The sequence below is a fragment of the Methylobacterium sp. D53M genome, from assembly GCF_053345625.1.
Map to the genome: position 1 here is coordinate 1 of NZ_JBKFAL010000030.1, position 54,535 is coordinate 54,535.

Below are 54,535 nucleotides of genomic sequence, written 5' to 3' on the forward strand. Positions count from 1 at the left end.
CCGTGAAGCTGTCGACGCGATCCGGCCTCGACTGGACGGCGAAGTTCGAGCCGATCGCGAAGGCCCTGCAGAAGCTGAAGCTGCCCTCCGCCCTGATCGACGGCGAGATCGTCGTCGATAACGCGAGCGGCATCTCGAGCTTCGCGGCGCTTCAGCAGGCCCTCGCCGACGGCGACACGGGCGCGGCGCTCTTCTACGCCTTCGACTTGCTCTACATCGACGGCAAGGACATCCGCGCCCTCCCCCTGACCGAGCGCAAGGCTCTGCTGCTGCAGAGCCTGGACGATGCGGGGACCGCCGACCGGATCCGGTTCAGTGAGCATCTCATCGACGACGGTGCGGCCATGGCCCGCCATGCCTGCCGCCTCGGGCTCGAAGGCATCGTCGCCAAGCGGGCCGACGCGGCCTACCGCTCCGGACGAAGCGATCTCTGGCGCAAGGTGAAATGCACCGGCTCCCAGGAGTTCGTCGTCGCGGGCTTCATGCCCTCAGGCACGGCCCCGAAATCCGTCGGCTCGTTGATCCTGGGAACACACCAGGATGGCACCCTCGTCCACGTGGGACGGGTGGGTACGGGGTTCGGCGACGCGGTCGCGCGCGAGCTCTGGGTGAAACTGGAGTCCCTGCGGATCCCAGCGCCGCCGTTCGACGCCGAACTGCCGCCCCTGGCGCGCCGCAATGCACGATGGGTGGAGCCTCGTCTCGTATGTGAGGTGACGTTCCGCGGATGGACCGCCGACGGTCAACTGCGGCATGCGTCGTTCAAGACCATCCGGACCGGCGTGGCGCCCGACGAGGTCGTCCGGAAGGCGGCGCCGGCGCATTCACGGGCGCCGAAGCGGAGAACCGCGGAGTCGACCGTGACGCTCACGCATCCAGATCGCGTGCTCTGGCCGGACGTCGGCCTGACGAAGGAGGGCTTGGCCGGGTACTATGCCGAGATCGCCGACCGCATCCTGCCGCACGTGATCGACCGGCCTCTGTCGCTCGTCCGGTGCCCGGCTGGCCTCGGCTCGTGCTTCTACCAGAAGCACGGCTGGTCCGGGATCGACGAACGCCTTCTCCGCGTCCTCGAAGGCGGGACCGGGAAGGCGGTCGTGATCGGCGACCCGGATGGCCTGCGCGCCCTGGTCCAGGCAAGCGTCCTCGAGATCCACCCCTGGGGCGCGACGGCCGCGGACCCGGATCGGCCGGACCGCTTGGTCTTCGATCTGGATCCCGGGGACGGCGTGGGCTGGACCGACCTCGTCGCCGGCGCGCTCGAGGTCCGCGAGCGTCTGCGGATCTCGGGGTTCGGCGCCTTCGTCAAGACGACCGGAGGTAAGGGACTGCACGTCGTCGTCCCGGTCGAACCGAAGGGTGGGTGGGATGAGGCGAAGGCGTTCTCGAAGGGGCTCGCCTCCGAGATGGCCAAGAACGCGCCCGACCGCTACGTCGCGACCGTGTCCAAGAAGTCCAGGGACGGCCGCATCTATATCGACTATCTGCGCAACCAGCGTGGTGCGACCGCGGTTGCGACCTTCTCGACCCGCGCCCGCGCGGGAGCGCCGGTCTCGGTGCCGGTCGGCTGGGACGAACTCCCGTCCCTCGGTTCCGGATCGCGCTTCGACGTCGCCACCCTGCCCGGTCGCTTGGCGGCGCTCGGCAAGGATCCCTGGGCCGGCTTCGAGCGTGCCGCGCGGCCTCTGGAGGCAGCCGGCAAGCGCGGGCGTCGACGAACCTGACTGGCCTATCTGTATGGACTTGCCGTCGGCTCGTGCGCGGTCAGCGCGGGCCGGGCAGGCGAAGAGCGAGATAGCGGACGGTCTTGGCCCCGCCGTGAATGGTGGCTGCGCCGACCTCCTCGAAACCGAGCCGGGCGTGGAAGGCGTCCGAGCCCGGGTTGGGGGGCATCGAGTTGACTTCGCACACGATCAGGTCGTGACCGGCCTCGCGGGCCTTCCGGAAGAGATCCTCGTAGAGCCGCCGCGCATGGCCGAGGCCGCGGGCAATGCCGGCGACCACGACCCGGTCGACGTACACGAAGCGCGGGTAGCGTCTGCGGAACCATAGATAGTTCGGGCTCGCATAGGTCGGATGCCGCTCATCGAGGGCGATCAGGAAAGCGTCGTTGCGGCCAATCCGGCGTGCGTGGAAGCTCCCCGCCACGAGCTCGGAGAGACCTTCCTCGTCGAGCAGGGAGAGCTCGGCCGCGTGCGCGTTGTTGAGGGCCAGGATCGGACTGGTGTCGGTCGATGAGATCTGCAGCAGCGATGTCATGCACTCTCGCGTGTCGTCGGCCGAGTGTTGTACGCTATCCCGACTGCAAACTGGATCGAGGCAGCCGTTGTGGCCCCAGCGCGGATCGCAAGCTGGGTGGCCGGGACTCGGGAGTTGCACCTCTCGTTCTGGCATGCATTATACCAGCGACCTGACGCATGGGTCGTCCTCAACGCACCTCGCGCCCTCGTCAGAAACATCGGGGGCGTTTTTCTTGGGAGCGGTACGGCCGGCAGCTTCGGATGGAAGCTCGGCGAGGTCTGCAGCGGCGGTCCTTCGGCCAGGAAGGCGCGATGGACGCTCTCGGTCGCCGGCGACACGATGATCGCGTCGATCGCACGCGGCTTCAAGGCCGGCAAGCCGTTCACCCTGAAGCGCTGCGCCACGAGGTAGCCGGGAAGCCGAGCCTGAGGGCCGGCCGGCTATCGCTTCCCGCCGTTCGGGTCCATCCATGGGCGGGCACGCCCCTCCCCCTGGGTGCGAAGGAGCTGCGATGAGCCCGCACGACTACACGTGGCTCCTGTTTGCGACGCCCGCGGCCGTCGCCCTGCTCGGCGCCTTCGTCTATGTCGCGACTGGTCTTCAGGACCGGATCGACGGCCGCGGCGACCGGTAGACCGGGCCGCCGGCCCTGCCCACGAATGGTGCGCCTGTGCCGGGCGCATGGGGCGGCATCCCCGGGCGGAACCCGAGGTTCCGGATCCTGTTGTGGGATCGGCGAGCGCAGATGCCACTTGGCCCATCGGACGCCCGCCCTTCGGAAGGATCCAGATCGGGCACCTCGGCACCATGAAAGCAATCGTCTGTCTGTCCGCCGTCGTCGTCGTCGTCGCATCGACGCTCTTCGTCGGCACGCCCGCCAGGGCCGACGATGCAGAGGCGGCGCGCCTGTGCCGAGGAGACGCATTCAAGCTCTGCCTGAGCGAGATCCCGGACCGTGACCGGATCACGGCCTGCATGGTCCGGAACAGGGTGCGCCTGAGTCCGGGCTGCCAGACGGTGTTCAACAAGCCGTCCCGGCCAGCCACCGTCGAGGCCGCCAGCCACACGATCCGCTGAGCAGATGACGGTGGAGGGTATCCTCCGAAGGTCAGCACCTGCGGCCGTAGGATCGTGACGCCCGCCTCCCCGCCCATCCCATGGCTGGATCGAAGCTGGAACTGTCGATTACCGAAGCGCGCCGCATCGCGCTGACCGCCCAGGGCCTCGGCATGCGCCCGCTGTCGGACGGGATCGCCGTCTCGCGGATGCGTCGGCAGATAGGCCGCCTGGGCCTGCTCCAGATCGACAGCGTGAACGTCCTCGTCCGCGCCCACTACATGCCGCTGTTCTCGCGCCTGGGGCCCTACGACCGCGGCGCCCTCGACGCCCTGGCTGTCGCAGGCTCGAAGCGCTTCTTCGAGTACTGGGGTCACGAGGCGTCCCTCCTGCCGATCGATCTCCAGCCTCTGCTGCGCTGGCGCATGGACCGCGCCCGCCAGGGCCACGGCGTATGGAACCAGCTCAAGGCGTTCGCGGGCGAGCGGCGCGCGGAGGCGGACGCCATGCTCGCCCGGATCGGGCAGGAGGGCCCGCTGGCTGCCTCCGACGTCTCGGGCCCGAAGGCGTCCAAGGGCATGTGGGTCTGGAGCGATGCCAAGCACGCGCTCGAATGGCTCTTCTGGGCGGGACTCGTGGCGTCGACGCATCGGAGGTGCAGCTTCGAGCGCGTGTACGACCTGCCCGAACGGGTGCTGCCCCGCTCCGTCCTCGCCCGACCGACCCCGGCTCCGGTGGACGCCCGGCGCGAACTCGTCGCGCGATCCGCGGAGGCGCTCGGCGTGGCGACCGCGAATGACCTGCGCGACTACTACCGCCTTTCGCCGACCGAGGCGCGCCTGCCCATCGAGCAGCTCGTCGAGGAGGGCGTGCTCATTCCCGTGACCGTCCGCGGATGGCAGCAGCAGGCGTACCTGCACAGGGATGCCCGGCCCGGCCGCCATCACCGCGGCGCGGCCCTCCTGTCGCCGTTCGACCCGCTCGTCTGGCACCGGCCACGGACGGAGCGCCTCTTCGGATTCCGGTACCGCCTCGAGATCTACACGCCCGCCCACAAGCGCGAGCACGGCTACTACGTGCTGCCGTTCCTCATGGACGGCGCGCTGGTAGCCAGGGTCGACCTGAAGGCGGATCGACGGGCCGGGGCGCTGATCGTCCTGCGCGCGCATCAAGAGCCGGGTGCGCCGGCGGCTACGATGGAGCGGATACTCGCGGAGTTGCGATTGATGGCCTCGTGGCTCGGCCTGTCCGACGTCGTGATTTCGTCGACAGCCGAGCTGGAGAGCCGCGATCACCGGGTCAGTTCCCGGATGAGCGAACGGGCGGCGATGGAATAGCCGGCGGACCCCAGGCTACGCGTTGCGCCGGGCCGCGGACACCGCCTCGGCCAATGCCGGGAAGCCGCCGCGCAGATCGGCCGCCGTCATCCAGTACCCGGACCGCCCGAAGACCCGATTCAGTTTGGCCCTGCGGCGCGCCCCCTTCGTCCAGGACAGATGCGCGTCGGCCGTCGGGTCGATCTCCAGCACCAGCATGCGCTGCCGCTGGATTTGCATCGGGGTCACGCTGCGGATCGTCTCCCAGGGGATCCAGTCGGTCGACAGCCTGCGATCGTAGATCCCACGCGGCCCGACGGACACCACCGGTTTCGACTGGAACAGCTTGGGGAAGATCAGCACCGTGCAGAGGCCGAAGAACGCGACGCCGGCATAGGCCTCGAACTCGGCGAAGCTTCCGGGCGTTACGGCCGTGCGCCCGATTGTCGGGTGCGCATAGATCAGCCAGCCGGCGAAGGCCGCGAAACCGACGGAGGCCAGGAAGAGGCCGATGGTCCGCCACGGCGAGCGATGGATCTCGACGACATCCACGTAGGCGAACTCCGCAATGCGATGGGCTGACCTGCGCCACGTCGCTCCTCGGGAGAGCGACTATCCCGCGCCCGAAGGCGAAACCGTAGCCGATGTTGGGCGACTTCCTGAATGGCGCGGTCCCAGATCGACTCGGCGCGAACGCGTTCGAGTTGGTTCTCCACCTTGTTCAGGCAGGCCAGAACGAAGACGCATCCGCCGCGACGGCCTCAGCGCGGATCAGCGGGGCGGCATTCCTGGCCTGGATCTTCTCGACAATCGAGGGCAGGTGCGCGCGATCCTCGGTCTTATGCGTGGCGCTGCCGGAGCGTCCGCTTCGGAGAACAAGGCGGTGTGCCCCGAATGGCCGGGTTGAGCGCGAAGCGAAACGGTCGGTCTCACGCGCCCCGACGATCCGGCGAGACGTAGTCTGGCCGATAATGGAACGGCTGCTTTGGAGATGGGGGGCAGAGAAGGCAGATGGCCGCCGACGCGACGAGTGCCTGAACGCGAACTGCGTCTCTGTCGCTGGCCGACATGAGGAACAAGATCAAGACGAGGCGGCGGCACTACAACGAGAGCGGTCCTCAGACCGCCCTGGGATGGCCAACGGCCCAGGAATTGGCCCTGGCAACGGCCTTGCAAGCCGCCTAGTGAGACTTGGAAGCTCACCTTCCGGCCGGATCAAGATCTGGGCGACCCTCAGGAACGTCGTCGCCCATGTTAGGCAATTTGTGATGCATCCCGGCCCGATTGCAAGCGAGATGGTCGACGATCTTTAAGCGTTTGCAGCGCCTTAGCTAATTGGTGGTGGGCCCGGCAGGACTCGAACCTGCAACCAGACCGTTATGAGCGGCCGGCTCTAACCATTGAGCTACGGGCCCGGGAGGCGCCGACGGATAGCCGATCTCCGGCCGGCCGTCACCCGGATTTCGCCGTGCCGCGGGGGCGCCCGGCCCAGGGCGCCGGTTCCGTCCGGGTCGGCAGGTCCGCCGGCAGTGCCGCCGGTAGGTCCGCCGGTGCGGGCGGCGTGTCCTTGATCCGCCACAGGTAGCGGGCCAGGATCGAGCGGTACGGCGCGAAGGCGGCCGCCACCGCGGCGGTGTCGGCCTGCCCGGTGAGGCGGCGCAGGCAGCCCACCGCCGCCACGTCGCCCGCGGGCCAGATGTCCGGGTCGTGGAAGTGGAAGATGCCGACCATGTCGGCCGTCCAGGGGCCGACGCCGCGGATGCCGCACAGGATCGCCGACCGCTCGGGATGCGGCAGGGCGGCGAGGCCCGGCCCGAGGAGGCCCGCCGTCTCGGCCGCCACGATCGCCTGGAGCGCCCGCACCTTGTTGCCCGAGATGCCGCAGGCCCGCAGCAGCGCCGCGTCCCCGGCCTCGAACAGTCCCCTCGGGCTCGCGCCCGCCGCCGCGGCCGCGGCCTCGATCCGGGCCCAGATCGCCGCCGCCGCCCGGACGGAGAGCTGCTGGTTGACCACCTCGACGAACAGGCGGTCGGCGACGCACGGATGCGCCGAGGGCTCGATCCGGATCGGACCGGCCCGCTCCAGGGCGGCCCGCAGCGGCGGATGGGCGCGCGCCTCGTCCAGGAGATGGGTGTAGATGGCGGGATCCAGCATCGCCGCAGCCTTACCGGCCCGTGGGGCTTCCCGGAAGCGGGCCCGAGTCGGGCTGGAAGCGGGCCCGAAGCGGCGGTGCGGCCGCGCGCCCCGCGCCGGCTGGCCTGGACGGGACGCGCCCGCGGCCCAGGTCTCGACACCATGGCGATCTTCTTCACCGCGGACACGCATTTCGGCGACCCGCACATCCTCCGCCACCGCGGTGCTCGGTTCGGCAGCGTCGAGGCCCACGACGAGGCCCTGGTCGCCGGCTGGAACGCCGTGGTCGGCCCGGAGGACGTGGTCTGGCACCTCGGGGACTTCGCCGCCCATGCCAGCCGGGCGCATTGCGCGGCGATCTTCGCGCGGCTGAACGGCACCAAGCGCCTCGTCCGCGGCAACCACGATTCGAACCGTGTCCTGGACCTGCCCTGGACCGAGCCGCCGGTGGAGAGCGCCCGCCTCTCCGTCGCGGACGCCCGCGGGCGGCCGCACCGCCTGTTCCTGTCGCACTACGCGCACCGGGCCTGGCCGGGCCTGTGGCGGGAGACGCGCCACCTCTACGGGCACAGCCACGGCTGGCTCGCCGACACCACGCGCTCCTGCGATGTCGGCGTGGATGCCTGGGACGACCGCCCGGTCACCCTCGACGCGATCCTGGTGCGCCAGGACGCGGCCGCTTGCGTGCCGGAGGAACTCGCGGCCCACGGCCTGCGCTGATGGGCGGGGACCGGCGCGCTATATCGTGCGCCGGAGCATCGACAGCCCGGCAGGAGGCCGCATCGCCATGACCGACATCCCCGCCCCGCCGCCGGGCCCGGCCGACGCCGCGACCCGGGCCGCGACTCAGGCCGCCACCGAAGCCGCCACCGAACTCGGCCTCGGGACCGACTGGGCCGCCCTCGGCGCGCCGGACTGGGACCGGGTCTGCCGCCGGGCCGGCGCGATCCTCGCCGGGCAGGGCCAGGCGCCGGCGCCCGGCTGGGACGGGGCCCTGGCGCGGGCCCTCGGCCGCCCCGATCCCGCGGCCGCGCGGGACGAGCTGGCCCGCGACGCGGCCAACACCGTGCTGGCCGAGAAGGGCGAGGTCTTCGCCCCGGAGGACGATGCCTGAGGCGGACGACGAGACGCCGCCGGACGTGCCGCCGGACGTGCCGCCGGTCGTGCCGCCGGTCGTGCCATCGGGCGGACCGGTGGTTGCCGCGGCGGGGGTGCGGGCCGATGTAGGAGGCATGCCTTATCCCGAACACCGGCCTGAACCGCGGCCCGAGCACCGGCGTGCCGCCCCGAGACCGACCGAGCGCTACGCCTCCGGCGCGGCACCCGCCGCCCTGCGGGTGATCCCCATCGCGGGCGGCCCGACCCTCGACGCGCAGACGCGCGTGCGGCTCGGCCACCAGATGCGGGCGATGTACGATCCGGTGATCGACGAGGCGCTGGATCCCCGGCTGGCGGAGCTGCTGCAGCAGCTCGACGCGGCTCGGGGCGGCTCGACCTGAGATCGGGAGCGGGGGTGTCCGGCCCGCGCATCCGCTGCGGGTGAAGAGGCTCCCATCGGTGGATCGGGGGGATGTCACACCGATGGGAGCCCGGCCGAGTCGACGGATCGACCCAACCCGCTCCATATCGCCCAGGCGGCGGCCCGGGCGCTTTCACCTAAGTCAATTTGCTTGCGAATACGGCCGTCGAAGTGTCGAATTGGCGTATTCGATTGTGAGAATCGTCACGATCAGGCCGAGGTGCCGGTCACCGAGAGCATGACCCCGTCGCTGCCGATCTCGTCGCCGCCGTAGCCGAGCATGCGCGCGAGCTGCTCGCGGGCGCGCCAGACCCGGCTCTTCACGGTGCCGATCCGGCAGTTCATGACGACGGCGGCCTCCTCGTAGCTCAGGTTCTCGATCGCCACGAGGACCAGCGCCTCCCGCATCACCGGCGCGAGCCGATCCAGGGCCGCGCGCACGTCCTGCAGGTCGAGATGGCCCCCCTGCTCGGGGATGCTGGTCAGCCGCTCGGCGTAGCTGCCGTCGGTGTCGGCGACCTCGCGGCCCTGCTTGCGGTGCTGGCTGTAGAAGACATTGCGGAGGATCGTGAACAGCCACGCCTCTAGGTTGGTCCCGGGGGTGAATCCGCCGCGGCCGCGCCAGCCGCGCAGCAGGGTGTCCTGCACGAGATCGTCCGCCGCGGCCGGGTCGCGCGTCAACGAGACCGCGAACCGGTGCAGCGCCGGCACCACCTGCAGCAGGCCCGCGCGGAACGTTCTGTCGCGCTCGCCCTCGGCCTGCGCGAGGGCGGTCTCCAGGCGCGCGAGCAGGTCGGCGAAGGGGTTCGCATCCCTGTCCGAGTCGAGGTCGATCCGGTCGTAGGCGCGACCGAGGAGCGTGCCGAGATGGGCGCGCACGGCCTCCGGCAGGCCGAAGCGGGTCTCGTCCCCGGCCTCCTCTGCGACATCCGCGATGGGATCGAGGAGCGATGGGCCTTCGGTGTCGGGCATTCGGTCCGGTCGTCGGCGGGCGGGCCGGTCAAGCCCAGAGGACCGGTTGTGGCGCGCCCCGGCCGCCCATGCCGCAACATGGGTTAACGCCTGTCCCGAACGGGGCTCAGCCGCGGGCGCCGAACCGCCGCGTCGCCGCGAGACCGGCGAGGACGGCCGCGTAGGCCCCCGCGGCGGCGAGCCCCGTGCCGAGGGCCGTACTCAGGGTTCCGGCATCGGGGACGCCCTTGCGGGCGCGCCAGCCGCCGTCGGCCCGCGTGCCCTCCGGCGTCGGCGCGCGCAGGGCCCCGTGCGTGCGCGGCCCGGGTTCGGCACGGTCGAGGGCCCACCGGAACCCGGCACCCATCAGGTGCTCGGTCGGGTACGGAGCCAGCGCGTAGCCGACCTGCGCGAGGCGGGCCGGCCAGCCGACCGCGACCTCGTCGCGCGGGTGGCGCGCGAGGCGGAGATAGGTCTCCGCCACGGCCTCGGGCGCGTAGTACAGGTGCCCGGGATTGAGCCGCCGGCCGCTGACATTGGCGCCGTGCTCCAGGCCCGGCGTGTCGACGATGGCGGGAAATACGGCGCAGACGCGGATGTGGCGGTGCCGGGCGAGTTCCTGGCGCAGGCTCGCCGAGAAGCCGCGCAGGCCGAACTTGCTGGCCGTGTAGGCGGCGGCGAAGGGCGTCGGCGCCCAGCCGCCCATCGAGACCGTGTTGATCAGCGTCCCCCGGCCGCGGTCGAGGAAATGCGGCAGCACCGCGTAGGCCCCGTGCACGGCGCCCAGCAGGTTCACCGCGATCGTCTGCCGGTGCAGGTCGAGGGGAGCGTCCAGCAGGGGGCCGAACACCCCCACCCCGGCATTGTTGATCCAGACGTCGATGCCGCCGAAGGCCCGGAGTGCCGCCCGGGACAGGGCGTCCACCGCCTCGGGCTCTGTGACGTCGGTGGGGACCGCGACGGCCTCGGCGCCCGACGCGCGCAGGTCGCGGGTGATTCCGTCGAGCACGTCGGCCCGCCGCGCCGCCAGCACCACCCGGGCGCCCCGCGCCGCGAAGGCCTCGGCCGCCGCCCGGCCGATGCCGCTCGAGGCCCCGGTGATGACCACCGTCCCGCCGTCCAGGCGTGCCATGCCGGTTCTCCGCGTCGTGTGTCGTCGAGTTGCAACTGCACGGCGAACCCTTCCCCGCGCTGCGGCGTTCCCCCTCGCAGCTGCGGCCATTCGGACGCGCCGTCCAGGGCGCGTCCGAATGGCCGCCGCGACGCGCGGCTCCGAAGGCCCGCCCCCGTCTGCCCGAACCCTTCCGAGGTCGCCGATGCCTGCCCCCGATTCAGCCCCCGCCAGGGCCGCCGCGCCCGAGGGAGGCGCCTCGACGGTCTGGACGCTCGCCCTCGCCACCGCGCTGATCGGCATCGTCGCCCTTCCCCGCCGGTCGGCGCGCGGCGCGGTCGGTGCCTCGGTCGACCGTGCGCCCGGCCGGTCCGCCGACCGGGACGGGGCGCGCCGGACGTCGCCCGCGCACGCGGGACGGGAGGCCCACGCCGTCGCCCGGGCCGAGGCCGATCGCGGGCGGCAGGCCTCGACGCCGACCGAGATCCCCGCCAAGGGCTGGAAGGACATCGCGCTGCGCGCCTATCACGACATCGGCGAGAACCGCCTGTCGCTGATCGCGGCCGGCGTCACCTTCTTCACGCTCCTGGCGATCTTCCCGGCGGTGGCGGCCCTGGTCTCCTGCTACGGCCTCGTGGCCGACGCCTCGACCATCAACGACCAGCTCGCCAGCCTCCAGGGCATCCTGCCCCAGGGCGCTCTGGAGATCGTCGGCGACCAGGTGAAGCGGCTGAACGAGCAGGGCAACACCACCCTCGGGTTCAGCCTGCTTATCAGCATCGCCCTGTCCGTGTGGAGCGCCAACGGTGGCGTGAAGCACGTCTTCGACGCGCTCAACCTCGTCTACAACGAGCGCGAGAAGCGCAACTTCCTCGTGCTCAATCTCGTCTCCCTTGCCTTCACGGCGGGGGCGCTCCTGTTCCTCCTCCTGGCGCTGGCCGCGGTGGTGGTGGTGCCGGTGGTGCTGGAATTCGTCGGGCTCGGCGCGGACGCGTGGTGGCTGGCGCTGCTGCGGTGGCCGGTCCTGCTCCTGGCGGTGCTGCTCGGCCTCGCCCTGCTCTACCGCTACGGGCCGAGCCGGGACGCGCCGCGCTGGCGCTGGGTCACGCCCGGGGGCGCCCTCGCGGCCGTGCTGTGGATCGTCGCGTCGCTGCTGTTCTCTTGGTACGTCGGCCATTTCGGCAGCTACAACAAGACCTACGGCTCGCTCGGCGCGGCGATCGGCTTCATGACCTGGATCTGGCTCTCGACCATGATCGTGCTGGCCGGCGCCCAGGTGAACGCCGAGATGGAGCATCAGACCGCCGAGGACACGACCGTCGGCGAACCGCAGCCCCTGGGTACGCGCCGGGCGCGCATGGCCGATACGGTGGGCGCCGCCGCGGAGTAGTGCGGCGCCCGGCCCTCACCCGGCGGCACGGCCTCCTGAGCGAGGGGGGCTCGCGGAGCGCGTCGCCGGCGAGAACGCCGACTTAACACAGGTTGGCGCGCGTTTTTCTGCTGCAGGCACAAGCCGATCAAGAAGATCCGGACTTCGATGTTCGGGCGACGGTTTGGCCCCCTGCCGATAGAAATATCCGTGCCTCATTATTTGACCGATACCCATGGCGGCGCCGTCGTTCGGGACGCTTCGGATGGGCGCGACGTCGCCCGATCCCCCATGGCCCCCCGCTTCGGCGACCTCCCCGGCGCCTGCTCCGGCGCCTGTCCCGGCGACTGCCCGGCCGCCGGCACGCCGGCGCCGCGGTGATCTGACCGGAGGCGGACGTGGACAACCCGTTCGTACGGAAGATGGAGCGGCATGTCCGGCTCGCGCCCGAGGACCGCGCGATCCTCGACGGGTTGGGGCGCCTGCATGTCCGCCACGTCGCGGCCCGGCAGGATATCGAGGGGCAGCAGAGCGACCCGTACCACACGCACCTGATCCTCGACGGCTGGGCCTGCCGGTACAAGCAGTTCCCGGACGGCCGGCGGGCGATCGTCGCGCTGCTCCTGCCGGGCGACCTGTGCGACCCGTTCGTGTTCCGCCGGGCGCGCATGGACCACGCCATCGGCGCGCTGACGCCCGTCACCGTCGCGCGGATCGCCCCGGAGCAGATCGGCGACGCGGTCCGCGGCCGGCCCGCCGTCGAGGAGTGCCTGTGGCGGGAGCTGCTCGCCGCCACGGCGATCCACCGCGAGTGGATCGCCAGCGTCGGCCGGCGCTCGGCGATTGAGCGGCTGGCGCACCTGTTCTGCGAGCTGCACCTGCGGTTGACGCGCGTCGGCCTCGCGGACGGGACGACGCTGCCGATGCCGGTGACCCAGCCCGACCTCGCCGACGCCCTCGGCCAGACGAGCGTGCACATCAACCGCACCCTGAAGGAGCTGCGCACCGGCGGCCTCGTCGCCCTGCGCAGCCGCCGCCTGACGATCCGCGACCTCGACGGACTGCGGGAGCGCGGGCTGTTCGATCCGGCCTACCTGCAGCTCTCCTGAGCGGCGCGGGCGATACGCCGCGGCACCGGAGGCCGCGTGCGCCTTGCCGCGGGGCGGCTGCGGCCGATCTGAGGCGGACCCGTCACCCGCCACCGGCGCCCGCGCGACACACGATGCACATCCACCTCGACGCGCTCGGCGGCGTCGCCGGCGACATGTTCGCCGCCGCCCTGCTGGACGCCTTCCCCGAGCATCGGGCCGGCGTGTCCGCCAGCGTCCGGGCGGTCGACGCGCGCATCGCCTGCGCGGTCAGCGCGCACAACGATGGGATCCTCAGCGGCGCGCGCTTCACCGTGTCGGCGCCCGGGGCGGAGCCCGGGCCCGCGCCGCACCGGCACGCGCATACCGGGCAGCACGACCATCCGCATGCTCACGATCACAGCCACGATCACGGCCACGATCATGCCCACGACCACGGCCACCGTCCCTGGTCGGAGATCCGCGCCGCGCTGGAGGCGGCGGATCTCGCGCCGGCTGTGCGGGCGCACGCGCTCGGCATCTTCGGGCATCTGGCCGCGGCGGAAGCCCGCGTCCACGGCATCGCGGTCGACGCGGTGGCGTTCCACGAGGTCGGCGCCGCCGACTCGATCGCCGACATCGTCGCCGCCGCCCACCTGATCGCCGCCCTGGAGGCGCGCAGCTGGAGCGTCTCGGCCCTGCCACTGGGCTCCGGCCGGGTGCGGACCCAGCACGGTCCCCTCCCCGTCCCGGCCCCCGCCACGACGCTGCTGCTGGCGGGCTTCGCGACCCTCGACGACGGGATCCCCGGCGAGCGCGTCACCCCCACCGGCGCGGCGATCCTGCGCCACCTCTGCGGCGACGATCCCGGGCGCGGTCGCCCCCGGGGCATCCTCGGGCGCACCGGCATCGGCTTCGGCACGAACGTCCTGCCGGGCCTGAGCAACTGCCTGCGCGCCCTCGTGCTGGAGGACGGCGCCGCGTCCCGCCCGGGCCGGCGGGATCTCGCGGTGATCGCCTTCGAGGTCGACGACCAGTCCGGCGAGGATCTCGCCACGGGCCTCGACCGGCTGCGCGCCGAGCCCGGCATCGTGGACGTCGTGCAGATGCCGGTCATCGGCAAGAAGGGCCGGATGATGGCCCGGATCCAGGTCCTGGTCCGTCCGGAGAGCCTGGAGGCGGCGGTCGCGGCCTCCTTCCGGGAGACCACGACCATCGGCCTGCGTTACCACCCCGTGGAGGGCGCGGTGCTCGCGCGCGCCGCCCGCACGGTCGAGCACGACGGCCGGTCGGTTCGCGTGAAGATCGTGGCGCGGCCGGGCGGGCGCACCGCCAAGGCCGAGGCCGACGACGCCCGCGACCGTCCGGACCACGCGGCCCGGGCCGCCCTACGCCGCGAGGCCGAGCGCCTCGCCCTGGAACAGGAGCAGGAGGAGCGGTGACGCGCCAGCATCTGGAATCCGTCCTCGCCGGGCTCGGCCCCGTCGCGGTGGCGGTGAGCGGCGGGGTCGACAGCCTGACGCTCGCCACCCTCGCCCACCGGCTGGCGCCGGGGGCGGCTCTCATGGTCCACGCGGTCTCGCCGGCGGTGCCGGAGGAAGCGACCGCGCGCGTGCGCGCCGAGGGCGCCCGCGAGGGCTGGTCCTTACGGGTGATCGAGGCCGGCGAGTTCGCCGACCCGGCCTACCGAGCGAACCCGGTCAACCGCTGCTTCTTCTGCAAGACCAACCTCTACGGCGCGGTCCGACGCGTCACCGACCGCCAGATCCTGTCGGGCGCGAACCGCGACGACCTCGGCGAGTACCGCCCCGGCCTCGACGCCGCCCGGGAGCACGGCGTGCGCCACCCCTACGTGGAGGCCGGGTTCGACAAGGCGTCGGTCCGGGCGCTCGCCCGCGACCTCGGCCTCGGGGCCGTGGCGGAATTGCCGGCCGCGCCCTGCCTGTCGAGCCGGGTCGAGACCGGCATCGCCATCGAGCCGGAGACCCTGACCTTCATTCACGCGGTCGAGCGGCTGGTCGGCGGAGCGCTGGCGACCGACGGCGCCGGACGGGCCGTCCGCTGTCGGGTCCGCGCCGAGGGCGTGGTGGTGGAACTCGATCCGGCGAGCCTCGCCGCCCTCGACGCCGAGGGTCGCGAGACGCTCGGGGCGGGCATCCGGGACATGGCGCCGGCCCGTCTCGCTGGCCCGGTCCGCTTCGCCCCCTACCGGGTCGGCAGCGCCTTCCTGGTCGAGCCGCGGGAGGCCCGGGCGTGAGCATCTCCGAAGAGTTCACCCTCGATTTCGCCCGGCCCGAGCGGATCGGGCTGGAGGAGGCGATCTTCTGCGCCGGCAAGAGCCCGGAGCAGATCGACGCGATCCTGGAGGCCGCCCGGGCGCGCGGCGCCTCGCTGCTCCTCACCCGCCTCGACCCGGAGAAGCGCGACCGGCTCCGGGACGCCGCGCGGCTCGATTACTGCCCGGTCTCGCGCACGGCGGTGTTCGGCGAGGCCCCCCGGATCACCGGTCCGGCCCGGGTCGCGGTGGTGGCGGCCGGCACCTCGGACGTACCTGTCGCCCGCGAGGCGCTGCGAGTGCTGGCCTATGCCGGACGGGCGGCCTCGCTCTTCGCCGATGTCGGCGTCGCCGGCCTGTGGCGGCTGACGTCGCGGATCGAGGAGATCCGGGCGCACCCGGTGGTGATCGTCGCCGCCGGCATGGACGCGGCTTTGCCCAGCGTCGTCGGCGGCCTCGTGGCGGGCGCGGTGATCGCGGTCCCGACCTCCGTGGGCTACGGTGTCGCCGCGGGCGGGCGCGCCGCGCTCGACGCCGTGCTGGCGAGCTGCGCGCCGGGCATCACGGTGGTCAACATCGACAACGGCTACGGCGCCGCCTGCGCCGCCCTGCGCCTGCTCCACGCGGCGGGACGCCTCGCCACGGGGACCGAACGATGACGCGGCCCGACGCATTACCTCCCCTCACCAGGACATCCTCGAACGGAGACAGCCGATGGAACGCCGCAGCTTCCTCCAGGGCGCCGTGCTCGGCGCGGGCCTCGCTGGCGCCGGCAGCGCGGGTGCGGCCGTGAACGCTCCCGTCCTCCCGGGCAACCGCCCGCAGGACCCCGCGGACCTGCCCTTCGTCACCGATCCCGGCGAGCGCCGGGGCGAGATGCTCTACCGGTCGTTCGGGAAGAGCTCCGAAAAGATCTCGGCGATCGGCATGGGCGGGTTCCATCTCGGCAAGAGCGCCGTGACGGACGACGAGGCGACGCGGCTGATCCATGCCGGGATCGACCGCGGCATCACCTTCATGGACAATTGCTGGGACTACAACGAGGGGCGCTCCGAGCTGCGCATGGGCGCGGCCCTGGCCCAGGGCGGGTACCGCGACAAGGTCTTCCTGATGTCCAAGATGGACGGGCGGACCAAGGAGGAGGCGCTCAAGCAGATCGACCAGTCGCTCCTGCGCCTGCGCACGGACCGGATCGACCTCGTCCAGCACCACGAGATCCTGCGCTACGACGACCCGGACCGGGTCTTCGCCGAGGGCGGCGCCATGGAGGGCTTCCTGGAGGCGAAGAAGCAGGGCAAGCTGCGCTACATCGGCTTCACCGGCCACAAGGACCCGCGCATCCACCTGCAGATGCTGGAGGTCGCCGCCGAGCGCGGCTTCCACTTCGATGCCGTGCAGATGCCGGTCAACGTGATGGACGCGCATTTCCGCTCGTTCAGCCACCTCGTCCTGCCCTATCTCGTGCAGAACGGCATCGCGCCGCTCGCCATGAAGACCTTCGGCGACGGGGTGATCCTGAAGGCGGACGCGCCGATCAAGCCGCTCGAGTACCTGCACTTCTCGCTGAACCTGCCGGTCTCGGTGGTGATCACCGGCATCCAGAACCAGCGCGACCTCGACCAAGCCTTCGAGGCGGTGAAGACCTTCAAGCCGATGGACAAGGCCACGGTGGCCGAGCTGCTGTCGCGCTCGAAGCCCTACGCGCTGGAGGGCAAGTACGAGCTGTTCAAGACGAGCGCGACCTTCGACGGCACCGCCAAGAACGCGGCGTGGCTCGGCGAGGACGTGGCAAGCGTGAAGAAGCTCGCGCCGACGATGGAGTAGGCGGCGGGCAAGCGCGTCCGATATTCCCCTCCCCCCTTGCGGGGAGGGGTTAGGGGTGGGGGTGGTTCAGAAGGAACCGCCGAGCCCTTTCCGGCCCCACCCCCACGCGGGATCTGCGATCCCCAAACTCCTCCCCGCAAGGGGGAGGAGAGTCAGCCCCTCACGCCACGTCCTCCAGCCGGATCGGCAGGCTGCGGATCCGGCGGCCGGTGGCGTGGTGGATCGCGTTGGCGATGGCCGCGTTCACCCCGATGATCCCGAGCTCGCCCAGGCCCTTCAGGCCCAGCGCGTCGACCTGATCGTCGGGATCGGGCACCAGCAGCGCCTCCACCTCCGGCGCGTCGGCCGCCGTGGGGACGAGGTACTCGGCGAGATCCGGGTTGCGGTAGGCGGCGCCGTCCACCACCGTCTCTTCGAGCAGCGCCGAGCCGAGGCCCCAGATCATCCCGCCCGTGAGCTGGCTCCGCGCGGTCAGCGGGTTGAGGATGCGCCCAGCCGCGAAGGCGCCGGTGAGCCGGGCGACGCGGATTTCCCCGGTCTCGGCGTGGACGTGGACCTCGGCGAACTGCGCGCCGAAGCCCCAGGAGACGGCCTTCCCGCCCCCACCGAGGGCGAGCCCGATATGGCCCTGCCGCAGGCCCGCGAGCGCCTTCTCCCGGTCGCCGCCCTCGGGCACGAACTCCGCGACCGTCTCGACGCCTTCCGGGCCGACGACCTCGCCGAGCGCGATCCCGGCCCCGTCCGGCGCCGCGAGCCGGTCGCCCGCGAGGCGCAGGCTGCCCGGATCGCGGCCGGCGAGGCGTCCGCCCTGCCCGGTCGCGGCCTGCGCCAGGCTCTCGCGGATCTGGCGGCAGCCGAGCGCCAGGGCGCTCATCAGGCTGGTGGTCGTGCTCGACCCGCCCGAGATCCCCGCCGCCGGCAGGTCGGTGTCGCCGAGCCGGACGGTGACCCGCTCCACCGGCACGCCGAGCCCGTCCGCCGCGCCCATCGCCAGCAGCGTGGTGATGCCGTTGCCGATCTCGTGGTGCGCGCAGGCGACCTCCGCGGCGCCGTCCGGGCCGAGCCGGACCCGCAGGGTCGCGGCGGCGATCTTGGCAGGCCGCACCGAGGTCGCGCAGCCGAGACCCACCCGCCAGGGCCCGTCGCGCATCGCGCCCGGGCGCGGCACCCGGCGCGACCAGCCGAAGGCCTTCGCGCCGGCGTCGAAGCAGGCCATCAGCGGCCGGGTCGAGAACGGTTTTCCGGAGACCGGATCGACCGCCGTGTCGTTGAGGCGGCGCAGCGCGATCGGGTCCATGCCGAGCGCGACCGCCATCTCGTCGACGGCGCTCTCCAGGGCGAACAGGAACGGCACCTCCGGGGGCGCCCGCATCGGCCCCGGCGTGTTGCGATCGACCCGCACGGCCCGCTCCTCGGTGCGGATGTTCGGGCAGGCGTAGAGGCTCGCCGTCACCTCCGCGCCCTCCATGACGAAGGGATCGAAGCGCGACGTCACGGTCTCGGCCTCGTGGACCAGGGCGGTGAACCGGCCCGTCCGGTCGGCGCCGAGTCGGATGCGGTGGCGCGATTCCGGCCGATAATTGGCGATGGTGAAGCACTGTCGCCGGCTGGGCACCAGCGAGACCGGCCGGCCGAGGTGCCGCGCCGCGAGCGCGACCAGCGCGGTGTGCTGCGACAGGGCGAATTTCGAGCCGAAATGGCCGCCGATCAGCCCCGCCACCACCCGCACCTGCGCGGGATCGAGCCCGAGCTGCGCCGCGAGCCCGTGCTGCACGGCGCCGACGTAGCGGGTCGGCTCGTGGACGGTGAGCCTTTCGCCGTCCCAGGCGGCCCGGGTGGTGAACAGCTCGATCGGGTTGTGGTGCTGGACCGGCGTCGCGTAGCGCGCCTCGACGCGGAGGGCCGCGTCCCGGAAACCCGCCTCGGCGTCGCCCCGGGCGATATCCTCGTGCTGAGCCTTCAGGTCGGCGAGGCGCACCGTCTCGGCGCCGGTGGCGTCGAAGCCGCCGGCGGCGGGCTCCTCCGCGTAGGCGACCTTCACCGCACCGGCCGCCGCCTCGGCGGCGCCCAGGGTCTCGGCGACCACGAGGGCCACGATCTGGCCGGCATAGGCGACGGTGTCGGAATCGAGCGGACGGTGCGAGCTGTTGGCGTACCCGCCGGCCATCAGGTGCTTCACCGGTCGGACCGCGCCCGCGAAGTCCCGGTGGGTGAAGATGCCGAGCATGCCCGGCACCCGCTCGGCGGCCTCAAGGTCGAACCCGGTGATCCGGCCCCGGGCGATGGTGCTGGTCACCAGGGCGGCGTGGGCCGTGCCCCGATCCGGGCCGGTGAGGTCGGAGCTGTAGAGGGCCCGGCCGGTGACCTTGTCGGGGCCCTCGACCCGGGGGTGGGAGCGGCCGAGATGGTCGTCGGTTTCCAGCGCGCCCGCGTCCATGCCGCCCTCCCCGTCATCGGCCCCTCGGGCCGCATCGCAAAGGAAAAGCGCCGTGGGGACTTTACGGCTCCCCGAACGGTGGAGCGACAGGATGCAGCAACCGAACGGACCCAGTCGTCATCGCGAGCGAAGCGAAGCGACCCAGGGCAGCGCGCCCTGGATAAGCGTGGCGCTGCCTGGATTGCTTCGCTCCGCTCGCAAGGACGGAGCGGGCTGCGGCAGCCTTCACCGCCGCAGCCCTAGATCTCAGTTCAGGACCTTGCCGTCCGGTCCGACCTTGACCTCCTGCTCCTTGTCGGCGCCGGCGACCTTGATCTCGTACTGGACCGAGGAGCCGTCCTTCTCGACCTCGGCCTCGTAGGCCTTGCCGCCGCCGGCCTTCTGCTCGGCGATGGCCAGCGCGTCCTTCAGCGAGGTCTTGGCGTTCTGGAAGTCGGAGGCCTTCAGCCGGGTGAAGTAGCGCTCGAACGGCTGGTTCTCGGTCTTGTAGAGGGCGCCGGTGTCGGCGTTGATGCCGTACTCGACGAGCTTGCCGCTCGGGTAGACGACCTTGATCGCGTAGTGGGCCGGATCCTTGCTGCCGGCCTTCTCGAAGTCGGCGTCGATGGCGCGGCCGCCCTTCTCGTCGCCCTGCGACTCGGCGGTGGCCAGCGCCTGGGCGAGGCCGACCTTGGCGACCTTGGCGACCTGCCACTCCTTCATGTTGCTGTCGGCCTTGGTGGCGGGCTCGGCGGGCGTCGCGGTGGGCGTCGCGGTGGGCGTCTGGGCCAGGGCGAGGCCGGTGGAGAGGGCCAGGAGGCCGGCTGCGGCGGTGAGACGGGTGATCATGGCGGTGTGTCCCTTCGCGGGTTCGTTCACGGATGCGTGAAACGTCGGGTCCGGAAATCCGGTTGCTCGCGATCGGGAAAAAATTCGGGTCCCGTCGCCCGGGCGGAGCCGGGTCGGCGCCCGGGGCCGCGCGGGGCCGACGGCCCGGCGAGACGGACGGCCGGCGCCCCTGTATGACACGCGGACGATCCGGCGCGCCCCCGCGGGGACGGCGGACATCCCCCCGATGGAGCAGGCCATGACCGCGCACGAGCCCGAGCCGCTGGACGAGTTCACCCGCCTGCACGCCAAGCTGTCCGCCCTGGAGATCGTGCTCGGCGTCCTGATCGGGCGCCTCTCCGAGGAGAACCCGGAGATCCGCGAGGACGTGAAGCGCGACGTGGCGGCGATCCTGTCGGACCTGCCGATCGACGGCCCGAGCGAGGAGATGATCGCCGCCGAGGTCCGCCGCGCCGCCGAGGTGCTGACCAGCGTGTCGATCGGCTGAGCCGTCAGCGCGGCGGCATCCGCAGCGCCCCGTCGAGCCGGATGGTCTCGCCGTTCAGCATCGAGTTCTCGCAGATGTGCCGGACGAGGTCGGCGTATTCCGACGGGCGGCCGAGGCGGGCTGGGAACGGCACGCTCTGGCCGAGCGTGTCCTGCACGTCCTGGGGCAGGCCCGCCATCATCGGGGTCTCGAAGATGCCGGGCGCGATGGTGACCACCCGGATGCCGTGCCGGGCGAGCTCCCGGGCGATCGGCAGGGTCATGGATACCACCCCGCCCTTCGAGGCCGCGTAGGCGGCCTGCCCGATCTGGCCGTCGAAGGCCGCGATCGAGGCGGTGTTCACGATCACGCCCCGGGCGCCGGCCGCGTCCGGCGCCTCGCGGGCGATGGCGTCGGCGGCCAGCCGGATCATGTTGAACGTGCCCACGAGGTTGACCGAGACCGCCCGCGCGAAGGTCTCGAGCCGGTGCGGCCCGTCGCGGCCGACCACCTTCTCCCCCGGCGCGATGCCGGCGCAGTTCACCAGCCCGTGGAGGTGCCCGAACGCGTCGAGCGCCGTCCGGACCGCCGCCGCGCCGTCCGCCTCGCGGGTGACGTCCGTCTCGGCGAAGCGGGCCTGCGCCCCGAGGTCCGCCGCCACCCGGGCGCCGGCCTCCCGGGCGATGTCGGCCACGACCACCCGCGCCCCCGCCGCCGCGAGGCCCCGCGCCGCCGCCTCCCCGAGGCCCGAGCCCGCGCCCGTGACGATGAAGACCCGGTCCCTGATCATCGCGCTCGCCATCCTGGCTCCCCGCCGCTCCCGGGCGGCCGACGGCGCCCCGCGAGTCCCGAGGTAGCGCGGCGCCGCGGCCGCCGGAAGGTGTCCGGCCCGGCACATGCGCCCGATCGCGCCCGCGCCGCGATTGACGTGTGATTTTTTCCCACATATACGGGATGAAGACGATCCGATGTACGGGATCATATCAACGCGTGTTTCTGCGAAGTTTATCCGGTGATCCGTCGCGTGGCGGCAAGTCGTTCGGCCGCGCGTGACCTGTCGTTTCCTGTATCCGGGCCGCGGACCGGCCTGCGCCCGTCATCCTCCGGTCCCGGCTGTCCGGGAGCGGCCGCTCCCTCACGCCTGATCAGGACAGCCATGGACGCCCATTGGATCGAGAATGCGGCCCGGCACTGGCGGCACGGGCGGATCGTCGGGCACCGCTTCGCCGAGCGGCGTCCCGGCATCCGCGCGGTCCTCCGGGCGGCCGCGCCCGGCAGCGTGCTGCTCGCCGGCAATTCCCACGCGGAGCTCGTCGGCGCGCCGGATCTCGGCGGCCGGCCCTGCATCAACGTCGCGGTCGGCGGCAGCACCGCGGCCGATTGCGGCCGCCAGCTCGCGGCGCTGTGCGTCCCGGTCCGCTGCGCGGCCGCGGTGCTGATCATCGGCACCAACGACATCCAGCGCTGGCGCCATCCCGAGCGGGCCCGGGTGGTCGACCGGTTCGAGGCCGATGTCCGGGACATCCTGCGCCGCCTGGAGGCCTGGGCCGCGCAGGTCTTCGTCGCGGCGATCCCGCCGATCGGTGCCGGGGCGACCGGGCGCGATCCCGCCGCCGTCGCGGTCTTCTCGGATCGCCTCGCGGCACTCTGCGCCGCGGGGGGCCGCACCTTCTTCGACCCGTTCGCGCCGTGGCGATCCGGCACCGGCGGCCTCGCCGGTCCGGGCCTCCACCGGGACGGCGTGCATCTGGCCGACTACGCACCCCTGGCCGCGGCGCTCGCCAGCGCGGTGGTGCTCGATGCGCTCCCGCTCGCGCCCGTCCGGAGGCCCGTGCCGGCCGCGCCCCTGCGGATCCTGCGCGCCGCCTGGATCGGCCGGCCGTGAGGCTCCGCGCGCGCCTCGCCGCGGCCCTGCGGCCGCCCGCGCCCGCCGGCGTGCAGCACCTGCCCCAGCGGCTCTGGCCCGGCGAGGAGGCGGCTTGGCGCGACGAGAACGGCGTCCGCCACCCGCGGGCGGTGCGCCGTGCCCTCGCGGCGCTGGCCGCCCTCGAACCCCGCGGTCGCTACGGCGCCCGGATCGAGGGACGGGGCAAGGTCGTGACCGGCCCGGCCAGCGCGCTCGTCCTGCGCGACGCGGAGGCGGAGATCGGGTTCGTCCTCGGCCTCACGCCCGACGGGTACGGCGCGGAGCCGTTCTGAGCGGGTCCGGATCAGGGCGGGGTCGTGCACAGCAGGGTCGGCGCGCAGGCCGTCCGGAAGCCTGCCCGCGCGTAGAGGGCCTCGGTCCTGCCGTCGGCCGGGCATTGCAGGAAGACCTGGGCGGCCCCCCGCGCCCGCGCCTCGCGCAGGGCCGCGACCATCACGGCGGTGCCGAGGCCGCGGCGCTGCCGGTCGGCCCGCGTGCTGACATTGTACAGGCCCGCCGTCTCGCCGCGCAGGTAGAGGCTGGCGCAGGCCGCCGGGCCGGCGGCGTCGCGCAGGACGAGGTGCAGGGTCACGAGGCCGTGCCGGCCCCGGGCCGCGCGCAGCGCCGGGATGTAGTAGCGGCGCAGATGCGTCCGCACGCCCGGCGCGTCGGACAGGTGGGCGAAGACCCTCTCGAAATCCGGCCCCGGCGCGGGCGTCGCCTGCACGGTGACGGCGCTGCCGGCCGGGGCCGGCGCCGGAAGCTCCCGCGCCACCATCCAGCGCGCCGGGTAGAGGATCGCGGGCTCGAACAGGGCGCGCAGCAGCGCGATCTCGCCGTCGTCCCGGGCCAGGAAGGCCGGCGCCCGCGCGCGCCCGAGGGCGGCCGCGCCCGCCCAGGCGAACTGGTCGGGACGGTGCACGCCGAAGGCGAAGTTCACGGTCGGGTCCGGGATGCTGCGCGACCAGACGTAGCCGGCGCCCCCGGGGCCGTGCTCGACGCCGTCGATCAGGGAGCCGGTGAGCGCGGCCACATGGGCGTCGCGCAGGGTCTCGAAGGTCGGTTCGGGCGCCTGCATGTCAGGCGGCCGTCCGAGCGGAGGCTCGCGCGGGGGACGGCGCCCGGGCCTCGGCAGTGTCCCTGGCAGTGTCCCTGGCTGCGTCCCCGGCCGTGTCCCCGGCCGTGCCCGGACCTGCCTCCGCAGCCGTGTCCGCGCCCGCCTCCTGGCCGTGCCTGTCCATCCGCTCGCTCCTGCGCCGCTCGGGCTTCGACGGAGTGACGGTTGAGGCGGGGCGCCGTTCATGCTGTCGCACCCGGCGCCGGCGGACGGCGCCCGCACGAAACCTCTGAACGCCGGACGGGCCCATCCGTCAGGGAGGTGCCGGCGACGCGGAGGTGCCGGCGACGCGCGGAGGACGGATGACGGACGCTTCGAGCCAGCGGATGCGCGACGCGGGGGCGCATCCCCCGAGGACGTGCGATGACGGGGCGCGGGAAACCTCGCGGGACGCCGCGCCGGTGCCCCTCACCCTGGAGGGGACTCGCGAAGTGCCGGTGATCCGCCTCGCCGAGCCGGTCGCGCCGGCGGCGGCCGCGGAGGCGATCCTGGCGCGCGCCGAGGCGCTGACCGCCCAGGACATGCAGGTCCTGCGCATCGTCGTCGCGGCCGATCCGGCGACGTCCGGACGGCTGCTCGACCTCGGCGCGGCCCGGCCCCTCGGTGACGGCGACGGGGTCGAGATCCTGCCGGGGCTCCTCTGGCAATGCGCCGCCCGCTGGCTCCCGCGGGTCCGGCCGCCCTTCCCCGAGCTGTTCACCGCCACGGCCGGCCGCCGCCACCCGCTGCGGCCCCGCACGCACGCCGGCACAGTCTACGCGCGGGCGATCCCGTGGCTCGACCGGCGTCTGAGCTTCCGCACGATGACGGAGCCCGGCGACGTCGCCCTGTTCTCGACCTGGATGAACGACCCCCGCATCGCCGCGATCTGGCAGGAGACCGGTACCCTGGAGGCGCACGCCGCCTACATCGCCGGGCTCCAGGCCGACCCCGCGACCCTGCCGCTGTTCGGCTGCCTCGACGGCAGGCCGTTCGGCTATTTCGAGCTGTACTGGGCGCGGGAGAGCCGCCTCGGGCCGCTCTACGAGGCCGGCCCCTACGACCGCGGCTGGCACGTCGCGATCGGCGACGCGTCCGTGCGCGGGCGGCCCGCGCTCTCGGCCTGGCTGCCGTCGCTGATGCACTACCTGTTCCTCGACGAGCCGCGCACGCAGCGCGTCGTCGGCGAGCCGCGGGCCGATCACGCCCAGCAGATCCGGAACCTCCACGGCTCCGGCTTCGCGACGATCGCGACCGTCGACTTCCCCCACAAGCGCGCGGCCCTGGTCGCGCTGTCGCGCGAGCACTTCGTGCGCGACCGGCTCTGGGTACCGGGGGCGGCCGCCGCCGACGCCGTGCCGCGGCCTCCCGCGGTGCCCGCCTAGACCGCCCTCCGCGAACAGGGGTGCGCGTCCGGTGACGCCCCCGCCCCCGCCCCCGCCTACGGGCCCGTCGCCGGCGCGCTGATGATCGCCTGCGCCGGGCCGCGGCCGAGGTCCTAGTTGACGGGCGCGGTCCGGCGCCGCTGCCGGCCTGGGGCCTCGGCGCGCGCCGGGCAGGCGGCGCAGCGCCGGTCGAGGGCCGCGAGGCAGTGCAGGTGGCCGCGGCGCACGAGGCCGCACACCAGGGCGCGCGAGACCCCGAGCCGGGCCGCGATCTCGATCTGCGGAACGCCCTCGACCCGGTGGAGCTGGAAGACCGTGCGCACCGGCTCCGGCAGCTCGGCCACCGCGGCCTCCACCTGCCGCAGGGATTCCCGCGACGCCGCGGCCGCCTCGGGGGTGCCGGTGCCGGGATCGGCCGCGTCCGGGGCGGCGTCGAGGCCGGTGAACAGGCGCCGCTCGAGGCCCTGCCGCCGCGCCCGGTCCAGGGCGAGGTTGCGCACCATCCGCCCGACATAGGCGGCCTGGATCGCGGTCTCGGCCGGGGGCGGATCGGCGATCAGCCGGAGCAGCACGTCCTGGACGACGTCCTCCGCCTGGGCCGGGCAGCCCAGGATGCGGCGCGCCCGCGCCAGATAGGCGGCGCGATGGGGCTCGAACGCCGCGAGGTTCCATGACCCGCCGGGCGGAGGGCGGCCGGGCCGGCCCGGCGGAACCGCGGCGATCCCGTGGCCGGAGGGACCGGCGTCGCAGTTCCAGGTCGCCACTGTCCCGCTCACAAGCTCCCATCAGCACGGCGCGTGCGGGTGCGACGCGTAACACGCGGCTGTTCTGTGTAACAACGTCTATCTTCGTGGATTGGAATTATTAAAACTCGACAGATTGCCGGATGCCTGAGGGAGTAGAGGAAACATCTGGTGGCGCGCCCGGCAGCAGGGCGGGAAGTCATTCCGGATCCTGAATCCAACGGTGCCGCGCCCGGGATCGGGCCGGCGGCCGCGCCGGATTTCCGCTCGCGCCAGGGTCCGTCGGCGCGTGTATGCTGGCGCTTCCTCGATTCGGGGCGCGGTGCGCGCCGCCGAACCCGTCCCCGCAGGATCGCGGCAGGAGAGCCAGGGCCGCGATGCCGTCCGTCGATACGCTCGTCCCGGTGGGTGCCTTCGCGCTGCTGGTCCTGGCGTTCGCCGTGAAGCACCTCGCGGCGGACTTCTTCCTTCAGACCAACTGGATGGCGCAGGGCAAGCAGCGGTCGTCCGCCTGGCTCGCCCCCCTCTGCGCCCATACCGGCCTGCACGGCCTCGGCACGCTGCTGATCGCGCTGGCGGTGAAGCCGGCCCTGTGGTGGCTGGCGCTCGTCGATTTCGCGATCCACACGGGGATCGATCGCGGCAAGGTGCTGGTCGGTCGGCGGACGAGCCTGCCGCCCACGGACGCCCGGTTCTGGTGGCTGATCGGCATCGACCAATTCCTGCACCAAGTCACCCATCTGGGGCTCGCCGTGGTGCTGGCGGCGGCCTGACCCCTGACCGGGAGAGCCGGCGCCGCCGGGCGCCTCACTGCATCTCGGCCTCGAGCAGCCGGTTCGTGTCGGAGACCTTGCCGGCCAGTTCCAGGATCAGGAAGCGCTGGAAGGCGAGCGCGAGGTCCGGGCGCTCCCGCTCCATCCGCGCGAGGGCGGCGCGGTCGATGACGACCACCCGGCAGGGGCTCTCGGCGACGGCGGTGGCGGTGCGCCGCCCGCCCTGGACCAGCGCGATCTCGCCGATCACCGTGCCGGCCGTGGTGGTGCGCAGGCGCAGGTTGCCGCGGCCGGGGACCTCCATCTCGATGGAGACGAGGCCCTGCTCCAGGAAGTAGAGGGCATCGGCCGCCTCCCCCTGGCGCATCAGCGCCGCGCCCGCCGCGAGCTCGCGGACTGTCAGGTAGGGCGCGAAGTCGTCCGGGCCGAACGTGCTGCCGAGCCGGTCGGCCATGTGCCGGGCGAAGACGGCGACTTCCCCCGGGCCGGCGCCGCCGGCCTCCGCCAGGAGCGTCGCCTCGGCGGCGCGCAGGGCCTCGTCCAGCGTGTCGAGGATCCGGACACGCGGGTCGGCGGTGAGGCCGTTGCGGGTGATCAGCAGGCGCGCGACCGGATCCACGTGGACCAGCAGCACCTCGAAGCGCCGCTGCTCGGCGAGCTGGCCGACCTTGCGGAACGCGATCAGCGCCGAGCTGTCGAGTCCCACGGTCTCGCGGAAATCCAGGATCAGCACGCGCAGATCCCCGGCCTCCGCGGCGGCCCGGCGGAAGATCGCCTGCGCGTTGAGGAAGAACAGGTAGCCCTGCAGGGTGTAGATCCGGGTCCGGCCGCCGGCCGCCTCGAGCCGCGCGGCGGCGTCGGGGCCGCGGATCACGCTGCTGCGCCGGTCCGCCCCGGAGAGCGACCGGCGGATCGCGCCGATCTGCCCGTACTGGACCCCGAAGATCAGGATCGCCAGCAGGACGCCGACGAGGAAGCCCGTGGTGGCCCCGAAATACGCGGTGGCGGTGCACACGACCAGCGCGATGGCGATCTCCCAGCCCGGCAGGGTCCGGCTGGCGACGCCGAGGTTGAACAGGAGCCCGATGCCGATGGCGATCAGGGCGCCGCCGGCCAGCGGGCGGGGCAGCAGCGCCAGGGGGCTCGCGCCGACGATGAGGAGCGCCGCCATGACCGCGAGGGTCAGCCACCAGCCGAGCCAGTGGCCGCCGCCGATGTTGTGCAGCAGCAGCGTCGAGGTCCGGCCGAAGCCCATCGCGGAGCTGCCGAACACGCTGCCGACCAGGTTGGTGGCGCCCGAGGCGACGAACATCCGGTCGATGTCGAGGTCGCGCCGGATCTCCAGCTCGACGCTCACCACGTAGAGGATCTGGATGATCACCGCCACGACGACCAGGGTGGCGATCTTGGGCCAGATCGGCAGGAGCAGGTGCGGATCGAAGGCCGTCAGGCTGCCGATGGCGGGCGGCCGCAGCAGCGTGCCCGTCGGCAGCGGCTCGATCAGCCATCCCGATGCCTGCCCGGCGGCGACGCTGGTGCCCGTCCAGGCCAGCCCGATATGGACCACCGCGAGGCTCGACAGGATCACCGTCGGGTAGGTCCCCCAGTGCCGGACGATCCGGGGGAGGTAGAAGGCGCAGAACCCGATCACGAGGGTCAGGGCGATGCGCGCGAGCGCCCCGGCATCGATCCGGCCCGGATCGAGGTTCGCCGGATCGACGGCGTGGAGCAGGGCCGCGAGCGGGTCGTCGACATGGCCGCCGATCTGCACGCCGCTGCGCAGGAACAGCAGGCCGACGCCGCCGAGGAAGCCGGCGAGCACCGGGTAGGGCAGGAGCTGCACCAGCAGGGAGGCCCGCAGGGTGCCGAGCAGCGCGAAGATCACGCCGGTGGCGAAGGTCGAGACGCCGCAGGCGACGAGCACGAGCTGGCCGACCGTCTCCGGATCGGTGACGCCCGCGGCCTCGAGCTGCCCGGCGACCGCCGCGGCGATCGCCGCCTGCACGATCGCGGCCGCGCCGATGAAGGACAGCGAGATCCGCGCGGTGCGGCGGAGCGCGATGAAGACGAGGCTGCCCAGCACGTAGGCCGCGAGCAGCGCCGACAGGCCGGCCGCGCGGCTCTCCACCAGCGGCCCCGAGAAGATGAGCTGGGAGTAGCTGATGAGGTCGAGGAGCAGCACCATCACGGTGACGGCCGCCGCCGCTCCGATGCGGGCCCCGCGCAGGATCGCCGCGCGACCGCCGGCCGGGGATGCGGTCCCGGCGGACGTCAGGTCGGTTGTCGTCATCGGCACGGTACCCGCGTCTCGAAATCCCGATGGGCGCGGAGATCGCAGATCCCGGGGCAGATCCCGTGCGATCACGCGCACGGATCGTCGCCGAATCGCAGGACCTGACCTTGGCCACGCCAGTTCTCAACCGATGGCAGGCGCCGGCTTAAATTATCGTGCAGGCCGCTTCCGCGCGGCAGCATTGTGGGATCGCCGCGGTGGATCGCGCGGCGGATTGGCCGATCCGCCGCGCCGTCGGGGGCTCCCGGGTCGCGGCCGCCGCGACGGGCGTTCGGCCCTCAGCGCGCCTCGCTGACGCGCTTGGTCGCCCGCTGCTCCTTCTTGTAGGCGGTGATCGCCGCCGAGCAGTTCGGGGAGAGCTTCTTGAGGTTGGCCTTGAAGCAGGCCTCGACCTCCGGGCCGCCCGGCGCGTAGGCGCTGCAGAAATCCATGTAGTCGCCGGTGCAGTACTGCTTGAGGGCTTCCCGGGCCGGGGATTGCTCCGCGAAGGCCGCGGCGGGGCCGAGGCACAGACCGATGGCCAGGAGGGCCGTCTTGGTCGAAGTCATCGAAATCCTACGCTCGTCCAGGCCGCGCGAGCGGGTCGCGCGGCGATGGGCGGTGCGGATGGGCGCCAAGGATGGCATGACCATGACGTCCGGGCTGCCCGAACGCAGATCAGCCATGCCCCGTGCCGGCGGGGCCGCCGGTCAGTGCGCGCTGACGCGGCGGGTCGGCACGAGGTCGTTGGCGATGATCTCGCCGAACGGGCCGTCGTTGCGGGCATTGCCGGCCGGCCGCCCGGTCGTGGCGCGCAGCGGCAGCTTCGGGAAGACCAGCTCGGCGAACCGGTAGGCCTCCTCCAGGTGCGGGTAGCCCGAGAGGATGAAGCGGTCGATCCCGAGATCGATGTACTCCTTCATCCGGTCGGCGACCTGGTCGGCCGAGCCGACCAGCGCCGTCCCGGCGCCGCCGCGGACGAGGCCGACGCCGGCCCAGAGGTTCGGCGCCACCACGAGCTTGTCGCGGCTGCCGCCGTGGAGCGCCATCATGCGGCTCTGGCCGACGGAATCCTGCCGCTTCAGGGTCTCCTGCGCCTTGGCGATGGTGGCGTCGTCGAGCTTCGAGATCAGCTGCTCGGCGGCCTCCCAGGCCGCGGCCTCGGTCTCGCGGGCGATGACGTGCAGGCGGATGCCGTACGAGAAGATCTTGCCCTTCGCCTCGGCGGCCTCCCGGGCGGCGGCGATCTTCTCGGCGACCTGGGCCGGGGGCTCGCCCCAGGTCAGGTAGACGTCGCAATGCTCGGCCGCGACCGCCATGCCGGCCGCCGACGAGCCGCCGAAATAGAGCGGCGGGTAGGGCTTCTGCACCGGCGGGAAGATCAGCCGGCCGTTCTCGGTGCGCAGGTGATCGCCCCGGAAGGTCACGGTCTCGCCCGCGAGCAGGCCGCGCCAGATCGTCAGGAACTCGTCGGTGACGGCGTAGCGTTCGTCGTGGGACAGGAACACGCCGTCGCCGGCGAGTTCCACCGGGTCGCCGCCGGTGACGACGTTGATCAGGAGGCGCCCGTCCGAGATCCGGTCGAGGGTCGCGGTCATGCGGGCCGCCGCGGAGGGCTCCATCAGGCCCGGCCGCACCGCCACGAGGAAGCGCAGCTGCTTGGTCAGCGGCGCCAGTGCCGAGGCGACGATCCAGGAATCCTCGCAGGAGCGTCCGGTGGGCAGCAGCACGCCGTAATAGCCGAGCTCGTCCGCCCCCTGCGCGATCTGCCGGAGATAGCTGAGCGAGACGTCCCGGGCCCCCTCCCGCGCGCCGAGATAGCGGCCGTCGCCGTGGGTCGGCAGGAACCAGAGGACGTCGGCGCGTCCGTCATTGGCTGCTGTCATCGGAATCTCCTGTGCGGCCCGGTGGCCGGATGCGGAACAGCCGGACCCGACTGCGCGGATCCGGTGATCGTCGAGAGCTAGGGCGGGCCGCCGCTTCCGGGAAAGGGCGGCCCCGCGTTCAGGCGGTCGGCTGCGATCCGAGCAGGTGATCGAGGATGCGGCCCTCGAGGCGGGCGAGGTCCGGATCCCCGCGCCGGCGCGGCCGCGGCACGTCGACCCGCAGGTCGAGGGCGATCCGTCCGGCCTCGACCACGAGGATGCGGTCGGCCAGCGCCACGGCCTCGGCGACGTCGTGCGTGACGAGGAGCGCGGTGAACCCCTGCGCCCGCCAGATCCGCTCGATCAGGTCCTGCATGCCGATCCGGGTCAGGGCGTCGAGGGCGCCCAGCGGCTCGTCGAGGGCGAGCAGGCCCGGCCGGCTCACCAGCGCCCGGGCCAGGGCCACGCGCTGGCGCTGGCCGCCCGACAGGGTGGCGGGCCACTGCCCGGCCTTGTCGGCGAGGCCGACCTCGGCGAGCGCCGCGAGCGCCCGCTCCCGGCGCTCGGCCCGGGAGCCGTGCCCCGACAGGCCGACCGCCACGTTGTCGACGACCCGCGCCCAGGGCAGCAGCCGCGGCTCCTGGAACATGATCCGCTTCGGCGGCTCGGACCGGCGCGGGGAGCGTTCCGGCCCCTCCAGGTCGATCCGCCCGCCCGTGGGCGTGTCGAGCCCGAGGATGAGGCGCAGCAGGGTGCTCTTGCCGCAGCCGGAGCGGCCGACCACCGCGGTGAACCCGCCGGCCGGCAGGAACAGGTTCAGGCCCTCGATGACGGCGGTGCCGTCGAAGCTCTTGTCCAGGTCGCGGACGGTGACGGCGATCCCGCGGGCCGGCGGCGAGGGGGGCGAATCCGCGGGCGGCTCCGCGGGCAGATCCGCTTGCTTGTGCCCCGGGGCGGGGCCGGGTGACGGGCGCAGATCCGTGCTCGGGTCGGGAAGCGCCTCGCGGCGGACGGCGTCGAGCAGCATCAGGCGCTCCTGTAGGCGGGGTTCCAGGCGAGGCAGGCGCGCTCGAGCTGGCGGGTCAGGGCGTCGGCGAACTTGCCGAGGGCGGCGTAGATCAGGATCGCCAGCACGACGACGTCGACCAGCATGAACTCCCGGGCCTGCATGGCCATGTAGCCGAGCCCCGACGAGGCCGAGATCGTCTCGGCGACGATCAGCGTCAGCCACATGATGCCCAGCGCGTAGCGCAGGCCCACGAAGATCGACGGCAGGGCGCCGGGCAGCACCACGCGGGTGAACAGCTCGGTGCGGGACATGCCGTAGACCCGGCCCATCTCCACGAGGCCCGGATCCACCGAGCGGATGCCGTGCAGGGTGTTGGCGTAGATCGGGAAGAACACGCCGAGCGCCACGAGGAACAGCTTGGCCTCCTCGCCGATGCCGAACCACAGGATCACCAGCGGGATCAGCGACAGGTGGGGCACGTTGCGCACCATCTGCACCGAGGTGTCGGTGAGCCGCTCCGACAGGCGCGACAGGCCGTTGGCGAGGCCGAGCGCGAAGCCGATGCCGCCGCCGATCACGAAGCCCGCCAGCGCCCGCAGGGTGCTGACGCCGAGATTGGTCCAGAGCTCCCCGGTTCGCCCGGCCTCCCAGCCGGCCTGGACCACGTCGAGGGGCGCCGGCATGAAGCGGTTGGAGACGAGGCCAGCCGAGACCGCGGCCTGCCAGCCCAGCAGGATGGCGGCCGGCAGCAGCCAGGGCACCGCGGAGTCCCGCAGGCGATCGAGCTTGGAGGGGCGCATCAGCGGTTCTCCGTCCGCTTCTCGGACTTGAGGGCGTCCGCGGGCCGGGGCGGCGTCCAGACCGCGTCGGCGACCCGGACGGGCTTCGGCAGGAGCCCGAGACGGTGGAAGCTGTCGGCGACCTTCTGCTGGTCGGCGATCGCGGCCGCGTCGAGGGGCGCGACGCCGTAGGACAGGCGGCCGAGCGCCACGGCGAGGACCGGCGCGGGGATGCCCACCGAGGGCGCCAGTTCCGCCGCCACGGCGTCGGCATGGCCCTCGGCCCAGGCGTCGATCTCCCCGATCGCCTGCAGCACGGCCGAGACGATCGCGGGGCTGGTGTCGGTGAAGCCGCGCCGGGACAGGTAGAACTGGCGGTTGGGGGCGAGCGCGTGCCCGTCGACCCCGCGCCCGTCGACCAGCACCCGGGCGCCCGTGGCGCGCTCGGCGGCGGCCTGGAACGGGTCCCAGATCACCCAGGCATCGACGGAGCCGCGCACGAAGGCGGCGTTGGCGTCGGCCGGCGCGAGGTAGGCGAGCGTCACCGCGTCGTAGGGGACGCCCGCCTGCTCCAGGGCGCGCACCAGCAGGTAGTGGACGTTCGATCCCTTGTTGAGGGCGACGGTCCTGCCGCGCAGGTCGGCGACGCTGCGGATCGGGCTGTCCTTGGGCACGAGGATCGCCTCGCCCCGCGGTGCCGGCGGCTCGGCGGCCACGTAGCGCAGCTCCGGGCTCGCCGCCTGGGCGAAGATCGGCGGCGCCTCGCCGGCCGAGCCGAAATCGATCGCCCCGGCATTCAGCGCCTCCAGGAGCGGCGGGCCGGACGGGAACTCGGACCACGCCACCGCGGTGCCGAGGGGCTGGAGGGCCTTCTCCAGGGTGCCGCGGGCCTTCAGCAGCACGAGGGACCCGTATTTCTGGTAGCCGATCCGGATGCTGCCGGCCGCGCGGGCGGGCCGCAGCAGCGCGGCCGCCGCGAGGCCGAGGCCGGCGGACAGGAGGAGGCGGCGGTTCGGGGCGCTGGCGAATGACAGGGACAGCGCGCGGGGCGATCGGTCGGTCATGGCTCTCTGCGGTCGGTCTCAGCCGTTGCGGGCGGGGGGCGTCCAGACCGCGTCGGCGATGCGGATCGGCTTGGGGATCAGCTTCAGGGCGTGGAAGCGGTCGGCGACCCGCTGCTGCTCGGCGGCGACGCGGTCGGTCATCGGTCCGATCACGTAGTCGGTCCGGTCCACCGCCCGCCGCGTCGCGGCCAGCGGCACGCCGGTGCCCTGCGACAGGAGTTCCGCCACTGCGCCGCGATTCTGCGTGCACCAGGCCGCCACCTCGCCCAGGGCGTCGATCACCGCCGTGAGGACCGGGGCCCGGCTCTCCGCGAAGGGCCGGCTCGCCAGGAAGAAGTTGTTCTGCGGGGTGACGTCGGTGGCGCGCACCAGCACGCGCACGCCCTCCCCCTGCTCGGCGATGGCGAAGTACGGGTCCCAGATCGTCCAGGCGTCGATGCTGCCCCGGGCGAAGGCGGCCGCGGCGTCCGCGGGCGCCAGCGTCACCGGCTCGATGTCGGCGTAGCTCAGGCCGGCCTTCTCCAGCGCCGCGATGGTCAGGTTGTGGGAGCTCGACGCCTTGGCGAAGGCGACGCGCTTGCCCTTGAGCTCGGCGAGGCTGCGGATCTCCGAGCCCTTCGGCAGCAGGATCCCGGCGCCGGAGCCGCCGGCCTCCTGGGCGGCCGCGTAGACGAGGTTGGAGCGCGCGGCCTGGGCGAAGATCGGCGGGGCGTCGCCGGTCTGGCCGAGATCGATCCCGTCCAGCGACAGGGCCTCCAGCAGCGGCGGCCCGAAGGAGAACTCGACCCAGCGTACCGCGTATCCGAGGGGCTCCAGGCGCTTCTCGATGATCTTCTGCTGCTTGGCGACGACCAGGATGCCGTTCTTCTGGTAGCCGATCCGCAGCACGCCGGGCTCGGCCGCCCGGGCGCCCGGGGCTAACGCCGGGGTGAGGGCCGGCGCGAGGGGCAGGGCCGCGAGGGCGGCCAGCAAGGCGCGACGGTCGAGCATCGGCCGGCTCATTCGGCGGCGGCGAGGGTGAGCGGCGCCGCGGCCGCCCGGTGCACGAGCAGCGCGGCGAGCTGCCCGCCGGCCTCGCGGGCGCGGGCGCGCACCCCGGCCTCCGTCAGCGCGCCGTCGCTGAAATCGGGATCGGAGGCGTAGACCGCGGTCGGGATCTGGAGCGCCCCGAAGAAGCCGAAGAGCGGCCGGAACGCGTGCTCGACCACGAGGGCGTGGCGCGCGCCGCCGCCCGTGGCCACGATCGCCACGGGCTTCCCGGCGAGCGCCCCCGGATCGACCAGGTCGAACAGGTGCTTGAACAGGCCGGTATAGGCGCCCTTGTAGACCGGCGAGCCGACGACCAGCCCGTCCGCCTCCTCGATGGCCGCGAGCACGCCGCGCGCGGCCGGCGAGAGCTGGTCCCGGGTCCAGGCGGCGCCGAGGCCGGTCCCGGCATCGACGAAGTCGAGGATCTCCGCGTCGAGAGAGGCCTGGGCGCTGGCCTCGCGGAGCACGGCATCCACCAGCGTGCGGGTCTTCGAGGGCCGCTGCACGTTGGCGCTCAGCCCGACAAGTCTCGGTCGTGTCATTCCGGATGCCTTGCTGTGAGACAGGATGACGGACCGCACCGTCTCCGAAGAGCGGAGGTTGCGCGGCCGGACATCCGAACAGGCCGCTAGAATTGATGGCTGCGACTTCCGCCGTCAATGAAACGGCGTTCCCAATTGCCCGGTGAAGGAAAAACGTTCTCCCCGAAACCGGGCGTCCAATATGGAATTTCATCTCGACCGCCGCGCGGAACGGGCGCGAGATCTTGCGTGCCGGCGGTTCATCCGCGCGAGGGGCGGGGTTTTATTCTCTTGGAGCGCCGGGCGGGAGAAGCGTGTTCTCGGTACGTGGGCGGACCTGGAACCGAATCGCCAAGCCCGGGATCCGGGGCGGCGGGGGAATCCGGCGCGACCGGAACGCCGCCCGCTCCGACACCCTCGCGGTCGTCAGCGTCGTCATCGCCGCCGTCATCGCCGCCGTCATCGCCGCCGTCATCGACGACGCGCCCGGGCGGCTCCGGATCGGAAGGCGGTGCCTACTTGCGGACGAGGAGGTGCTGCACGGTGCCGTCGTCGCCGTACTTGGTCCACATCTGCGCGCAGGCCTCCTCCGGATGCTCGCGGAGCTGCGCCAGCTCCGCGTCGAGGTCGTGCTGCAGGGCGACCGAGCGCTTCTTCGTGAAGAAGTCCGCGTGATTCAGATGGTTCTCGCGCGAGAACTGACGGAAGCGCTCCGTGTCGATCCGGACGGCCGGACAGTGTCTCGCGGCCAGATCGGCCTCGATCCCCGGGCGGAGCGCCGGAACGTCCTTCTGCAAGGACGAGCGACGGGCTTCGGCCCAGGTGCCGAACACGGCCCAGGCCAGTGCGGCCGCCACGAGAGGAGCAAATCTATTCATCGCAAGACATATCGCTGTGCTGCGACATCCCAAATCTCGCACCTGCGATAAGTTCGATCAGGGCTGCGGAACGCAAGACACTTCTGTGTGAAAGCGCACACCCCGCGACCGGCGCGGCGCCGGGTCCGGAACCCGGACGGCCTCAGTAGGCCGGGACGACGCGCGTCTCGGGCAGCGGCGCCCGCATGGTGAAGTGCAGCCCGGCCGGCTGGAAATCGAAGGCGATCTCCGCCTGGCACTGGACCTTCAGGACGCGCTGCAGCAGCGTCGAGCCGAAGCCCTTCCGCGTCGGCGCCGCCGTGGCCGGGCCGCCTCGCTCGGTCCAGTCGAGGTGGAGCATGCGGGCGGCCGGCGTCTGCTCGATATCCCACCGGATCGCGATCCGGCCCTCCGGGACCGACAGGGCGCCGTGCTTGGCCGCGTTGGTCGTCAGCTCGTGGATGGCCATGCCGGTCGGGACCGCGAGGTCGCCCATCAGGTCGATCGCGGGGCCGTCCAGCTGGATGCGGGCGCCCTCGACGTCGTTGTAGGGCCCGAGCTCGTTCATCAGCATCTCGCGCAAGGGCGCCTGCTGCCAGTAATCCTCGGTCAGGAGATTGTGGGTCTTGGCCAGCGAGATCACCCGCGCCGAGAACGACGCGTAGAACGCGTCGACGCTGGTCGCTGACCGGGCCGAGGCCCCGAGCAGCGCCTGCACGGTGGCCAGCGTGTTCTTCACCCGGTGATGCAGCTCGCGGATCAGGAGCGCCTGCCGCTCGGTCGTGCGCTCGCGCTCCTCCAGATGGGCGCGCGCCTCGAGCTGCCGGCGCTTGGCGCGGTGGGCGGAGCGGGCCGCCATGACCAGCGTCGCCGGGTGGAACGGGCGTTCCAGCACGCTGACGTTGCCGAGCATGTCGGTCAGCTGCGCGTTGGGCTCGGCGCCCCGCAGCCGCAGGAGGATGAACGGGAAATCGGACCAGGGCGGCTGCGCGGCGATCCAGTCCGCCAGGGCCTGGCGGTTCGAGGACAGCAGCGCCTCCTCGGTGAGCACCGCGCAGGCGGCCGCGTCGAGCCGGGACACCACGTCCGCGAGGCTGGCGCACACCTGTGTCGCGATCCGCGCCTCGCCGAGGATCGCCGCGGCGACGGCGGCGTCGCGGCCACCCGGCGCGAAGATGAGAACCGGCAGTTCAGCCTCGGTCATCAGCCGCGCGGGTCGGCAGGAGCGACGACCGCTCACCCTCGAATGTCGGAACGCCGGTCATGATACCTCGGAACGCGCTGAGCGGTTCGCCAACGCGGATCCCGCCGGAGTCGATCCGCAATTCGCGGATCGTGTCCTCGTGGCTGCCGGTCCGCTTCTTCACGACCGAGATCGCGCGCCGCAGCCGCCCGTCGGCCTCGAAGGTGCGGAACAGCAGGATCGTGTCGCTGAGGTAGGTGAGGTCGACATTCGCGCCCATCGCCCCGATCATGCCGTGCTGGGCCAGGACGAGGAGCGAGAGCACGCCCTGCTGGTTCAGGTAGGTCAGCAGCTCGTGCATCTGCAGGAGCAGGTAATTCTCTTCCGGCATGGCGTTGTGATAGCCGGTCAGGGAGTCGATCACGACCGTCGTCACGCCCCGGTGCTCGACCGCGTTCTGGACGATGTCGGCGAGTTCGCCGGGCGAGACCTCGGCCGGGTCGATCTGCTCGACGATGAGCGATCCGGCGGCGATCGCGTCGTCGACCGGCATGGCGAGGCCGCGGGCCCGGCGACTGAGGACGCCGGTGGTCTCGTCGAAGCTGAGGATCAGCGCCCGCTCGCCGCGGGCGATCGCCGCGGTGACGCAGGTCAGCGCCACCGTCGACTTGCCGACGCCGGACGGTCCGATCAGCATCGTGCTGGTGCCCCGGTCGAGGCCGCCGCCGAGCAGCTGGTCCAGTTCGGGGCTGCCCGTGCCGCACTGGTCGTCGGGGAAGGTGCCGAGATGCTCGGCCGCGACGAGGCGCGGGAACACCGTGAGCCCGCCGCGCCGGATGACGTAGTCGTGGAAACCGCCCCGGAACGGCGTGCCGCGCATCTTGATCACGCGCAGGCGCCGCCGCTCGCCGCCGTACAGGGGCGCGAGCTGCTCCAGCCGGATCACGGCATGGCTGAGGCTGTGCAGGTTCAGGTCGTCCGTCTCGGCGGTGAGATCGTCGAGGAGCAGCGCCGTGGTGTTCTGGATGAGCAGGAAGCTGCGCAGGGCGTGGACCTGCCTGCGGTAGCGCAGCGATCCCTGCGAGAGCAGCCGGATCTCCGAGAGGCTGTCGAACACCACGCGCTGCGGCTTGAGCCGCTCGATCTCGGCGATCGCCATGCGGACGGTCTCGCCGAGCTCGAGGTCGGACGAGTGGACGAGGCTCTGCTGCTGCCCGGGGTCGAGGCTGAGTTCCGGCGCGACGAGCTCGCAGATCTCGATGCCGTCGAGGGACCAGCCGTGGCGCTCCGCGACGTTCAGGAGCTCGCGCCGGCTCTCCGAGAGCGTGATGTACAGGCAGCGCTCGCCCCGGCGCACGCCGTCGAGGAGGAACTGCATCGCCAGCGTCGTCTTGCCGGATCCGGGCCGCCCCTCGATGAGGTGCGAGCGCTGGGACGCGTAGCCGCCGGCCAGGATGTGGTCGAGGCCGGTCACCCCGGTGGAGACCGGTGCCGCGTCGTGATCGGTCACTGCCATGTCGAGGTCTCTGCCGTCGTTCCACGGGCGGGCGGCCCGTCGACCGCGCGACGGTACGCGGAGCCCGGTCTCGTACACGAAGCCGCGCGCAGCGCGAAACGCCAACGCGCGGCCGGCACGGCGCGCCTGCCCGACGGGCGCGCGGCGCGGCCGCTGCCCCCCGCGGGTCCGGGAACCGGCGCGCACGGGCCTCGCGGCCGCGGGACGGCCCCTCCCCCGGTCAGGTCGGAAGGCCCGGCGCCCGCAGGGGGCGGGCGCCGGGGCGGTCAGGGCGTCACTGGCTGCCCGGGCCCTTCGCGAGGCCGGCCAGGGTGAACAGGTCCACCGACAGCTTCGCGCCGATCACGAAGGCGTCCGGGATCGGCTTCGGGCGGAACGGGAAGCGGGTCTGGTCCGGGTCGATCACGTATTGCAGGTTCGGCATCAGCCGCACCGCCGGGGTGAGCTGGATGCCGTAGCTCAGCTCGAGGATGGTCTGCAGGGACTCGACGGTCCGGGTGCCGAGCCCCAGCGACGCGCGCGCCGCCCGGATGTTGGCCGTGCCCAGCGGCGAGAGCTTCTCCATGGCGAAGACGAGGCCGAGGGTGTCGTAGGGCCGGCCCGGGAAGGTTCCGGTCAGCACGGCGCCGCCCTCCAGGAAGTAATCCTGGGTCTGCCGTCCGCCGGTCCCGCCGATCGCGACGCCGAACACCGACAGGCCCTGGACGCCGTTCGGATCCGGCCGCCAGACCATCTGGTCGAAGCGGGCGTAGACCGCCGACCGGCCGAACCGGGTCAGCGGATCGAGGCCGCTGAAGACCTGCGCGCCGCCCCGCCGGTCGAGCACGGGATCCGTGTAGTCCGACCGGTCGAACACGGCGCCGATGCTGTAGTTGCGCGGCAGCGGGTCGTTGCCGAAATTGGTCGAGTAGCCGACCTCCACCGGCACCAGGTATCCGGTGGCGCCGCTGGTCGACCAGTCGACGCCGTTCCGGGTCGGCAGTTGGTCGCGCGGGTTCACCTCGTAGATGCCGGCGTGCAGGAACACCCTGTCGGTGACCCAGGCCTTGGCATGGCCGCCCCAGGTGGCGATCGGCCAGTAGGTGAAGTTCGTCAGCTTGAAGATGGACTTGGGCGCGCCGCAGGTCGCGTTGTTCTGGAAGTTGCAGTAGAGCGGCGAGGCCAGGAAGTTGGGGTTGGCGAGCAGGCGGCCGACCTCGAAGTCGAGGCGGTTGTCGAGCAGCTTCTGCTCGTAGGACAGCAGCGTCAGGTGGGCGGTCTGGCCGCCGCCGTAGATCTCCTGCACGCTGCCGTTGAAGCCGATGTCATCCTGCGCCAGGCTCCGGCCGTGGCGCTGGGTGACGACGGTGTGGACCGAGCCGCCGTCGATGCCGGCGAGGCGGCCGAGGTCGGCGTCGAGGCCGAACGCGATCTGGCCTGCATAGGCCGATCCCTGCCGGATGCCGCCGGACGGGTTGGCGGCGAACTCGCCCGTGTAGTTCAGGACCATGCTGATCCCGTTGCCGAGATCGAGGGTGCCCGGCGGCAGGCTGGGCGGCGTCGCGCTGCTGCCCTGCATGTCGAGGCTGGCGGCGGCGCTGCTGGCGCCCGAGAAGCTCCGCGCCTCCCGGATGACCCGCCGCCGGGCGCGGTTCGCCCGGTACCGGGCCTTCTGCGCCGGGCTCGCCTTCGGTCCCGGATTCACCGGGGCCGGTCCCCGTCCGGGGCCGTCGCCTCGACCTGCGCGACCGCCGGGCCCGCGCCCGCCGTGATCGACGCGGCGCAGAACGCCAGCGCGGCCCATCGCCAATGCTTTGCCCGATGCTTTCCCCGATGCTTTCCCATGCGTGACTCCCCCTCAACCGCGCGGCCTTGCCTAGCTCTGTCGCGTTCGTGTCCCGCAGGGGGGCCTCCCGGTCAGTCCGTGAAGGCCTCCACCGCGCGGCGCTCGCCGCGCATGAAGGCGTCGGCGGCGTGGATCAGCGGATTCAGGTCGACGTCGCTGGTGCCGGAGCGGACCAGGGCGGCGAAGCGGTCGTAGAGGCCGCGGTACTCCGCCTCGGGCGGGAGCGGCTGGTCGCGGCCGGCGATCGACAGGGCGGCCCCGCCCCGCGACAGGACCAGGGGGCCGTCGTCGGTCTCGACGCGGATGTCCCAGGTCTGCGGCCCGGTCTGGCGCCAGTCGAACCGGGCGCGGATCGGGGTGCCTGCGGCGTCCGCGAAGTGCAGGTCGGCGGCGATCGGCGCCTGCCGGTTCTCCGGCACCGACAGGGTCGCGCCGGTGAGGTAGAACGGCGGCAGGATGTGGGTGGCGATCGACAGGGCGTTGATCCCCGGATCGAACACGCCCATCCCGCCCGCGTCCCAGATCCAGTCCTGGCCCGGGTGCCAGTGCCGGACATCCTCCAGCCAGGCGATCGCCACCGACCGGATCCTGCGGCCCGACAGCCACCGGCGGGCGGGCTCCACCCCCGGCGCGCAGCGGGAGTGCCAGCTCGCGAACAGGCTCACGCCCCGGTCCCGCGCGGCCGCGACCAGGAGCCCGACCTCGGCCAGCGTCGCGCCCGGGGGCTTCTCGAGGAAGACGTGGCGTCCGGCCGCGATCGCCGCCAGGGCCGCCGCGCACCGCGCCTGCGGCGGCTGGCACAGGGCGACGGCGTCGAGGTCGCCGTGCGCCGCCAGCATCGCCTCCAGGCTGCCGTAGCTCGGCACCCCGTCGAGGCCGCCGTGCCGGCTCGCCACCGCCACGAGCGCGTAGTCCGGCGAGGCGGCGATGGCCGGCAAGTGCTGGTCGCGGGCGATCTTGCCGACGCCCACGAGGCCGATGCGGATCGGGGCCGCCATGTCAGAGCGCCCGCACGGACGGCGCGTCCGCCGGCGCGATCGCCAGCGGGTTGCGCAGGGGCAGCGTGAACGGCGCCGCCGCGATCTCGAACACGTCGCCCGGCCGGGTCGCGACGCCGTCGCTGAACGACAGGGTCGCGGTCCCGAAGAAGTGGACGTGCACGTCGCCGGGGCGCCGGAACGGCGCGTACTTGAAGTGGTGCAGCTCCAGATTGGCGATGCTGTGGGACATGTTGGCCTCCCCGGACAGGAACGGCTTCTCCCAGTGCACGGCTCCGTCGCGCAGGATGCGGCTCGTGCCGCGCACGTCCGGCGGCAGGGCCCCGAGCCACAGCTCCGGGCCGAGGGCGGCCGGGCGGAGCTTGGAATGGGCGAGCCACAGGTAATTGCCGCGCTCGGTCACGTGGTCGGAGATCTCGTTCGCCAGGGCGAAGCCGAGGCGCACCGGCGTTCCGTCGGCGTCGATCAGGTAGATCCCGGCGATCTCCGGCTCCTCGCCGCCGTCGCGGGCGAAGGCCGGCGAGACCAGCGGCTCGCCGCAGGCGACGAGGCCGGAGCCGTCGCCCTTGTAGAACCACTCGGGCTGCGCGCCGGTCTCGCCCGGCGCCGGCTTCCCGCCCTCGACGCCCATCCGGAACATACGCATCGAGTCGGTCGGCGCCGGGTCGGCCGCGGCCGCGCGGTGCATCGCGTCGCGGCCCTCGGCGGAGCCGAGATGCGTCAGGCCGGTGCCGCTCAGCAGGAGGTGCGCGGGATCGGCGTGATCGACGGGCGGCAGGAGCCGGACCGCGTCGAGATCGACGGGCGCGCCGAGCCCCGCGCGCTCCGCCGTCGCCGCCAGATCGTCCCCCGCGGCGAGAGCCCTCCGCGCCAGGGCGAGCACGCTGTCGACGCCGAGCACCCGCCGCGCCCGGCCGTCGGCGAGCAGCGCGACGCCGCGCTGCCCGTCGGCGGCGCGAAATTGTAGGAGTGATCGTCCCATCTGTGTCCTCCCGGGGACGACCGCTTCGGGGCGTCCTGAACGCGCGGCCGTCGAGGGTCGCGCGGCGGCCTGTCAGTGGCCGGGTTGCGGGGCGCGAGCGCCGTCGATCCGGCGCGCCAGGTCCCGGTGGAGGACTGGGCGCGGCATCCGCTCGGTCGCCAGCGGCCCGACCGCGCCGTCGCGGCCGCCCGAAGTCGCCGGGAACGGACCGCCCTGCGCCATCGCGGGGGCGACGCCCGCGCCGACCCGGACGCTGCCGCGGACCGTGACGGATCCTGTCGATTAACTACTCATACAATTAGGCTAGAGCAGTTCGCCTCTGGCCGCAAGCGCGGCCGCGACTTCGGTGCGGCGGGCGTTCCTATTTGCGCTCCTACAACTTCAGGATACGATCACGCCGTTCCTGCCCCGACCCGGTGGCCCGGACCGGAGGTGGATGCGGTGAGGCAGGAGCGGGGCTCGGAGAATGTGACGCTGCCCCTTGCCTCGGGGTCGCGCCGCATCCACGGCTCGGTCGCCCGCGATCTAGGCGCGGCGATCCTCGGCGGCCGCTACGCGCCCGGGGACGTGCTGCCCGGCGAGATCGAATTCTCTGAGAAATTGAACGTCTCGCGCACCGCCTATCGCGAGGCGGTCCGCATCCTGAGCGCGAAGGGGCTCGTGGAGAGCCGCCCGCGTACCGGCACCCGCGTCAGCCAGCGCAGCCGCTGGAATCTGCTCGATCCCGACATCCTGGCCTGGGCCTTCGAGTCGGAGCCGAGCGAGTCCTTCATCCGCGACCTGTTCGAGCTGCGGATGATCGTCGAGCCGGCCGCGGCCGCGCTCGCGGCCGAGCGGCGCTCCGGCCTCGACATCGCCCGGATGGGGCACGCCTTGGAGGAGATGGGCCGCCACGGCCTCGCCACCGAGGCCGGGCGGGCGGCCGACCAGGCCTTCCACAACACGATCCTGGAAGCGGCCCGCAACGGCGCGCTGATCGCCCTGTCGAGCTCCATCGCCGCCGCGGTCACGTGGACGACGATCTTCAAGCACCGCCGCCAGGGCCTGCCCCGGGATCCGATGCCGGATCACCGCGCCCTCTACGACGCGATCGTGGCGGGCGACCCGGACGCCGCCCGCGCGACGATGACCGAGCTGGTCCGCCTCGCCCTCGCCGACACCGAGCTGGCGATGCGGCCCTGACGGTGCCGGCGGCGGGGCGCCGCCGGCCCGGACATTGCCCGAGTGGCCCGAGTGGCCCGAGTGGCCTCAGCGGCCTCAGTGGTTGTCGCGCGGCACGCCGCGCGTCTGCGCGATGCGCTGGAACGCCTCGGCGCCCTCCAGGATCGCCCCGGTGTGCATCTGCCCCACCGCGGCGCGCTGCATCGCCTGCCAGGGGGTCTGCGAGGCCGGATAGGCGTAGCCGCCCGCCGCCTCCAGGGCCGCGCGCCGCCGGGCGATCTCGTCGGCGTCGACCAGCATGTCGGCGGTGCCGCGGCGCAGGTCGATCCGCACCCGGTCGCCGGTGCGCAGGAGGGCGAGGCCGCCGCCGGCCGCCGCCTCGGGCGAGGCGTTGAGGATCGACGGCGAGCCGGAGGTGCCGGACTGGCGCCCGTCGCCGAGGCAGGGCAGCGCGTGCACGCCGGCCCGGATCAGCTGCGCGGGCGGGCGCATGTTCACCACCTCGGCCGCCCCCGGGTAGCCCACGGGCCCGGCCCCGCGCATGACCAGCAGGGTCTCCTCGGTGATGCCGAGGCTCGGGTCGTCGATCCGGGCGTGGTAATCCTCCGGCCCGTCGAACACCACGACGGGACCCTCGAAGGCGTCCGGATCCTCCGGGTTCGACAGGTAGCGGCTGCGGAACTCCGCGCCGATGACGCTGGTCTTCATCACCGCGGCGTCGAACAGGTTGCCGCGCAGGACTAGGAAGCCCGCCGCCTCCTTGAGCGGCCGGTCGATCGGCCGGATCACGTCCTCGTCCTCGATCGCGGCGCCGCGGCAATTGTCGCCGAGGGTGCGCCCGTTCACCGTCAGCGCGCCCTCGCGGATCAGGCCGCGGCGCATGAGCTGCGCCAGCACCGCGGGCAAGCTGCCGGCGCGGTAGTAATCCTCGCCGAGATAGGCGCCCGCCGGCTGCAGGTTGACGAGGAGCGGCACGTCGAGGCCGTGGGTCTGCCAGTCCGCGATGTCGAGCGCGACCCCCATGTGGCGGGCGATCGCCGCGAGGTGGATCGGCGCGTTGGTCGAGCCGCCGATCGCGGAATTGACCGCGATGGCGTTGAGGAAGGCGTCGCGGGTCAGGATGTCGGAGGGCTTCAGGTCCTCGGCCACCATGGCGACGATGCGCTTCCCGGTCAGGTAGGCGGCCTCCTGCCGGTCGCGGTAGGGTGCCGGGATCGCGGCCGAGCCGGGCAGCATCATGCCGAGCGCCTCGGCCAGCGTGTTCATCGTGGTGGCGGTGCCCATCGTGTTGCAGAAGCCCGTCGAGGGCGCCGACGAGGTCACCAGCTTGATGAAGCCGTCATGGTCGATCTCGCCGGCCGCCAGCATCTCGCGGGCCTTCCAGACGATCGTGCCGGATCCGATGCGCTGGCCCTTGAACCAGCCGTTGAGCATCGGCCCCACCGACAGGGCGATGGCCGGGATGTTCACGGTGGCGGCCGCCATCAGGCAGGCCGGGGTGGTCTTGTCGCAGCCCGTGGTCAGCACGACCCCGTCGAGGGGGTAGCCGTAGAGCAGCTCCACGAGCCCGAGATAGGCGAGGTTGCGGTCGAGGCCGGCGGTCGGCCGTTTGCCGGTCTCCTGGATCGGGTGGACGGGGAATTCGAGGACGATCCCGCCCGCCTCGCGGATGCCCTCGCGGATCCGCTCCGCGAGGACGAGGTGGTGGCGATTGCACGGGGACAGGTCCGAGCCGGTCTGAGCGATGCCGATGATCGGCTTGCCCGAGCGCAGCTCCTCAAGGCTGAGGCCGAAGTTTAGGTAGCGCTCCAGGTAGAGCGCCGTCATGTCGATATTGTCGGGGTTGTCGAACCACGCGCGCGAGCGCAGGGGCCGTGCAATCGGTCGGTCGGTCATTTCTGGGTCCGGTGGGCGGGGCTGGTCGAGAAGCGGTAGGTGATCACGTTCCGGTAGGTCTTGCCGGGATCGAGCCGGGCCGAGCCGAAGGCCGCCTGGTTCGGCGTGTCGGGGAAGAGCTCCGGCTCCAGCGCCAGGGCGTCCGACTGGCGGTAGGCAAGGCCGGACTTACCGACCGCGGTCCCGTTGAGGAAGTTGCCGGCGTAGAACTGGAGGCCGGGCTGGTTGCTCGCCACGTCGAGGACGCGGCCCGATCCCGGATCCTCGACCCGCGCCACCGGGTGCGGCTCGGCCGTGGGCGCGTCGGTCACGACCCAGTTGTGGTCGTAGCCGCGCCCGCGCACGATCTGCGCGTCCCGCCCGTCGCGGATCCGCGCGCCGATCACCGCGGGCTCGCGGAAGTCGAAGGGCGTGCCGGCCACCGGCAGGTGTTCCCCGGTCGGGATCAGGGTGGCGTCGACCGGCGTGAAGCGCTCCGCCGGGATGGTCAGAATCTGGTCGAGGATCGAGCGTCCCGAGCCCTCGCCCGCGAGGTTGAAGAAGCTGTGGTTGGTCAGGTTGACGATCGTCGGCTTGTCGGTCGTCGCCTCGTAGGCGACCGTGAGGGTGTTCGTGTCGTCCAGCGCGTAGGTGGCGGTCGCCGTCAGCGTGCCGGGATAGCCCTCCTCGCCGTCCGGACTGACGTAGCGCAGGGTGACCGAGGGGGCCGCGCCGCCCTTGACCGCGGTGATCGTCCAGAGCTGCTTGTCGAAGCCGGACGCGCCGCCGTGCAGGGCGTTCGGGCCGTCGTTGATGGCCAGCGTGTAGGTCCGGCCGTCCAGGGTGAAGCGCCCGGCGCGGATGCGGTTGGCGTAGCGCCCGACGCTCGCGCCGAAATAGTTGCCCTTGGCCAGGTAGGAGGCGAGGTCATTGTAGCCGAGCACGACGTCCGCGGCCTTGCCGGAGCGGTCCGGCACGTCGAGGCTCCGCAGGAGCGCCCCCCACGACAGGATCCGCGCCGTGACGCCCTTGCCGTTCGTCAGCGTCACCTCCTCCACCGTCCGGCCGTCCGGCAGCGTGCCGAACACCGCCCGGGTCGGCTCGGCCGCCCGGGCCGGTGCCGGCGTCAGGCCCGGCAGGGCCGCACAGGCGCACAGCGCCAGGGATCCCACTCCACGCATCGCGCTCTCCCCCTTCGTGATTCCGCCCGCCGCGCCGGTCGTGCGCCGGACCGCGACGGGACTCGCGGTTGACGTCCGCGAACCCGATATATACTCAGACAAATAAAAGGAACAACACAGGACCCCGACAAGGTGGCCCGAGAGGCAGAGGACAACGCCGGATGGCAGGACCGATCGCGACCGCGGGGACCGCGGCGCCCCGGACGGGGGCGGAGGCCGCGCGCGACCGGGGCGGCTACCGCCCGGCCCTGTCGCTGCTGGCGAGCCTGTTCTTCATGTGGGGCTTCATCACGGTCATCAACAACACGCTGCTGCCGCACCTGCGCAGCGTATTCGACCTCGACTACACGCAGACCACGCTGATCGAGTCCGTCTGGTTCATCGCCTACTTCGTCGCCTCGATCCCGGCGGCCAAGCTGATCGAGCGCGTCGGCTACCAGCGCGCCCTGGTGACGGGACTGGGCATCATGGCGCTGGGCACGCTCGGGATGATCCTGGCCGCCCACCGGGTCTCCTACGCGATCACGCTCACGGCCCTGTTCGTGATCGCCAGCGGCATCACCCTCCTGCAGGTCGCCGCGAACCCCTACGTGGCGGTGGTCGGCCCGGCCGAGAGCGCCCCGGCGCGGCTCAACCTCGTGCAGGCGTTCAACTCCCTCGGGACGACCCTGGCGCCGCTGTTCGGGGGCTACCTGATCCTCGGCCGCTCGGCCTCGGGCAACGCCGCCGCCGGGGCCACCCTGACCCCGGCCGAGCGCCTGGCCGACGCGCAGTCGGTGCAGCTGCCCTACCTGATCGTGGCGGTGGTGCTCGTCGTCCTCGCCGCGGTCATCGCCCGCTTCCCGCTGCCCGCCATCAGCGGTTCCGGCGGTACCACCGCCCGGGCCGCCAGGGCCGAGCGCGCCGGCCTGTCGCTCTGGCGCCACCGCAACCTCGTGCTCGGCGTGCCGGCGATCTTCATCTACCTGGTCGCCGAGATCGGGGTATCGAACCTGTTCATCAACTTCGTGTCGCAGCCCGAGATCGGCGACCTGACCCACGCCCAGGCCTCGCGCTACCTGTTCCTGCTCTGGGGCGGCATGATGGTCGGCCGCTTCGTCGGCAGCTACCTGATGCAGCGGCGCCCGGCCGAGACCGTGCTGGCCGGCGCGGCGATCGGCGCCTGCGCGGTGATGCTGGTGGCGACCTTCGCGACCGGCCACCTCGCCCTGTGGGCGCTGATCTCGGTCGGCCTGTTCCACGCGATCATGTTCCCGACGATCTTCACCCTGGGCATCCGCGGCCTCGGTCCGCTCACCGAGGAGGGCGCCGGGCTGCTGATCATGGCGATCGCGGGCGGGTCGCTGGTGGTGGTGCAGGGCTGGGCGGCGGACCGGTACGGGCTGCAGCACTCCTTCCTGATCACCGCCGCCTGCGAGCTCTACGTCCTGTTCTACGCGCTCTGGGGTTGCCGGACCGGCGCCGCAGCGCGGCCGGCCGGCGCCTGAGCGTCGGCCAGATCGGGGAGCCCGCCATGGACCCACGGATCCGCATCCTCGACCGGCCCGGGCGCGATCGGCTCGGCGAGGGCCCGGTCTGGGTTCCGGAGCGGGGCGTGCTGTTCTGGGTCGATATCGAGGCGCCGGCCCTGAACTGGCTGGACCTCGCCGACGGGGCCGTGGGCACGCGCCCGTTCCCGGAACCGCTCGGCTGGATCATCCCCCGCGCGGGCCGGCGCGACTTCGTCGTCGGGCTGAAGAGCGGCTTCGCGACCTACGACCTGGAGGCGGACCGCCTCGCGCCGATCGGCGACCCCGAGCCCGACGATCCCGACAACCGCCTGAACGACGCCAAGGTCGACGGCGCCGGCCGGATCTGGGCCGGGAGCATGCACCAGGCCGAGACCGTGGTGTCGGGCGCCCTGCATCGGCTCGACCCGGACCTGACGTGGCGGCGGATGGATACCAGCTACGGCGTCGCCAACGGGCCGACCTTCAGCCGCGACGGCCGGATCCTCTATCACAGCGACAGCGCCGCCCGGACGGTCTACGCCTTCGACCTCGCCGCCGACGGGGCGCTGACGGGCAAGCGGCCTTTCCTGCGCTTCCCCGACGACTGGGGCTGGCCCGACGGCATGACCACGGACGAAGAGGGCTGCCTGTGGATCGCCCACTGGGGCGGCGGCCGGCTCAGCCGCTTCGATCCCGCGGGGCGCCTGCTGCGCGCGATCCCCCTGCCCGCCCCCAACATCACGAGCTGCGCCTTCGCGGGTCCCGGCCTCGACCGGCTGTTCGTCACCTCGGCGGCGCAGGGGGCCGAGCACGTGCCGGAGGCCGGCGCGCTGTTCGAGCTCGACGTCGGCGTCGCCGGCCTGCCGCCCCGCGCCTTCGCGGGCTGACCGACCCGGCGCCGAGGACGTGAGTCCCCTGCGCAGATCTTTCCTCCAGCGGGGCGGGTCCTCCGGCGTCCGAGCTGCCGCGGCGGGCGGTCGCGGGTCGGCAGTCGCGGGCCTGCGGTCGCGGGATCGTGCGTCGGCGTCCTCCGGATGGGGGATGCGGTCGCCCCGTGCCGGGTCTACGGTCGGGCCTTCTCCGAGACGAGATCACCTTCAAGCCCGCCCGGCCAGGCCGCGGCGGGCTTCTTGTCGGGCGCTACCGCCGGATCGGCAGCCGGTGGCGGGCGTACCCGGCGGCGTCGCGCACGACCAAGCTCCAGGACCGGTCGGGATCGGCCGCGCAGACCTCGTCGGCCATCTCGGCGATGACGCTGCGCGCCTCGGCCATGGCCTCGGCCAGGCTGCCGACCTCCACGCCGTCGTCGTCCCGGATCGTCTCCTCGCCGCTCTCGAGGTCGAAGTAGAAGCGCTCGGACACCGACCTCCCCCCTGCTGCAGCCCCGCGGCGATCGTCCGGATATCTCTACGTAGTGCGATACACGACTGGGAAAGGTCTTCGGTCGGATAAACCTTAATGCATCTAAAACATGGAGTTTGCTCGGATCTGCGCCGTCCGCCCGAGATTCCGCTCACGTTATCAAGTACAAGAATCTACAGCGTCCCCCCGCCGTCGTCCGACGGCCCGGAGCGGTGGCGCGCCTGAGCCGGGGCCCCGTGACATGTCGACCTCCGCCAACCCGCCCGACCCGTGCGTCGAGACGGCCGCGCTCCGCAAGGACAAGCTGCGCGCGCACATCAGGAGCGTGCTGTCGACGATCCGGTCCCATCATATGGGCCGCGGGGCGCCGTCGATCCGGGCCACGGGCTACGTCCTTGGAGGGTGGTTCTGCGGCTCGGCCGCGGCAACGATCCCGCTTTTTACGTAGCAACGGTCCGTCCAAGGGATGTGTTTCTCGAGGCGCCGCGATCCGGCGCTTCGAACGGCGTCCCATGGCAGAAAACACCCAGCTTCGATCCCATATCCGCGGCGTGCTGCTCAGATTGGTGCGGCGCCTGCGCGATCGGGCCGGCTGACGGGGTCCTGTTCGAGGCCGGTGGGACAATTGCGAGACAACTACGAGACAACCGCGAGGAGGCCGGTGCGCCGCGCGGCGCACCGACCCCGTCGTCCGGCCGCTCACCCCGGCTGAGCGCCCATCATCGCCTGCATCCGGTCGAGCCGGGCGATGTGCAGGTTGATCAGCGGCAGGGCGCCGCGGGCGATCGCGCGCAGGCCGGGATCCTCGCCCGACCGGGCGTAGGCGCCGTGGATGCTCAGCGCCTCTTGATGGCCCTGGAGCGAGGCGTTCACGAAGGTGGCATCATATTGCGGCCCCGGCGGCATGGCGCTGAGCTGCGCCAGGATCTGCGCCTTCTGCGCGTCGGTGGTCATGCCCTGGGCCGGAGCCGGTCCGCCGATCACACCGCCCGCAACACTGCCGGCGACGCTGCCCGCCGCATTCACGGCCGTGCCGGCCACCGCCACCGGCGCCGCGACGAGGCCGCCGATCAGGCCACCCGGGCCCGCCGCGGCCGGGCCCGGGATCGGGGCGCCGCCCGTGTAGGCGCTGATCTTGCGGGCGAGGTTCACCTGCTCGACCACCTCCGCGCGGGCGAACTTCTTGACGGCGGGATTGGTGGTCTTCGCGTGGGCGTCGCGGGCCGTGTTCTCCAGGAACAGCCCGCCGCCGGTGGCCATCTGGAGATAGGCGCCGGTCGGAATCACGCCGGCCGGTGTGACCTGCGCGAGGGCTGTGCGGGTGACCGCCAGGGCCGCTGTGGCGCCCAGCATCGTGGTGAGGAGAGCGCGTCTGTGCATGCGACGGTGCATCATGGGAGTGGCATCCGGATTGGGTGAGGCACCCGACGCCCCGATCATCGCTTGAGGTGCTGCCCGGCGAACCGCACAGGGGGGACAAGGTTCCTGCCCGGCGGGCCGTCCGAACGGCGGGATCGGGGCACCGAGAAACCGCAGGATGGATCGGATTTCGCGCGCGAATGACCGGTCCTGCGCAGCCTTTGCGCGGGCATACGCCGTCTTCGCCGCCCGGCCCGCGGCTTTATCTCCGATCGATACAGATCTAGATTGGCGCACCGAACGAGGCGGCGCCGCGCGGGGGCGCGGCCATCCGGACCGGCTCTCGAGGTGACGATGGGCCAGACGACGATCAAGGACGTCGCCCGACGGGCCGGCGTGAGCTTCCAGACGGTCTCGCTGGTCCTGAACCACCCGCAGAAGGTCGCCCGGACCACGCGCGAGACCATCGAGACGGCCATGCGCGACCTGGACTTCGTGCCCAGCCTCGCCGCCCGGTCCCTGCGCAAGAAGCCCAGTCGCAGCATCGCCTGCGTGTTCGCTCCGGCGCCGGAGCCCGCCGCCGACGGGGGCCGCCCGGGGGAGACGGCCGATCACGGCCACGTCCTCCGGACCTTCGGCACCGTCACCGACCGGCAGGGCTACACCCTGGTCCACCGCTGCCGCCGCGCCGACGACCCGGACGGCCCGGGCCGGATCGCCGGCCTCGTCAGCGAGGCCCGGGTCGACGGCCTCGTGGTCTTCGCCGAGGATCGGGACGACCCGCTGATCGGCCTGCTCCAGGCCAAGCGATGCCCGTTCGTGGTGTTCGGCCTGGAGGTGCCCGGCACGCACTACGTCGCGCTGGCGGAGCGCGACGCGGTCCACGGGGCCGTCCGCCACCTGATCGCGTCGGGGAGCCGGTCGATCTGCCTGCTCGCGGGCGACGCGCGCCGGCCCGCCGCCGCCACCGAGCGGTTCCGCGGCTACCGGGATGCCCTCGCGGCGGCGGGGCTGCCCCTGCGCGACGCCCTCGTGGTCGCCTGCGACGGGACCGCCGCGGGCGGCTACCGGGCCGCGCGGGCTCTCCTGGAGGCCGGACCCGGCGCCCGGCCGGACGCCGTCGTGGCCGCCAGCGACCGGGTGGCGTTCGGCGTGCTGCGGGCGCTGCACGAGGGCGGCGTGCGGGTCCCCGCGGAGATCCGCGTCGTCGGCTTCGACAACCTCAGCCAGGGGGCCTACGCGGTCCCGAGCCTGACCTCGGTCGATGTCCCGGTGCTCGACATGGTCCGGTCCGCCTTCGCGACGCTGGTCGAACTGATCGAGGGGACACGGGCGCCGGACGACCTCGCCCAGACGCTGTTCCCCGCGCGCCTCGTCGTGCGCGAGTCGAGCGCGCCGGCGGCACCCTAGCGAGGCCGGCTCTCACTCCGCCGCGAGGACGCCCGCGCCGGACTCGCCGCGCCCGAACTGCGCCGCGTGCAGGCGGCTGTAGGGGCCGCCGGCGGCCAGCAGTGCCGCGTGCCGGCCCTCCTCGGCGACCCCGCCTTCCCCCAGGACCACGATGCGGTCGGCGTCCCGGATAGTGGCGAGGCGGTGGGCGATCACCAGGGTCGTGCGCCCGCGGGCGAGCTCGGCGAGCGCCCGCTGGATCTCCCGCTCGGTCTCGGTGTCGAGCGCCGAGGTCGCCTCGTCGAGGATCAGGATCGGCGGGTTCTTGAGGAAGACCCGCGCGATGGCGATGCGCTGCTTCTGGCCGCCCGACAGGCGCACGCCGCGCTCGCCCACCACGGTGTCGAGGCCCTCCGGCAGGCTGTCGATCAGCCCGCCGAGACGGGCGCGCCGCGCGGCGGCGTCGATCTCGGCCTCGGCGGCGTCGAGGCGCCCGTAGGCGATGTTCTCCCGGATCGTGCCGGCGAACAGGAACACGTCCTGCTGGACGATGCCGATCTGACGGCGCAGGCTCGCCAGGGTGATGTCGCGGATGTCGATCCCGTCGACGGTGATGCGGCCCGCCTCGACCTCGTAGAAGCGCGGCAGCAGGGCGCAGAGGGTGGTCTTGCCGACCCCCGAGGGACCCACGAACGCCACCGTCTCGCCGGCCGCCACCGCGAGGTCGAGGCCGGCGAAGACCGGGCGGCCGGGCCCGTAGCCGAAGCCCACCCCCTCGAAACGGATGTCGCCGCGCAGGGCGCCGACCGCGCGGGCGCCGGGCCGGTCGGTGATGTCGGGCTCGGTGGCCAGCAGTTCCTGGTAACGGCGGAAGCCCGCGACCCCCTTCGGGTACGTCTCGACCACGGCGCCGATCTTCTCCAGCGGCCGGTAGAACACGCCCACCAGCAGCAGGAAGCCCACGAAGCCCCCGGGCGTCAGGTCGCCCCGGACCACGAAGGCGGCGCCGCCGAGCAGCACCGCGATCTGGACGAGGCGCAGGCCCAGGTAGTTGATCGACAGGCCGGCCGCCATCAGCCGGTAGGCCTCGAGCTTGGTGTCCCGGTAGCGGGCGTTGTCGAGGGCGAAGAGGGCGCGCTCGTGGGGCTCGTTGGCGAAGGCCTGCACCACCCGCATCCCGCCGACATTCTCCTCGATCCGCGCGTTGAAGGCGCCGACCCGGCCGTACTGGGCCTGCCAGTTGCGGGTCATGCGGCCGCCGTAGCGGATCGACACGAACGCGATCAGCGGCAGGATCGCCGCGGTGATCAGCGCCAGCGGCGCGTGGACGTAGAGCATCAGCGCGAAGGCGCCGAACAGCGTCATCACGGCGATGAACAGGTCCTCGGGCCCGTGATGGGCGACCTCGCCGATCTCCTCCAGGTCCTTGGTCACCCGGGCCACGAGGTGGCCGGTCTTCTGGCCGTCGTAGAAGCGGAAGGAGAGCTTCTGCAGGTGGTCGAAGGCCCGCGCCCGCATCGTGGTCTCGATGTTGATGCCGAGCACGTGGCCCCAGTAGGTGACCACCACCATCAGGCCGGCATTGGCGACGTAGACCAGCGCCAGCGCGGCCGCGGCGAGCAGGATCAGGCCCCAGTCCTGCCGGGGCAGCAGGCTGTCGATGAAGCCCTTCACGGCGATGGGGAAGCCGAGCTCCAGCAGGCCCGACAGCACCGCGCAGCCGAAATCGACCAGGAACAGCGTCCGGTACGGCCGGTAATAGGCGAGGAAGGCCTTCAGCATCGCGCGGCTCGAATCAACGTTGGGCGGCGCACTCGACGGGGCAGAGCGCGCCGCAGGACGGCACCCCCGGCAGGCGGTGGCGCAGACAGCAGACGCGCCGCCGCCGGCAGCCCGAAGGTCCCGGGCAGAGCGCCTGCGCAAGAGGACTCTCGAGCGGGCTCCTAGCGCAGCCGGGGCCGGCGCGCCATCCGAGGCAGGCCGCGACGTCGTTACAGGCGGCGGCGCGGTCTGCGGCGCGGGCGGTAGGGCAGGTGGTGGTACAGGCGCTCGCGCAGGTGGTGCCGGCCCCCTCCCCGTCCCCAGCCAGCCCGGCGAGCGGGTCCCCGAGTTCCCGGGCGACGTAGTCGAGGATCACCGCGGCGTTGCCCCAGAGGACCCTGGGGGCGATCCCGCACCGGGCGTGGCAGAGCTCGACGAACGGGCGCAGATGCGCCTCCACCAGCCCGGTCAGGCCGGGCGCCGGGCAGGCCGCGCGGGCCGACCCGTCCGCGGGCAGGCGGAAGCGGCGCGGCCGGCCGGCCGCGTCGAGCTCGAGGCTGA

Annotated in this window: 54 protein-coding genes and 1 tRNA gene (1 of these 55 cut by a window edge); 24 read left to right on the plus strand and 31 right to left on the minus strand. The window is 72.8% G+C overall.

Annotation, left to right across the window (positions count from 1 at the left end; genetic code table 11):
* Window positions 1–1,724: DNA ligase D (gene ligD / locus ACLBYG_RS27170; RefSeq protein WP_447683524.1), on the plus strand; the 1,724-nt coding region annotated here is incomplete at its 5' end.
* Window positions 1,725–1,764: 40 nt separating this feature from the next.
* On the opposite strand, the gene ACLBYG_RS27175 is transcribed toward ligD, so the two are convergent.
* Window positions 1,765–2,259 (minus strand): GNAT family N-acetyltransferase, encoded by a 495-nt coding sequence (locus tag ACLBYG_RS27175; RefSeq protein WP_205833532.1) that lies wholly within the window; start codon window positions 2,257–2,259, stop codon window positions 1,765–1,767.
* A 114-nt stretch (window positions 2,260–2,373) separates the two neighbouring features.
* Here ACLBYG_RS27175 and ACLBYG_RS27180 point away from each other — a divergent pair, with 114 nt between their 5' ends.
* The 4 genes from ACLBYG_RS27180 (at window position 2,374) to ACLBYG_RS27195 (ending at window position 4,634) form a co-directional block, all read left to right on the plus strand.
* On the plus strand, window positions 2,374–2,652 hold the full coding sequence (locus tag ACLBYG_RS27180) for a hypothetical protein (protein ID WP_447683525.1): 279 nt from the start codon (window positions 2,374–2,376) through the stop codon (window positions 2,650–2,652).
* A 100-nt stretch (window positions 2,653–2,752) separates the two neighbouring features.
* Entirely contained in the window at window positions 2,753–2,875 is a 123-nt protein-coding gene (locus ACLBYG_RS27185) for a hypothetical protein (RefSeq protein ID WP_280142486.1), read from the plus strand.
* Between the two features lie 92 nt (window positions 2,876–2,967).
* Entirely contained in the window at window positions 2,968–3,318 is a 351-nt protein-coding gene (locus tag ACLBYG_RS27190) for a hypothetical protein (protein WP_447683526.1), read from the plus strand.
* Between the two features lie 80 nt (window positions 3,319–3,398).
* Window positions 3,399–4,634, plus strand: a complete 1,236-nt coding sequence (locus ACLBYG_RS27195; RefSeq protein ID WP_447683527.1) for a winged helix-turn-helix domain-containing protein — start codon at window positions 3,399–3,401, stop codon at window positions 4,632–4,634.
* A 15-nt stretch (window positions 4,635–4,649) separates the two neighbouring features.
* Here the strand turns inward: ACLBYG_RS27195 and ACLBYG_RS27200 are convergent, their stop codons facing one another.
* From ACLBYG_RS27200 to ACLBYG_RS27210, 3 genes are all read right to left on the minus strand, one after another.
* Window positions 4,650–5,165: an STM3941 family protein gene (locus ACLBYG_RS27200; RefSeq protein WP_020096260.1), complete on the minus strand. Its 516-nt coding sequence runs from the start codon at window positions 5,163–5,165 to the stop codon at window positions 4,650–4,652.
* A 787-nt stretch (window positions 5,166–5,952) separates the two neighbouring features.
* Window positions 5,953–6,028: transfer RNA gene (locus tag ACLBYG_RS27205), tRNA-Ile, on the minus strand.
* A gap of 37 nt (window positions 6,029–6,065) precedes the next feature.
* The gene (locus tag ACLBYG_RS27210) at window positions 6,066–6,767 is read right to left on the minus strand and encodes a DNA-3-methyladenine glycosylase family protein (protein WP_447683528.1); all 702 of its coding nucleotides are present in this window, start codon (window positions 6,765–6,767) and stop codon (window positions 6,066–6,068) included.
* A gap of 141 nt (window positions 6,768–6,908) precedes the next feature.
* Between ACLBYG_RS27210 and ACLBYG_RS27215 the strand changes: the two genes are divergently transcribed.
* From ACLBYG_RS27215 to ACLBYG_RS27225, 3 genes are all read left to right on the plus strand, one after another.
* The gene (locus tag ACLBYG_RS27215) at window positions 6,909–7,466 is read left to right on the plus strand and encodes a metallophosphoesterase (protein ID WP_447683529.1); all 558 of its coding nucleotides are present in this window, start codon (window positions 6,909–6,911) and stop codon (window positions 7,464–7,466) included.
* Window positions 7,467–7,533: 67 nt separating this feature from the next.
* Window positions 7,534–7,860 (plus strand): hypothetical protein, encoded by a 327-nt coding sequence (locus ACLBYG_RS27220; protein ID WP_020094807.1) that lies wholly within the window; start codon window positions 7,534–7,536, stop codon window positions 7,858–7,860.
* Complete coding sequence (locus tag ACLBYG_RS27225; RefSeq protein ID WP_447683530.1) at window positions 7,853–8,245, plus strand: hypothetical protein; 393 nt, start codon at window positions 7,853–7,855, stop codon at window positions 8,243–8,245. The genes ACLBYG_RS27220 and ACLBYG_RS27225 overlap by 8 nt, the downstream gene beginning before the upstream one ends.
* Window positions 8,246–8,475: 230 nt before the next feature.
* Here the strand turns inward: ACLBYG_RS27225 and ACLBYG_RS27230 are convergent, their stop codons facing one another.
* Together ACLBYG_RS27230 and ACLBYG_RS27235 are read right to left on the minus strand one after the other, a co-directional pair.
* On the minus strand, window positions 8,476–9,237 hold the full coding sequence (locus ACLBYG_RS27230; protein ID WP_447683531.1) for a sigma-70 family RNA polymerase sigma factor: 762 nt from the start codon (window positions 9,235–9,237) through the stop codon (window positions 8,476–8,478).
* Window positions 9,238–9,343: 106 nt separating this feature from the next.
* Complete coding sequence (locus ACLBYG_RS27235) at window positions 9,344–10,348, minus strand: SDR family oxidoreductase (RefSeq protein ID WP_447683532.1); 1,005 nt, start codon at window positions 10,346–10,348, stop codon at window positions 9,344–9,346.
* 184 nt (window positions 10,349–10,532) lie between these two features.
* On the opposite strand from ACLBYG_RS27235, the gene ACLBYG_RS27240 reads away from it, so the two are divergent.
* The 6 genes from ACLBYG_RS27240 to ACLBYG_RS27265 all read left to right on the plus strand — a co-directional run bounded on the left by ACLBYG_RS27240 (window position 10,533) and on the right by ACLBYG_RS27265 (window position 16,862).
* On the plus strand, window positions 10,533–11,717 hold the full coding sequence (locus ACLBYG_RS27240) for a YihY/virulence factor BrkB family protein (protein WP_103985985.1): 1,185 nt from the start codon (window positions 10,533–10,535) through the stop codon (window positions 11,715–11,717).
* A 377-nt stretch (window positions 11,718–12,094) separates the two neighbouring features.
* Window positions 12,095–12,805, plus strand: coding sequence for a Crp/Fnr family transcriptional regulator (locus tag ACLBYG_RS27245; protein WP_042672072.1), 711 nt, complete (start codon window positions 12,095–12,097; stop codon window positions 12,803–12,805).
* 113 nt (window positions 12,806–12,918) lie between these two features.
* Window positions 12,919–14,205: a LarC family nickel insertion protein gene (locus ACLBYG_RS27250; protein WP_447683533.1), complete on the plus strand. Its 1,287-nt coding sequence runs from the start codon at window positions 12,919–12,921 to the stop codon at window positions 14,203–14,205.
* A complete protein-coding gene (locus ACLBYG_RS27255) occupies window positions 14,202–15,020 on the plus strand; it encodes an adenine nucleotide alpha hydrolase (protein ID WP_331327541.1) in 819 nt (272 codons plus the stop codon). The genes ACLBYG_RS27250 and ACLBYG_RS27255 overlap by 4 nt, the downstream gene beginning before the upstream one ends.
* Window positions 15,017–15,697: a nickel pincer cofactor biosynthesis protein LarB gene (larB, locus tag ACLBYG_RS27260; protein ID WP_082557874.1), complete on the plus strand. Its 681-nt coding sequence runs from the start codon at window positions 15,017–15,019 to the stop codon at window positions 15,695–15,697. Before ACLBYG_RS27255 ends, larB begins: the two co-directional genes overlap by 4 nt.
* 55 nt (window positions 15,698–15,752) lie before the next feature.
* Window positions 15,753–16,862 carry an aldo/keto reductase gene (locus ACLBYG_RS27265; protein WP_020094797.1) on the plus strand — a complete coding sequence of 370 codons (1,110 nt, stop codon included), beginning with the start codon at window positions 15,753–15,755 and terminating at the stop codon, window positions 16,860–16,862.
* Window positions 16,863–17,022: 160 nt separating this feature from the next.
* Here the strand turns inward: ACLBYG_RS27265 and ACLBYG_RS27270 are convergent, their stop codons facing one another.
* Window positions 17,023–19,299: a xanthine dehydrogenase family protein molybdopterin-binding subunit gene (locus tag ACLBYG_RS27270; RefSeq protein ID WP_447683534.1), complete on the minus strand. Its 2,277-nt coding sequence runs from the start codon at window positions 19,297–19,299 to the stop codon at window positions 17,023–17,025.
* A gap of 246 nt (window positions 19,300–19,545) precedes the next feature.
* A complete protein-coding gene (locus ACLBYG_RS27275) occupies window positions 19,546–20,127 on the minus strand; it encodes a PepSY domain-containing protein (RefSeq protein ID WP_447683535.1) in 582 nt (193 codons plus the stop codon).
* A 238-nt stretch (window positions 20,128–20,365) separates the two neighbouring features.
* Between ACLBYG_RS27275 and ACLBYG_RS27280 the strand changes: the two genes are divergently transcribed.
* On the plus strand, window positions 20,366–20,614 hold the full coding sequence (locus ACLBYG_RS27280) for a hypothetical protein (protein WP_026605197.1): 249 nt from the start codon (window positions 20,366–20,368) through the stop codon (window positions 20,612–20,614).
* Window positions 20,615–20,618: 4 nt separating this feature from the next.
* On the opposite strand, the gene ACLBYG_RS27285 is transcribed toward ACLBYG_RS27280, so the two are convergent.
* Window positions 20,619–21,395: an SDR family NAD(P)-dependent oxidoreductase gene (locus tag ACLBYG_RS27285; protein WP_447683536.1), complete on the minus strand. Its 777-nt coding sequence runs from the start codon at window positions 21,393–21,395 to the stop codon at window positions 20,619–20,621.
* A 354-nt stretch (window positions 21,396–21,749) separates the two neighbouring features.
* Between ACLBYG_RS27285 and ACLBYG_RS27290 the strand changes: the two genes are divergently transcribed.
* Window positions 21,750–22,478 (plus strand): SGNH/GDSL hydrolase family protein, encoded by a 729-nt coding sequence (locus ACLBYG_RS27290; RefSeq protein ID WP_447683537.1) that lies wholly within the window; start codon window positions 21,750–21,752, stop codon window positions 22,476–22,478.
* Window positions 22,475–22,792, plus strand: a complete 318-nt coding sequence (locus ACLBYG_RS27295; protein ID WP_447683538.1) for a hypothetical protein — start codon at window positions 22,475–22,477, stop codon at window positions 22,790–22,792. Before ACLBYG_RS27290 ends, ACLBYG_RS27295 begins: the two co-directional genes overlap by 4 nt.
* 11 nt (window positions 22,793–22,803) lie before the next feature.
* Here ACLBYG_RS27295 and ACLBYG_RS27300 read toward each other — a convergent pair whose 3' ends face one another.
* Window positions 22,804–23,577 (minus strand): GNAT family N-acetyltransferase, encoded by a 774-nt coding sequence (locus tag ACLBYG_RS27300; RefSeq protein ID WP_447683539.1) that lies wholly within the window; start codon window positions 23,575–23,577, stop codon window positions 22,804–22,806.
* Between the two features lie 341 nt (window positions 23,578–23,918).
* Here ACLBYG_RS27300 and ACLBYG_RS27305 point away from each other — a divergent pair, with 341 nt between their 5' ends.
* Window positions 23,919–24,980, plus strand: a complete 1,062-nt coding sequence (locus tag ACLBYG_RS27305; protein ID WP_447683540.1) for a GNAT family N-acetyltransferase — start codon at window positions 23,919–23,921, stop codon at window positions 24,978–24,980.
* Window positions 24,981–25,093: 113 nt separating this feature from the next.
* Here ACLBYG_RS27305 and ACLBYG_RS27310 read toward each other — a convergent pair whose 3' ends face one another.
* Window positions 25,094–25,756, minus strand: coding sequence for a sigma-70 family RNA polymerase sigma factor (locus tag ACLBYG_RS27310; RefSeq protein WP_447683541.1), 663 nt, complete (start codon window positions 25,754–25,756; stop codon window positions 25,094–25,096).
* Between the two features lie 344 nt (window positions 25,757–26,100).
* On the opposite strand from ACLBYG_RS27310, the gene ACLBYG_RS27315 reads away from it, so the two are divergent.
* On the plus strand, window positions 26,101–26,496 hold the full coding sequence (locus ACLBYG_RS27315; protein WP_447683542.1) for a DUF3307 domain-containing protein: 396 nt from the start codon (window positions 26,101–26,103) through the stop codon (window positions 26,494–26,496).
* Between the two features lie 34 nt (window positions 26,497–26,530).
* Here ACLBYG_RS27315 and ACLBYG_RS27320 read toward each other — a convergent pair whose 3' ends face one another.
* The 14 genes from ACLBYG_RS27320 to araD1 form a co-directional block, all read right to left on the minus strand.
* The gene (locus ACLBYG_RS27320) at window positions 26,531–28,786 is read right to left on the minus strand and encodes a cyclic nucleotide-binding domain-containing protein (RefSeq protein ID WP_447683566.1); all 2,256 of its coding nucleotides are present in this window, start codon (window positions 28,784–28,786) and stop codon (window positions 26,531–26,533) included.
* Between the two features lie 281 nt (window positions 28,787–29,067).
* Window positions 29,068–29,337 carry a hypothetical protein gene (locus tag ACLBYG_RS27325; RefSeq protein WP_012318328.1) on the minus strand — a complete coding sequence of 90 codons (270 nt, stop codon included), beginning with the start codon at window positions 29,335–29,337 and terminating at the stop codon, window positions 29,068–29,070.
* Between the two features lie 141 nt (window positions 29,338–29,478).
* Complete coding sequence (ssuD, locus tag ACLBYG_RS27330) at window positions 29,479–30,654, minus strand: FMNH2-dependent alkanesulfonate monooxygenase (RefSeq protein ID WP_447683543.1); 1,176 nt, start codon at window positions 30,652–30,654, stop codon at window positions 29,479–29,481.
* Window positions 30,655–30,772: 118 nt separating this feature from the next.
* Window positions 30,773–31,660, minus strand: coding sequence for an ABC transporter ATP-binding protein (locus ACLBYG_RS27335; RefSeq protein WP_447683544.1), 888 nt, complete (start codon window positions 31,658–31,660; stop codon window positions 30,773–30,775).
* On the minus strand, window positions 31,660–32,442 hold the full coding sequence (gene ssuC / locus ACLBYG_RS27340) for an aliphatic sulfonate ABC transporter permease SsuC (protein ID WP_447683545.1): 783 nt from the start codon (window positions 32,440–32,442) through the stop codon (window positions 31,660–31,662). Before ssuC ends, ACLBYG_RS27335 begins: the two co-directional genes overlap by 1 nt.
* Window positions 32,442–33,485: a sulfonate ABC transporter substrate-binding protein gene (locus ACLBYG_RS27345; protein WP_447683546.1), complete on the minus strand. Its 1,044-nt coding sequence runs from the start codon at window positions 33,483–33,485 to the stop codon at window positions 32,442–32,444. The genes ssuC and ACLBYG_RS27345 overlap by 1 nt, the downstream gene beginning before the upstream one ends.
* Window positions 33,486–33,503: 18 nt before the next feature.
* Window positions 33,504–34,475, minus strand: a complete 972-nt coding sequence (locus ACLBYG_RS27350; protein WP_447683547.1) for an aliphatic sulfonate ABC transporter substrate-binding protein — start codon at window positions 34,473–34,475, stop codon at window positions 33,504–33,506.
* A gap of 8 nt (window positions 34,476–34,483) precedes the next feature.
* Window positions 34,484–35,056, minus strand: a complete 573-nt coding sequence (gene msuE / locus ACLBYG_RS27355) for an FMN reductase (protein WP_056527229.1) — start codon at window positions 35,054–35,056, stop codon at window positions 34,484–34,486.
* Window positions 35,057–35,550: 494 nt separating this feature from the next.
* Window positions 35,551–35,913, minus strand: coding sequence for a hypothetical protein (locus tag ACLBYG_RS27360; RefSeq protein WP_447683548.1), 363 nt, complete (start codon window positions 35,911–35,913; stop codon window positions 35,551–35,553).
* Window positions 35,914–36,055: 142 nt separating this feature from the next.
* The gene (locus ACLBYG_RS27365) at window positions 36,056–37,096 is read right to left on the minus strand and encodes a sensor histidine kinase (RefSeq protein WP_447683549.1); all 1,041 of its coding nucleotides are present in this window, start codon (window positions 37,094–37,096) and stop codon (window positions 36,056–36,058) included.
* Complete coding sequence (locus ACLBYG_RS27370; RefSeq protein WP_447683550.1) at window positions 37,083–38,591, minus strand: ATPase domain-containing protein; 1,509 nt, start codon at window positions 38,589–38,591, stop codon at window positions 37,083–37,085. The genes ACLBYG_RS27365 and ACLBYG_RS27370 overlap by 14 nt, the downstream gene beginning before the upstream one ends.
* Window positions 38,592–38,865: 274 nt before the next feature.
* On the minus strand, window positions 38,866–40,275 hold the full coding sequence (locus tag ACLBYG_RS27375) for a carbohydrate porin (protein WP_447683551.1): 1,410 nt from the start codon (window positions 40,273–40,275) through the stop codon (window positions 38,866–38,868).
* Between the two features lie 212 nt (window positions 40,276–40,487).
* Window positions 40,488–41,414 carry a Gfo/Idh/MocA family protein gene (locus ACLBYG_RS27380; protein ID WP_447683552.1) on the minus strand — a complete coding sequence of 309 codons (927 nt, stop codon included), beginning with the start codon at window positions 41,412–41,414 and terminating at the stop codon, window positions 40,488–40,490.
* A 1-nt stretch (window position 41,415) separates the two neighbouring features.
* The gene (gene araD1, locus ACLBYG_RS27385; protein WP_447683553.1) at window positions 41,416–42,396 is read right to left on the minus strand and encodes an AraD1 family protein; all 981 of its coding nucleotides are present in this window, start codon (window positions 42,394–42,396) and stop codon (window positions 41,416–41,418) included.
* 468 nt (window positions 42,397–42,864) lie between these two features.
* Here araD1 and ACLBYG_RS27390 point away from each other — a divergent pair, with 468 nt between their 5' ends.
* Window positions 42,865–43,578, plus strand: coding sequence for a FadR/GntR family transcriptional regulator (locus ACLBYG_RS27390; RefSeq protein ID WP_447683554.1), 714 nt, complete (start codon window positions 42,865–42,867; stop codon window positions 43,576–43,578).
* 75 nt (window positions 43,579–43,653) lie between these two features.
* Here ACLBYG_RS27390 and ACLBYG_RS27395 read toward each other — a convergent pair whose 3' ends face one another.
* Both ACLBYG_RS27395 and ACLBYG_RS27400 read right to left on the minus strand, forming a co-directional pair.
* A complete protein-coding gene (locus tag ACLBYG_RS27395; RefSeq protein WP_447683555.1) occupies window positions 43,654–45,453 on the minus strand; it encodes an IlvD/Edd family dehydratase in 1,800 nt (599 codons plus the stop codon).
* On the minus strand, window positions 45,450–46,613 hold the full coding sequence (locus tag ACLBYG_RS27400; RefSeq protein WP_447683556.1) for an aldose epimerase family protein: 1,164 nt from the start codon (window positions 46,611–46,613) through the stop codon (window positions 45,450–45,452). Before ACLBYG_RS27400 ends, ACLBYG_RS27395 begins: the two co-directional genes overlap by 4 nt.
* A gap of 161 nt (window positions 46,614–46,774) precedes the next feature.
* Between ACLBYG_RS27400 and ACLBYG_RS27405 the strand changes: the two genes are divergently transcribed.
* Both ACLBYG_RS27405 and ACLBYG_RS27410 read left to right on the plus strand, forming a co-directional pair.
* Window positions 46,775–48,100, plus strand: a complete 1,326-nt coding sequence (locus ACLBYG_RS27405) for a sugar MFS transporter (protein ID WP_447683557.1) — start codon at window positions 46,775–46,777, stop codon at window positions 48,098–48,100.
* A gap of 26 nt (window positions 48,101–48,126) precedes the next feature.
* Window positions 48,127–48,990, plus strand: a complete 864-nt coding sequence (locus ACLBYG_RS27410; protein WP_447683558.1) for an SMP-30/gluconolactonase/LRE family protein — start codon at window positions 48,127–48,129, stop codon at window positions 48,988–48,990.
* 253 nt (window positions 48,991–49,243) lie between these two features.
* On the opposite strand, the gene ACLBYG_RS27415 is transcribed toward ACLBYG_RS27410, so the two are convergent.
* Window positions 49,244–49,465 (minus strand): DUF6894 family protein, encoded by a 222-nt coding sequence (locus ACLBYG_RS27415; protein ID WP_056527261.1) that lies wholly within the window; start codon window positions 49,463–49,465, stop codon window positions 49,244–49,246.
* Window positions 49,466–49,706: 241 nt separating this feature from the next.
* On the opposite strand from ACLBYG_RS27415, the gene ACLBYG_RS27420 reads away from it, so the two are divergent.
* Window positions 49,707–49,913: a hypothetical protein gene (locus ACLBYG_RS27420; RefSeq protein WP_447683559.1), complete on the plus strand. Its 207-nt coding sequence runs from the start codon at window positions 49,707–49,709 to the stop codon at window positions 49,911–49,913.
* Between the two features lie 251 nt (window positions 49,914–50,164).
* Here the strand turns inward: ACLBYG_RS27420 and ACLBYG_RS27425 are convergent, their stop codons facing one another.
* Window positions 50,165–50,845 (minus strand): DUF4142 domain-containing protein, encoded by a 681-nt coding sequence (locus tag ACLBYG_RS27425; protein ID WP_103986000.1) that lies wholly within the window; start codon window positions 50,843–50,845, stop codon window positions 50,165–50,167.
* A 333-nt stretch (window positions 50,846–51,178) separates the two neighbouring features.
* Between ACLBYG_RS27425 and ACLBYG_RS27430 the strand changes: the two genes are divergently transcribed.
* Window positions 51,179–52,234, plus strand: a complete 1,056-nt coding sequence (locus tag ACLBYG_RS27430) for a LacI family DNA-binding transcriptional regulator (RefSeq protein ID WP_447683560.1) — start codon at window positions 51,179–51,181, stop codon at window positions 52,232–52,234.
* A gap of 12 nt (window positions 52,235–52,246) precedes the next feature.
* On the opposite strand, the gene ACLBYG_RS27435 is transcribed toward ACLBYG_RS27430, so the two are convergent.
* Entirely contained in the window at window positions 52,247–53,995 is a 1,749-nt protein-coding gene (locus tag ACLBYG_RS27435; protein WP_056527267.1) for an ABC transporter ATP-binding protein, read from the minus strand.
* 13 nt (window positions 53,996–54,008) lie between these two features.
* Window positions 54,009–54,535 carry the 3' portion of a siderophore-iron reductase FhuF gene (gene fhuF, locus ACLBYG_RS27440; protein ID WP_447683561.1) on the minus strand. The gene runs 292 nt beyond the window's last position, so 527 of the gene's 819 nt are visible here — the last part of the coding sequence; its start codon lies beyond the right edge, outside the window; it ends in the stop codon at window positions 54,009–54,011.

What these genes read in the sequence shown, in the direction of transcription:
- ACLBYG_RS27175 (WP_205833532.1), bottom strand. Translation starts at nt 2,259, where the DNA reads ATGACATCGCTGCTGCAGATCTCATCGACCGACACCAGTCCGATCCTG.
- ACLBYG_RS27185 (WP_280142486.1), top strand. Translation starts at nt 2,753, where the DNA reads ATGAGCCCGCACGACTACACGTGGCTCCTGTTTGCGACGCCCGCGGCC.
- ACLBYG_RS27195 (WP_447683527.1), top strand. Translation starts at nt 3,399, where the DNA reads ATGGCTGGATCGAAGCTGGAACTGTCGATTACCGAAGCGCGCCGCATC.
- ACLBYG_RS27210 (WP_447683528.1), bottom strand. Translation starts at nt 6,767, where the DNA reads ATGCTGGATCCCGCCATCTACACCCATCTCCTGGACGAGGCGCGCGCC.
- ACLBYG_RS27215 (WP_447683529.1), top strand. Translation starts at nt 6,909, where the DNA reads ATGGCGATCTTCTTCACCGCGGACACGCATTTCGGCGACCCGCACATC.
- ACLBYG_RS27220 (WP_020094807.1), top strand. Translation starts at nt 7,534, where the DNA reads ATGACCGACATCCCCGCCCCGCCGCCGGGCCCGGCCGACGCCGCGACC.
- ACLBYG_RS27225 (WP_447683530.1), top strand. Translation starts at nt 7,853, where the DNA reads ATGCCTGAGGCGGACGACGAGACGCCGCCGGACGTGCCGCCGGACGTG.
- ACLBYG_RS27230 (WP_447683531.1), bottom strand. Translation starts at nt 9,237, where the DNA reads ATGCCCGACACCGAAGGCCCATCGCTCCTCGATCCCATCGCGGATGTC.
- ACLBYG_RS27235 (WP_447683532.1), bottom strand. Translation starts at nt 10,348, where the DNA reads ATGGCACGCCTGGACGGCGGGACGGTGGTCATCACCGGGGCCTCGAGC.
- ACLBYG_RS27240 (WP_103985985.1), top strand. Translation starts at nt 10,533, where the DNA reads ATGCCTGCCCCCGATTCAGCCCCCGCCAGGGCCGCCGCGCCCGAGGGA.
- ACLBYG_RS27250 (WP_447683533.1), top strand. Translation starts at nt 12,919, where the DNA reads ATGCACATCCACCTCGACGCGCTCGGCGGCGTCGCCGGCGACATGTTC.
- ACLBYG_RS27265 (WP_020094797.1), top strand. Translation starts at nt 15,753, where the DNA reads ATGGAACGCCGCAGCTTCCTCCAGGGCGCCGTGCTCGGCGCGGGCCTC.
- ACLBYG_RS27270 (WP_447683534.1), bottom strand. Translation starts at nt 19,299, where the DNA reads ATGGACGCGGGCGCGCTGGAAACCGACGACCATCTCGGCCGCTCCCAC.
- ACLBYG_RS27275 (WP_447683535.1), bottom strand. Translation starts at nt 20,127, where the DNA reads ATGATCACCCGTCTCACCGCCGCAGCCGGCCTCCTGGCCCTCTCCACC.
- ACLBYG_RS27280 (WP_026605197.1), top strand. Translation starts at nt 20,366, where the DNA reads ATGACCGCGCACGAGCCCGAGCCGCTGGACGAGTTCACCCGCCTGCAC.
- ACLBYG_RS27285 (WP_447683536.1), bottom strand. Translation starts at nt 21,395, where the DNA reads ATGGCGAGCGCGATGATCAGGGACCGGGTCTTCATCGTCACGGGCGCG.
- ACLBYG_RS27290 (WP_447683537.1), top strand. Translation starts at nt 21,750, where the DNA reads ATGGACGCCCATTGGATCGAGAATGCGGCCCGGCACTGGCGGCACGGG.
- ACLBYG_RS27300 (WP_447683539.1), bottom strand. Translation starts at nt 23,577, where the DNA reads ATGCAGGCGCCCGAACCGACCTTCGAGACCCTGCGCGACGCCCATGTG.
- ACLBYG_RS27305 (WP_447683540.1), top strand. Translation starts at nt 23,919, where the DNA reads ATGACGGACGCTTCGAGCCAGCGGATGCGCGACGCGGGGGCGCATCCC.
- ACLBYG_RS27315 (WP_447683542.1), top strand. Translation starts at nt 26,101, where the DNA reads ATGCCGTCCGTCGATACGCTCGTCCCGGTGGGTGCCTTCGCGCTGCTG.
- ACLBYG_RS27320 (WP_447683566.1), bottom strand. Translation starts at nt 28,786, where the DNA reads ATGACGACAACCGACCTGACGTCCGCCGGGACCGCATCCCCGGCCGGC.
- ACLBYG_RS27325 (WP_012318328.1), bottom strand. Translation starts at nt 29,337, where the DNA reads ATGACTTCGACCAAGACGGCCCTCCTGGCCATCGGTCTGTGCCTCGGC.
- ssuD (WP_447683543.1), bottom strand. Translation starts at nt 30,654, where the DNA reads ATGACAGCAGCCAATGACGGACGCGCCGACGTCCTCTGGTTCCTGCCG.
- ACLBYG_RS27335 (WP_447683544.1), bottom strand. Translation starts at nt 31,660, where the DNA reads ATGCTGCTCGACGCCGTCCGCCGCGAGGCGCTTCCCGACCCGAGCACG.
- ssuC (WP_447683545.1), bottom strand. Translation starts at nt 32,442, where the DNA reads ATGCGCCCCTCCAAGCTCGATCGCCTGCGGGACTCCGCGGTGCCCTGG.
- ACLBYG_RS27345 (WP_447683546.1), bottom strand. Translation starts at nt 33,485, where the DNA reads ATGACCGACCGATCGCCCCGCGCGCTGTCCCTGTCATTCGCCAGCGCC.
- ACLBYG_RS27350 (WP_447683547.1), bottom strand. Translation starts at nt 34,475, where the DNA reads ATGCTCGACCGTCGCGCCTTGCTGGCCGCCCTCGCGGCCCTGCCCCTC.
- msuE (WP_056527229.1), bottom strand. Translation starts at nt 35,056, where the DNA reads ATGACACGACCGAGACTTGTCGGGCTGAGCGCCAACGTGCAGCGGCCC.
- ACLBYG_RS27360 (WP_447683548.1), bottom strand. Translation starts at nt 35,913, where the DNA reads ATGAATAGATTTGCTCCTCTCGTGGCGGCCGCACTGGCCTGGGCCGTG.
- ACLBYG_RS27365 (WP_447683549.1), bottom strand. Translation starts at nt 37,096, where the DNA reads ATGACCGAGGCTGAACTGCCGGTTCTCATCTTCGCGCCGGGTGGCCGC.
- ACLBYG_RS27370 (WP_447683550.1), bottom strand. Translation starts at nt 38,591, where the DNA reads ATGGCAGTGACCGATCACGACGCGGCACCGGTCTCCACCGGGGTGACC.
- ACLBYG_RS27380 (WP_447683552.1), bottom strand. Translation starts at nt 41,414, where the DNA reads ATGGCGGCCCCGATCCGCATCGGCCTCGTGGGCGTCGGCAAGATCGCC.
- araD1 (WP_447683553.1), bottom strand. Translation starts at nt 42,396, where the DNA reads ATGGGACGATCACTCCTACAATTTCGCGCCGCCGACGGGCAGCGCGGC.
- ACLBYG_RS27395 (WP_447683555.1), bottom strand. Translation starts at nt 45,453, where the DNA reads ATGACCGACCGACCGATTGCACGGCCCCTGCGCTCGCGCGCGTGGTTC.
- ACLBYG_RS27400 (WP_447683556.1), bottom strand. Translation starts at nt 46,613, where the DNA reads ATGCGTGGAGTGGGATCCCTGGCGCTGTGCGCCTGTGCGGCCCTGCCG.
- ACLBYG_RS27405 (WP_447683557.1), top strand. Translation starts at nt 46,775, where the DNA reads ATGGCAGGACCGATCGCGACCGCGGGGACCGCGGCGCCCCGGACGGGG.
- ACLBYG_RS27410 (WP_447683558.1), top strand. Translation starts at nt 48,127, where the DNA reads ATGGACCCACGGATCCGCATCCTCGACCGGCCCGGGCGCGATCGGCTC.
- ACLBYG_RS27420 (WP_447683559.1), top strand. Translation starts at nt 49,707, where the DNA reads ATGTCGACCTCCGCCAACCCGCCCGACCCGTGCGTCGAGACGGCCGCG.
- ACLBYG_RS27425 (WP_103986000.1), bottom strand. Translation starts at nt 50,845, where the DNA reads ATGCACAGACGCGCTCTCCTCACCACGATGCTGGGCGCCACAGCGGCC.
- ACLBYG_RS27430 (WP_447683560.1), top strand. Translation starts at nt 51,179, where the DNA reads ATGGGCCAGACGACGATCAAGGACGTCGCCCGACGGGCCGGCGTGAGC.
- ACLBYG_RS27435 (WP_056527267.1), bottom strand. Translation starts at nt 53,995, where the DNA reads ATGCTGAAGGCCTTCCTCGCCTATTACCGGCCGTACCGGACGCTGTTC.